Origin of the sequence: Nocardia sp. NPDC050713 (genome assembly GCF_040654315.1) — a bacterium.
Taxonomy (GTDB): Bacteria; Actinomycetota; Actinomycetes; order Mycobacteriales; family Mycobacteriaceae; genus Nocardia.
In genome coordinates this window covers 172427-229724 of the sequence record NZ_JBFAHS010000002.1, presented here as the reverse complement: position 1 = coordinate 229724, position 57298 = coordinate 172427, and the positions used below count along the sequence as shown (strand labels likewise).

At 67.8% G+C, this 57298-nt stretch carries 49 protein-coding genes and 4 pseudogenes (2 of these 53 cut by a window edge); 23 read left to right on the top strand and 30 right to left on the bottom strand.

Annotated features, from left to right (window positions below; genetic code table 11):
* Both AB0H49_RS04345 and AB0H49_RS04340 read right to left on the bottom strand, forming a co-directional pair.
* Nucleotides 1-1356 carry the 5' portion of a serine hydrolase domain-containing protein gene (locus AB0H49_RS04345; RefSeq protein WP_357247058.1) on the bottom strand. Its footprint begins 6 nt before the window's first position, so the window shows 1356 of its 1362 coding nt (coding positions 1-1356); its start codon is at nt 1354-1356; its stop codon lies beyond the left edge, outside the window.
* Nucleotides 1357-1608: 252 nt separating this feature from the next.
* Nucleotides 1609-2457 (bottom strand): helix-turn-helix transcriptional regulator, encoded by an 849-nt coding sequence (locus AB0H49_RS04340; RefSeq protein ID WP_357247055.1) that lies wholly within the window; start codon nt 2455-2457, stop codon nt 1609-1611.
* 87 nt (nt 2458-2544) lie between these two features.
* Between AB0H49_RS04340 and AB0H49_RS04335 the strand changes: the two are divergent.
* Nucleotides 2545-3357, top strand: a pseudogene (locus AB0H49_RS04335) (NAD(P)-binding domain-containing protein); the annotation flags it as partial.
* A 107-nt stretch (nt 3358-3464) separates the two neighbouring features.
* Here AB0H49_RS04335 and AB0H49_RS04330 read toward each other — a convergent pair.
* Nucleotides 3465-4505: a hypothetical protein gene (locus tag AB0H49_RS04330; protein ID WP_357247052.1), complete on the bottom strand. Its 1041-nt coding sequence runs from the start codon at nt 4503-4505 to the stop codon at nt 3465-3467.
* A 17-nt stretch (nt 4506-4522) separates the two neighbouring features.
* Here AB0H49_RS04330 and AB0H49_RS04325 point away from each other — a divergent pair, with 17 nt between their 5' ends.
* Nucleotides 4523-4702 carry a hypothetical protein gene (locus AB0H49_RS04325; RefSeq protein WP_357247049.1) on the top strand — a complete coding sequence of 60 codons (180 nt, stop codon included), beginning with the start codon at nt 4523-4525 and terminating at the stop codon, nt 4700-4702.
* Nucleotides 4703-4745: 43 nt separating this feature from the next.
* Here the strand turns inward: AB0H49_RS04325 and AB0H49_RS04320 are convergent, their stop codons facing one another.
* Nucleotides 4746-6284 (bottom strand): alpha/beta hydrolase, encoded by a 1539-nt coding sequence (locus AB0H49_RS04320; RefSeq protein ID WP_357247046.1) that lies wholly within the window; start codon nt 6282-6284, stop codon nt 4746-4748.
* Nucleotides 6285-6530: 246 nt separating this feature from the next.
* Between AB0H49_RS04320 and AB0H49_RS04315 the strand changes: the two genes are divergently transcribed.
* Nucleotides 6531-7121 carry a WHG domain-containing protein gene (locus AB0H49_RS04315; RefSeq protein ID WP_357247043.1) on the top strand — a complete coding sequence of 197 codons (591 nt, stop codon included), beginning with the start codon at nt 6531-6533 and terminating at the stop codon, nt 7119-7121.
* Complete coding sequence (locus AB0H49_RS04310; protein ID WP_357247040.1) at nt 7118-7972, top strand: alpha/beta hydrolase; 855 nt, start codon at nt 7118-7120, stop codon at nt 7970-7972. The genes AB0H49_RS04315 and AB0H49_RS04310 overlap by 4 nt, the downstream gene beginning before the upstream one ends.
* A gap of 116 nt (nt 7973-8088) precedes the next feature.
* On the opposite strand, the gene AB0H49_RS04305 is transcribed toward AB0H49_RS04310, so the two are convergent.
* The 8 genes from AB0H49_RS04305 to AB0H49_RS04270 all read right to left on the bottom strand — a co-directional run bounded on the left by AB0H49_RS04305 (nt 8089) and on the right by AB0H49_RS04270 (nt 17447).
* The gene (locus AB0H49_RS04305; RefSeq protein WP_357247037.1) at nt 8089-9717 is read right to left on the bottom strand and encodes a TlrC/CarA/OleB/SrmB family ABC-F type ribosomal protection protein; all 1629 of its coding nucleotides are present in this window, start codon (nt 9715-9717) and stop codon (nt 8089-8091) included.
* Between the two features lie 193 nt (nt 9718-9910).
* Complete coding sequence (locus tag AB0H49_RS04300; RefSeq protein WP_357247034.1) at nt 9911-11131, bottom strand: DUF418 domain-containing protein; 1221 nt, start codon at nt 11129-11131, stop codon at nt 9911-9913.
* A gap of 122 nt (nt 11132-11253) precedes the next feature.
* The gene (locus AB0H49_RS04295) at nt 11254-12003 is read right to left on the bottom strand and encodes a hypothetical protein (RefSeq protein WP_355001678.1); all 750 of its coding nucleotides are present in this window, start codon (nt 12001-12003) and stop codon (nt 11254-11256) included.
* A 201-nt stretch (nt 12004-12204) separates the two neighbouring features.
* Complete coding sequence (locus AB0H49_RS04290) at nt 12205-13578, bottom strand: three-helix bundle dimerization domain-containing protein (RefSeq protein ID WP_357247031.1); 1374 nt, start codon at nt 13576-13578, stop codon at nt 12205-12207.
* 462 nt (nt 13579-14040) lie between these two features.
* A complete protein-coding gene (locus AB0H49_RS04285) occupies nt 14041-15468 on the bottom strand; it encodes a S8 family peptidase (RefSeq protein WP_357247029.1) in 1428 nt (475 codons plus the stop codon).
* A gap of 91 nt (nt 15469-15559) precedes the next feature.
* Nucleotides 15560-16159, bottom strand: a complete 600-nt coding sequence (locus tag AB0H49_RS04280; RefSeq protein WP_355001681.1) for a DUF308 domain-containing protein — start codon at nt 16157-16159, stop codon at nt 15560-15562.
* Nucleotides 16160-16228: 69 nt separating this feature from the next.
* Nucleotides 16229-16447, bottom strand: a complete 219-nt coding sequence (locus AB0H49_RS04275; RefSeq protein ID WP_357247026.1) for a hypothetical protein — start codon at nt 16445-16447, stop codon at nt 16229-16231.
* Between the two features lie 73 nt (nt 16448-16520).
* Nucleotides 16521-17447 carry a hypothetical protein gene (locus AB0H49_RS04270; protein ID WP_357247023.1) on the bottom strand — a complete coding sequence of 309 codons (927 nt, stop codon included), beginning with the start codon at nt 17445-17447 and terminating at the stop codon, nt 16521-16523.
* A 558-nt stretch (nt 17448-18005) separates the two neighbouring features.
* On the opposite strand from AB0H49_RS04270, the gene AB0H49_RS04265 reads away from it, so the two are divergent.
* Entirely contained in the window at nt 18006-19538 is a 1533-nt protein-coding gene (locus tag AB0H49_RS04265; RefSeq protein WP_357247020.1) for a carboxylesterase family protein, read from the top strand.
* Here the strand turns inward: AB0H49_RS04265 and AB0H49_RS04260 are convergent.
* Nucleotides 19529-20494: a WYL domain-containing protein gene (locus AB0H49_RS04260; protein WP_357247017.1), complete on the bottom strand. Its 966-nt coding sequence runs from the start codon at nt 20492-20494 to the stop codon at nt 19529-19531. The two genes, AB0H49_RS04265 and AB0H49_RS04260, sit on opposite strands and share 10 nt — an antisense overlap.
* 63 nt (nt 20495-20557) lie before the next feature.
* On the opposite strand from AB0H49_RS04260, the gene AB0H49_RS04255 reads away from it, so the two are divergent.
* Complete coding sequence (locus tag AB0H49_RS04255; protein ID WP_357247997.1) at nt 20558-20710, top strand: hypothetical protein; 153 nt, start codon at nt 20558-20560, stop codon at nt 20708-20710.
* 37 nt (nt 20711-20747) lie between these two features.
* Here the strand turns inward: AB0H49_RS04255 and AB0H49_RS04250 are convergent, their stop codons facing one another.
* The 3 genes from AB0H49_RS04250 to AB0H49_RS04240 all read right to left on the bottom strand — a co-directional run bounded on the left by AB0H49_RS04250 (nt 20748) and on the right by AB0H49_RS04240 (nt 22972).
* Entirely contained in the window at nt 20748-21773 is a 1026-nt protein-coding gene (locus AB0H49_RS04250) for an alpha/beta hydrolase (protein WP_357247014.1), read from the bottom strand.
* 157 nt (nt 21774-21930) lie between these two features.
* Complete coding sequence (locus tag AB0H49_RS04245) at nt 21931-22377, bottom strand: nuclear transport factor 2 family protein (RefSeq protein WP_357247011.1); 447 nt, start codon at nt 22375-22377, stop codon at nt 21931-21933.
* A gap of 10 nt (nt 22378-22387) precedes the next feature.
* Nucleotides 22388-22972, bottom strand: coding sequence for an NAD(P)H-dependent oxidoreductase (locus AB0H49_RS04240; RefSeq protein ID WP_357247008.1), 585 nt, complete (start codon nt 22970-22972; stop codon nt 22388-22390).
* Nucleotides 22973-23127: 155 nt separating this feature from the next.
* On the opposite strand from AB0H49_RS04240, the gene sigJ reads away from it, so the two are divergent.
* The 3 genes and pseudogenes from sigJ to AB0H49_RS04225 all read left to right on the top strand — a co-directional run.
* Nucleotides 23128-24018 (top strand): RNA polymerase sigma factor SigJ, encoded by an 891-nt coding sequence (gene sigJ / locus AB0H49_RS04235; protein ID WP_357247005.1) that lies wholly within the window; start codon nt 23128-23130, stop codon nt 24016-24018.
* Nucleotides 24019-24056: 38 nt separating this feature from the next.
* Nucleotides 24057-24275 (top strand): annotated as a pseudogene (locus AB0H49_RS04230) (hypothetical protein); the annotation flags it as partial.
* A gap of 66 nt (nt 24276-24341) precedes the next feature.
* A pseudogene (locus tag AB0H49_RS04225) lies at nt 24342-24492 on the top strand (nucleoside deaminase); the annotation flags it as partial.
* Here the strand turns inward: AB0H49_RS04225 and AB0H49_RS04220 are convergent.
* On the bottom strand, nt 24489-25061 hold the full coding sequence (locus tag AB0H49_RS04220) for a helix-turn-helix domain-containing protein (protein WP_357247002.1): 573 nt from the start codon (nt 25059-25061) through the stop codon (nt 24489-24491). The pseudogene AB0H49_RS04225 and the gene AB0H49_RS04220 sit on opposite strands and share 4 nt — an antisense overlap.
* Before the next feature lie 91 nt (nt 25062-25152).
* Between AB0H49_RS04220 and AB0H49_RS04215 the strand changes: the two genes are divergently transcribed.
* Nucleotides 25153-26364 (top strand): pyridoxal phosphate-dependent aminotransferase, encoded by a 1212-nt coding sequence (locus AB0H49_RS04215; protein ID WP_357246999.1) that lies wholly within the window; start codon nt 25153-25155, stop codon nt 26362-26364.
* A 135-nt stretch (nt 26365-26499) separates the two neighbouring features.
* Here AB0H49_RS04215 and AB0H49_RS04210 read toward each other — a convergent pair whose 3' ends face one another.
* Nucleotides 26500-27360: a TIGR03619 family F420-dependent LLM class oxidoreductase gene (locus AB0H49_RS04210; protein WP_357246996.1), complete on the bottom strand. Its 861-nt coding sequence runs from the start codon at nt 27358-27360 to the stop codon at nt 26500-26502.
* Nucleotides 27361-27628: 268 nt separating this feature from the next.
* On the opposite strand from AB0H49_RS04210, the gene AB0H49_RS04205 reads away from it, so the two are divergent.
* Nucleotides 27629-28831 carry a site-specific integrase gene (locus AB0H49_RS04205; RefSeq protein ID WP_357246993.1) on the top strand — a complete coding sequence of 401 codons (1203 nt, stop codon included), beginning with the start codon at nt 27629-27631 and terminating at the stop codon, nt 28829-28831.
* Between the two features lie 782 nt (nt 28832-29613).
* On the opposite strand, the gene AB0H49_RS04200 is transcribed toward AB0H49_RS04205, so the two are convergent.
* Nucleotides 29614-30066: a hypothetical protein gene (locus tag AB0H49_RS04200; RefSeq protein WP_357246990.1), complete on the bottom strand. Its 453-nt coding sequence runs from the start codon at nt 30064-30066 to the stop codon at nt 29614-29616.
* Between the two features lie 4 nt (nt 30067-30070).
* Nucleotides 30071-30859: a hypothetical protein gene (locus AB0H49_RS04195; RefSeq protein ID WP_357246987.1), complete on the bottom strand. Its 789-nt coding sequence runs from the start codon at nt 30857-30859 to the stop codon at nt 30071-30073.
* 987 nt (nt 30860-31846) lie between these two features.
* Here AB0H49_RS04195 and AB0H49_RS04190 point away from each other — a divergent pair.
* Nucleotides 31847-33430, top strand: coding sequence for an amidase (locus AB0H49_RS04190; RefSeq protein ID WP_357246985.1), 1584 nt, complete (start codon nt 31847-31849; stop codon nt 33428-33430).
* Between the two features lie 8 nt (nt 33431-33438).
* Nucleotides 33439-33933 (top strand): GNAT family N-acetyltransferase, encoded by a 495-nt coding sequence (locus AB0H49_RS04185; RefSeq protein ID WP_357246982.1) that lies wholly within the window; start codon nt 33439-33441, stop codon nt 33931-33933.
* Between the two features lie 258 nt (nt 33934-34191).
* On the opposite strand, the gene AB0H49_RS04180 is transcribed toward AB0H49_RS04185, so the two are convergent.
* Complete coding sequence (locus AB0H49_RS04180) at nt 34192-34935, bottom strand: MBL fold metallo-hydrolase (protein ID WP_357246979.1); 744 nt, start codon at nt 34933-34935, stop codon at nt 34192-34194.
* 312 nt (nt 34936-35247) lie between these two features.
* Between AB0H49_RS04180 and AB0H49_RS04175 the strand changes: the two genes are divergently transcribed.
* Nucleotides 35248-36699 (top strand): amino acid permease, encoded by a 1452-nt coding sequence (locus AB0H49_RS04175; protein WP_357247933.1) that lies wholly within the window; start codon nt 35248-35250, stop codon nt 36697-36699.
* Nucleotides 36700-36749: 50 nt separating this feature from the next.
* Here the strand turns inward: AB0H49_RS04175 and AB0H49_RS04170 are convergent, their stop codons facing one another.
* Complete coding sequence (locus tag AB0H49_RS04170) at nt 36750-38366, bottom strand: FAD-dependent monooxygenase (protein WP_357246976.1); 1617 nt, start codon at nt 38364-38366, stop codon at nt 36750-36752.
* Between the two features lie 113 nt (nt 38367-38479).
* Nucleotides 38480-39037: a TetR family transcriptional regulator gene (locus AB0H49_RS04165; RefSeq protein WP_357246973.1), complete on the bottom strand. Its 558-nt coding sequence runs from the start codon at nt 39035-39037 to the stop codon at nt 38480-38482.
* An 87-nt stretch (nt 39038-39124) separates the two neighbouring features.
* Here AB0H49_RS04165 and AB0H49_RS04160 point away from each other — a divergent pair, with 87 nt between their 5' ends.
* Both AB0H49_RS04160 and AB0H49_RS04155 read left to right on the top strand, forming a co-directional pair.
* Nucleotides 39125-39595: a DUF4334 domain-containing protein gene (locus tag AB0H49_RS04160; RefSeq protein WP_357246970.1), complete on the top strand. Its 471-nt coding sequence runs from the start codon at nt 39125-39127 to the stop codon at nt 39593-39595.
* Nucleotides 39592-40680: an NAD(P)-dependent alcohol dehydrogenase gene (locus tag AB0H49_RS04155; protein ID WP_357247930.1), complete on the top strand. Its 1089-nt coding sequence runs from the start codon at nt 39592-39594 to the stop codon at nt 40678-40680. The genes AB0H49_RS04160 and AB0H49_RS04155 overlap by 4 nt, the downstream gene beginning before the upstream one ends.
* Before the next feature lie 87 nt (nt 40681-40767).
* Here the strand turns inward: AB0H49_RS04155 and AB0H49_RS04150 are convergent, their stop codons facing one another.
* Nucleotides 40768-41439, bottom strand: coding sequence for a TylF/MycF/NovP-related O-methyltransferase (locus AB0H49_RS04150; protein ID WP_357246967.1), 672 nt, complete (start codon nt 41437-41439; stop codon nt 40768-40770).
* Between the two features lie 158 nt (nt 41440-41597).
* The gene (locus tag AB0H49_RS04145; RefSeq protein WP_357246964.1) at nt 41598-42497 is read right to left on the bottom strand and encodes a 4-hydroxy-tetrahydrodipicolinate synthase; all 900 of its coding nucleotides are present in this window, start codon (nt 42495-42497) and stop codon (nt 41598-41600) included.
* A 70-nt stretch (nt 42498-42567) separates the two neighbouring features.
* Between AB0H49_RS04145 and AB0H49_RS04140 the strand changes: the two genes are divergently transcribed.
* Nucleotides 42568-43440, top strand: a complete 873-nt coding sequence (locus tag AB0H49_RS04140; RefSeq protein WP_357246961.1) for a LysR substrate-binding domain-containing protein — start codon at nt 42568-42570, stop codon at nt 43438-43440.
* A gap of 6 nt (nt 43441-43446) precedes the next feature.
* Here AB0H49_RS04140 and AB0H49_RS04135 read toward each other — a convergent pair whose 3' ends face one another.
* A complete protein-coding gene (locus tag AB0H49_RS04135; RefSeq protein WP_355003475.1) occupies nt 43447-43923 on the bottom strand; it encodes a nitroreductase family deazaflavin-dependent oxidoreductase in 477 nt (158 codons plus the stop codon).
* Nucleotides 43924-44225: 302 nt separating this feature from the next.
* Between AB0H49_RS04135 and AB0H49_RS04130 the strand changes: the two are divergent.
* The 3 genes and pseudogenes from AB0H49_RS04130 to AB0H49_RS04120 form a co-directional block, all read left to right on the top strand.
* A pseudogene (locus AB0H49_RS04130) lies at nt 44226-46385 on the top strand (MMPL family transporter); the annotation flags it as partial.
* Nucleotides 46386-46559: 174 nt separating this feature from the next.
* Nucleotides 46560-47360, top strand: coding sequence for a class I SAM-dependent methyltransferase (locus AB0H49_RS04125; protein ID WP_355003476.1), 801 nt, complete (start codon nt 46560-46562; stop codon nt 47358-47360).
* Between the two features lie 402 nt (nt 47361-47762).
* Nucleotides 47763-49088 (top strand): family 1 glycosylhydrolase, encoded by a 1326-nt coding sequence (locus AB0H49_RS04120; protein WP_357246956.1) that lies wholly within the window; start codon nt 47763-47765, stop codon nt 49086-49088.
* Between the two features lie 50 nt (nt 49089-49138).
* On the opposite strand, the gene AB0H49_RS04115 is transcribed toward AB0H49_RS04120, so the two are convergent.
* Nucleotides 49139-50368, bottom strand: coding sequence for a helix-turn-helix domain-containing protein (locus tag AB0H49_RS04115; protein ID WP_355003720.1), 1230 nt, complete (start codon nt 50366-50368; stop codon nt 49139-49141).
* Nucleotides 50369-50583: 215 nt separating this feature from the next.
* Complete coding sequence (locus AB0H49_RS04110) at nt 50584-52203, bottom strand: amidohydrolase (RefSeq protein WP_357246953.1); 1620 nt, start codon at nt 52201-52203, stop codon at nt 50584-50586.
* A gap of 210 nt (nt 52204-52413) precedes the next feature.
* Here AB0H49_RS04110 and AB0H49_RS04105 point away from each other — a divergent pair, with 210 nt between their 5' ends.
* Entirely contained in the window at nt 52414-53634 is a 1221-nt protein-coding gene (locus AB0H49_RS04105; protein ID WP_357246950.1) for a cytochrome P450, read from the top strand.
* Nucleotides 53631-54188 (top strand): TetR family transcriptional regulator, encoded by a 558-nt coding sequence (locus AB0H49_RS04100; protein WP_357246947.1) that lies wholly within the window; start codon nt 53631-53633, stop codon nt 54186-54188. Before AB0H49_RS04105 ends, AB0H49_RS04100 begins: the two co-directional genes overlap by 4 nt.
* 32 nt (nt 54189-54220) lie before the next feature.
* Here AB0H49_RS04100 and ctaD read toward each other — a convergent pair whose 3' ends face one another.
* Nucleotides 54221-55975, bottom strand: a complete 1755-nt coding sequence (gene ctaD, locus AB0H49_RS04095) for a cytochrome c oxidase subunit I (protein ID WP_355003481.1) — start codon at nt 55973-55975, stop codon at nt 54221-54223.
* A 406-nt stretch (nt 55976-56381) separates the two neighbouring features.
* On the opposite strand from ctaD, the gene AB0H49_RS04090 reads away from it, so the two are divergent.
* Complete coding sequence (locus tag AB0H49_RS04090; RefSeq protein ID WP_355003721.1) at nt 56382-57104, top strand: TetR/AcrR family transcriptional regulator; 723 nt, start codon at nt 56382-56384, stop codon at nt 57102-57104.
* A 16-nt stretch (nt 57105-57120) separates the two neighbouring features.
* Here AB0H49_RS04090 and AB0H49_RS04085 read toward each other — a convergent pair whose 3' ends face one another.
* Nucleotides 57121-57298: the final stretch of a diiron oxygenase gene (locus AB0H49_RS04085; RefSeq protein WP_357246943.1), read on the bottom strand. It continues 812 nt past the right edge of the window; the window shows 178 of its 990 coding nt (coding positions 813-990); the start codon falls outside the window, past its right edge; the stop codon is at nt 57121-57123.

Here is a 57298-nt window from a genome sequence, read left to right as displayed (position 1 = left end):
GTCGATGCGCTGGAACAGCCGTCCCGCGAGGTCGATGCCGACGATCCGGCCGTTGTCGTCGCGGGAGAAGTAGCCGAGCTGTCCTCGCAGGCCGCCGTCGGTGACGACGTATTCGTCGCGGTCGCCGGGCAGCAGGCCGATGGCGGCGGCCGGGTAGTCCGGCGGCAGTTCCTGGTCGGAGGCCGCGCGAATCTCCGGCTTGATGCCGACCGCGAGGCTGAGTCCGGTCGCGTCGGCGGCGATGGTGAGCGTCATGGCGTCGATGTCGTAGGTGCCCGCCAGTTCCGGGGCGCGCGTCGCGTTGTAGGGCAGGGGTTCGGGGTCGCGGTCGAGGACGTTCAGGTAGTGCTCGAGCGCCCATCGCACGATCACCTGGTTGCAGGCGATGCCCTCGGGTCCGGCGTTGGACATCACGACGATCGCGAAGTCGTGTTCGGGGACGATGAGCAGTTCGGCGAACTGTCCGTTGCCGGAACCGCCGTGGCCGATGGCCCGCACGCCGTCGATGTCGCGCAGGAACCAGCCGATGCCGATGGCGTCGCCGAACGAGCTCGCCCGCAGTTCGACGGTGGGACGACGCATCGCGAGCAGGCTCTCGGCAGGCAGCACCGCGCCACCGTTGCCGAGCTGGAAACGGGCCCAGCGCAATTGGTCGGCCGCCGAGGAGGCGAGGCCGCCGCCCGGGTTGTTGGCGCGCGTGGGCCGCCATGTGCGCGCGACCGTCAGCGAACCGTCCGGCTCGGCGTTGTGCCCGTCGGCGAATCGGCGGGCGGTGATCTCGCGCGGATCGAAGAAGCTGTGCGACAGGCCGACCGGCGCGAAGACGAGCTCGGCGACCGCCTGCTCGAACGACTGTCCGGTGACCTTCTCCACGATCCGCCCGGCCAGGTTGTATCCGGCCTGGCTGTAGGAGGCTCGGTCGCCGGGTGCGGCGATCATGTCGAGTTCGGGGAGCCGGGCGACGAATTCGGCCAGCGCGTCGTCGCCATCGCCGGTGTCGACGACGAGGTTCCAGTCCAATCCCGCAGTGTGGTTGAGCAGGTTCGCCACGGTGATCCTGGCGGCGGCGTCCTCGTCGGCGAGTACGAGCTCGGGGATGTACTTCCGCACCGGGGCGTCGAGTTCGACGCGCCCTTCCGCGACCAGTCGCATGAGCGCGGTCGCGGTGTAGGTCTTGGTGATCGAGCTGAGCTGGAACAGCGTGTCGCTGTCGACCGGCTGCGGGTTGTCCACGCTGGTCACGCCGTGGCAGGCGAAGACTTCCCGGCCGTCGGCGAGCACACCGACCGCGAGACCGGGAATCCCGAACTTCACGGCGGTCGCTTCGACGAACTCGGACAGAGTGACATCGGACATCGGCGTTTCCTTTCGTGTTTCTGGAACGCCCATGACCATGCCGACCGTCGCTGACAGCGCACTGACAGCGCGCTGATCGCCCATCAGCCGCGCGGCACACCGCGCAAGTATGCGGTGCACGCCATCCCGCACGCTTCCACCACACACCCGACCCGCTGGAGTGTCTCGCATGTGCAAAGCGAGAACGTGGTGAGCCGTTGATGGAGCGTCGATCGACACCTTCGCGCTGATGCGACAGCTCGGCGGGTTGTCCTAGTCGGCGGCCACCGGCAGGCGACCACCGAGCTTCCGCAGTGCCCGCTCGGAGGCGGAGCCCGGTTCGGCGGCGAACAGGTCCAGCCCGCAGCACGACGGCGCGTCGGGAAGCGAGACGAGTTCGCGGTGCAGCGTGAGTTCCCCCGCGATCGGGTGGTGCAGCACGTACGTTCCGGACCGAAGCCGCGCGACGGAGTGCCCCGCCCACATCCGCGCGAAATCCGGGCTGAGAGAACGCATGCGCTCGATGTGCGCCGAGAGATCGCGATCGCCACGATGCCGCCCGAGCAGCACGCGCAGGTGCGCCACGTGCTCGTGTGCCACCCGCGACCAATCGGCGCCGTGCAGGTCGCGCAGATAGGGCTCGGTGAACAGGAGGTGCGACAGGGTGCGGCGGTCTTCGGGCAGTGCGGGGAAGTCGCCGAACACCGCCACGGCGAGGTCGTTCCAGCCGACGATCTGGGTGTGCCTGCCGATCAGCAGCGCCGGTGTCATCACGAACGACTTCAGCAGGTAGCGCAAGCCCGCGAGCGCTTCCGGCGCGGCAGTGTCGTCCGCACACGCCTTGGGACGCCGTGCGATCCGGTGCAGGTAGGCCAATTCGTCGCCGTCCAGGCGCAGTGCCGTGCCGATCGCGTTCAATGCCTCGTTCGAGACACTGTCGCTCTTGCCCTGTTCCAGGCGCGTGTAGTGCGCGATGCTGACGCCCGCGACCCGAGCCAGCTCCTCACGCCGCAGTCCGGCGACCCGGCGCACTCCCCCGTAGTCGCGCAGCCTGACGTCCGCCGGGCGCAGGCGCGCGCGGCGGGACTCGAGGAACTCGCTCAGCTCTGTCCGGTCGTCCACGTGACAACGCTACGCCCGAGCTCGGTGGGTGATCACGCCGTGAGTACGCAAACTCCGGGCCTGGTCGGGTGATCGCGTCGGTTCCATGCTGTCAGTCGGGCCAGGCGCGCACTCGCTCGCCGGTTTCCGTCAACACGAACGAACGGAGAAGTTGTGCCGCACACACTCGCACTCATCGGCAGCGGAATGATCGGTTCCTCTGTTGCCCGCCTTGCCATTTCGGCAGGACTCGAGGTCGTCCTGAGCAATTCGCGAGGCCCCGAGACCCTCGCCGACCTGGTCGCCGAACTCGGCGGGCGCGCCCGAGCGGCAACCCCGGCGGAAGCAGCGCGCGCCGCGGACCTGGTGGTCGCGGCCATCCCGCTCACAGCCTTCGCACACCTGCCCGCCGCCGCGCTGGCCGGAAAAACGGTACTCGACACGTCCAACTACTACCCCGAGCGCGACGGCCACCTGACCGAACTCGACACAGCGACATCGACTTCCAGCGCCCTGCTGCAGAGCCATCTCCCAGATGCCCGGGTGGTCAAGGCATTCAACAACATCACGCCACACCAAATCGTCTCCCTCGCCCGTCCCGCTGACGCACCGGACCGCAGCGCCCTTCCCATCGCAGGCGACGACGCGAAAGCCAAAGCCGAGGCCACCCGCCTACTGGACGTGCTCGGTTACGACGCGGTCGACATCGGCCCCCTCGCCGCCAGCTGGCGCAGCGAACCCAACACCCTGGTCTACATCGAGCCCTATCTCGGCGAACGCCCCGCCATGAACCTCGAGGAGTTCTTCCGCTGGACACTGCAAACCCCCGGTGTCCCCGTACCCGCAGCACGGATCTCCGAGCTCGTCCGGACGGCAGTTCGCCAAAAGCCGGGCGAGGCCAGGCTCCCGAGCGCCGACTGATGCAGGCACTCTTCGCGGCCAGGTAAGCGATTCGACCCGCATTCGGTCAGCCGAGGTCGGCAGCGCTCGAACGCTCGGCGGCTTCGGGTATCCCGAGAGATCGGTTTTCAGCTGGCCTGCGGATAGCCGATTTCGGAGATGTCTCGGGCCAGGTCCGCCAGGGTGATCTCTGTGTTCAGCAACGACACGAGTTCCTGGTTCAGCGGCCGCAGGGCGTACACGGCACGCACCGCTTCCAGGTCCACGGGGACCTCGTAGTAGTCCTCGGCATAGCGCTGGAATGCTTCGGGTGAGCGGTCGATCAGGAGTCGAAACAGATCGGTCGCACCATCGGGATCGGCCCGGTCCGAAGGGAAGTCGATCGTGCCGTGGCGCCAGCGATCGTCTGTCGCGTCCCGCCACAAGCAGGCCGTCACGATGGGCACGCCGTCTTCGTCGGTGAACGCCGGCTCCTCGACGAAGCGTTCGAAGACATCGGGAACATCATCGATCACTCCCGGCCAGGGCTCGCCGTCATTGCCATATGGGCTCATTGGAGATTCGTGACTGAAGCCGCGGACATAGACCCCGGCCGCAGAGAACACGATGGTGTACTCGTCTCCGGACCCGTTGCTCATCGAGGCCATCTCCTCGCCTTCGGTCCAAGCGGCGTCGAAGGAGTAATACCGGCTTTCCCAGTCCGGGCTCAGGATCGCATCGAGCATCGCAAGCGAGCGGCACAGATCCCGCAGGTCGGTGATGGCCGGAAGCCGGCGGGCTACGTCATAGACAGTCACGGCCTCATCCAACCGGATCCCTCCGACATCGACGCCGAGCTGGCGCAGCTCGGCCCGACCGGGTACCGGCCGCTCCAGGTTCGCGACACCCTCTGCTGACCTCGCCCCCAGGCTCCTGCTTCCGTCGGCGCTCGGGATTCGGGGCGACTGCTGTGTTCGTGTCTGGCCGAACCGTTGGGCTCGCGCGGCATCGTAGCCGGGAAATCGATCGCGCAGAGTTCGGTCGAATGCTTTTGCCTGCTCACGCTTTCGGTCGTTGCGGAACTCGTAGTTCGCGAGGAACCACGCCATCAGATCGGAGGCGAGGTCATCGCGGCCGTCCAGCGTGCACAACGCTGCGGCGGATTGCACCAGCCGGGAGTCGATACGCATCCCGTACGACCGCTGCTGTGGCTGTTCGGCTGCGGCAACGAGCTCTGCGAGAGTGGTCCGGCCGGCCCGCCAGCCAGCCATGGGCCGTCGATGAACTCGACGAACTGGCCGACGCCCTCGGCGACCCGGTCCGGATCGTCGAGGGCGATCGAATGAGCCGAGCCGGTGAACAACCGGTCGATGGATATCAACGGTGAGAACCGATCCGGGTCGAGCGGAGCGGCTGTCGTCGGCAAGGCTTCAGGCGAACGGGATTGCGTCCGGATGGCAGCTCTCGCCCTCGGCGGGGAGGGTGCCCGAGGTCAGGTAGTCGGAAATCGCACGGACGCCGCAGCTGGACTGTTGGGTGACGATGTGGCCGATCCCCTCGTGGATCAGTACACGGCTGCCGCCGAGGTGTTGGGCGACGTCGAGGGCTCCGGACAGGGGTGTGGCCGGGTCGAAGCGGCTGTTGAGGATCAGTGCGGGGGTGTCGGTGCGCACCTCCCAGGGGCCGGTGTAGCGGTCCGCAGGTGTCGACTGCCAGAACGCGCACATGCTGGTGCCATAGGCGCGAAGAGTCGCGAAACCTGGTGCGACGGCTTCGCGGCGCTGCGCACTCGCCCACCACGCGGGGGCGAAGCGTGGCAATTGGTTGTCGTTGCAGGTGAAGGCGCTGAAGGGCGCGTCCAACAGCGAGTAGGCGCGGTCGAGTCCGCTCGCATCGATCTGCTCGATCACGAGCTGAGCCAGTTCGGCGGCCTCGGTGTCGGTCGGCGCGGTCGCCACTCGATAGGCGAGGTGCAGCAGCCGATCGAGACCCGCCTCGCGCCACACCCACGGTTGGTAGAGCACGCCACCCACGTAGGCGACGAGCTTGGAGTAGGTGAGCGAGGTGCGGGCGCCGTCCGCCGCGACGAGTGGTATGGGATGTTCCCGCAGCCTTGCCAGCAACTCCGGAAAGGCCCGCGCCGGATCGTCGGCGGCGAAAGCGCAGGACTGCCCCGCGGCGCAGAGTCGGAGCGCTTCGTGCATCGCCTCCGCCGTCGCGACATCGCTCCCGGTTCGTTCCGAAGACACCGAGTCGATGGGTCCGGACCAAGCTTGGACCGGATTCAGCACGCTGTCCATAACGAACGAACCAACCTGGCGCGGAAAAAGATTCGCGTAGACAAGGGCGAGCGCGGCGCCGTAGGACTGACCGAGGAAGTTCAGTCTCGGTTCGCCGAGGGCCGCGCGGACCAGGTCGAGGTCTCGGGCGACCGCCGCCGTGGTCAGATGATCGAGCAGGGTGCCGTGGCGTTGTCGGCATGCGATGGCGAACTCGGCGTCTCGGGCCGAACGCACCGCGGCATCCTGCGGGTTCATCGGAACAACCGTGGCATCGGATCCGAACGCGACGGCTTCGGTCGGATCGAAGCAGGTTACCGCCGGTGTAGCGAAGCCGACGCCGCGCTGATCGACCGCGATCACGTCGTAGCGATCCCAGACCCGGTCGTCCCAGGGGGACGGCACCGCGCCGGACACCAAGCCGGCCAGATAAACCGACGAAGGGTAACCAGGTCCGCCCCGGTTGATGACGAGGCTGCCCAGTCGCTGCCTTGGATCACGCGCTGGCGCCTTGAACAGCACGATACGTGCCGTAGGGCCGCCGGGCACGGTGTGGTCCATCGGCACGTCGAGTGTGGCGCACTTCAGCTGGCCCAGGCCCGGAATCTGTTCCAGCGCAGCACAATCGACCCACTCCAAGGCAGGCTCGTCCGCCTCGGCGATATCTCCGCCCACCAGTGTGGCGGCCACTATGAGAACCATCGCGCCGAGAGCTCGGCACCACCCCCGGATATCGCCCATTCCCCGAAAGTACCTGAGAACGAACGCCTTCGGATTGCTGGGCGCTCGTGGTCGGCTGGAGTGCTGATCGAGGGCGCGGGTGAGCGGCAGCGTGAGTGGATTCGCCAGGCCACCAGCACCGGTGCAGCACAACTCGACAACTCAACCTATGACCTCTAGGGTAAAACCTAGATGTACTAGGTTTGGAGCGATGAAATGGCACCACGCGCCGGTCTGAGCGCTGACCGGATCACCCGTGCCGCGGCGGATCTCGCGGATCGGGTCGGCTTCGACAACATCAGCGTGTCGGCCCTGGCCAGGCAGTTCGGCGTGAAAGACGCGAGCATGTACTCGCACGTGGCGAATTTGCGCGAGCTGCGCGCCCGCGTCGCGATACTGGCGGCGGACGAGAAGACCCTGTCGATCGCCGCCGCGGTGGCCGGGCGGTCGGGCAAGGACGCCTTGGTCGCCTACGCGGGCGCGTACCGGGACTACGCGTTGCGCCATCCCGGCCGCTACGCCGCCACCCAGATCCCCTTCGACCCCGAACTCGCCATCGACGCGCCAGGTTTCGCGCGCGCCATCGAGCTCACCTACGGCATGTTGCGCGGTTACGGCTTGGCCGAGCCCGCACTCACCGACGCGGTTCGACTGCTGCGCAGCACTTTTCACGGCTTCGCCACGCTGGAGGCGGCGGGCGGTTTCGGACATTCCCGTCCGGCCGAGGAGTCCTGGGCCGCGATCCTCGACGCCCTGCACACCGCGCTGACCCACTGGCCGACTACCGACGAGAAGGCGAATCCATGAGCACCCGAACCGAGCCTACGGCCGCGACCTTGCGCGTGCCCGGCGCGACACTGCACTACGAGATCCGCGGCCGTGGCCCGATGCTGCTGCTTCTGCCGGGAAGCGGCGGTGACGCCGTGATCTTCGATGCGATCGCCGACACCCTCGCCGCGCGCTACACCGTCGTCGCGATCGACCCGCGCGGCTACTCGCACAGCACCATCGACTCCCCCACACCGGTCGATCAGCGCGTCGAGGTGCAGGCCGACGACGCCTTCCGGTTGATCGAACACCTCACGCCCGCAGGCGATTCCGCCTCGGTCTTCGGCGGAAGCGGCGGCGCGATCGTGGCGCTGGAGCTGCTCGTCCGTCATCCGGAGCGGATCGCCCGCGTCATCGCGCACGAACCCCCGCTCTTCGAACTGCTCCCAGATGCGGCCGAGCAGCGCGCGTTCGTCGCCGAAGTGCATCAGCTGTTCCGCACCAATGGCCTGGTCGCCGCCTCCGCCCGATTCCTGGAGGGCATCGGCGGAACACTGAAACCGCTCCCTGCTCCCGAATCCGTCCCGCCGCGCACGGCCGCCATGCTCGCCCGCCTGACGGCCAACGCCCCGCTGATGATGGAACACGAACTGCGCCAGTTCACTTCGCACCACCCCGACCTCGCCGCCCTACGTCGCCACACCGACCGCCTAGTCTTGGGCGCGGGCCGCGACACCTCGCTCCACCTGCCCGCGCGCCCCGCATACGTCCTGGCCGCCGAGTTGGGCATAGCGGTCACCGAATTCCCCGGCGGGCACAGCGGTTTCACCGATGCACCGGCCGAGTTCGCCGACTTGCTTCTGCACCTCCTGTCGACCTCGCGGGGCTGAATCCACGAGGAATCCGTCGAACCGGCCCAGGGCGAACGCCTCGTTGTCCTCGGGGCACCAGATCCGATCAGCTGGCTCGAGCTGGCGGGCGACCGAACACGCCTGGCCGCCGAACTTCACGCGGCCAGCGCGCCCGCCGACATCTCCATTCGTCTGCCGCCGAAGCGGTTTCGCATGGCGCGGTCGTGAGTCACCACGACGACCGCGCCGGGATAACCTTCCAACGCGGCCTCCAATTCCTCCACCAAGCCCGGGGCGAGGTGGTTGGTCGGCTCGTCGAGCAGCAGTAGGTCGGCGGGTTCGGCGACGAGCCGGGCCAGTTCGAGCCTGCGGCGCATCCCGTAGGACAGTTCGCCGAGGCGCAAGCGCAGTTCCGCGGGACGGAACAAGCCCATGGCCAGCAGGGTGTCGGCGTGGTCGTCCGGGTGTCCGAGGCGGCCCAGGGCGAATGCCTCCAGCACCGTCAGCCGCGGCGGCCACGGCAGTTCCTCCTGACGAAGGAAACCGACGCGCCCCGCGACCCGCACCGACCCTCGGTCGGGGGCGAGTTCACCGGCGAGGACCCGAAGCAGCGTGCTCTTGCCCGCTCCGTTGGGTCCGGTGATGAGCAGCCGTTCCCCGTCGGCGACGCGCAGCCCGTCGAGCCACAGCCTGCCCTCGACGACAACGTCCTCGAGTTCGGCCACCGGACAAGACATTTCGGCCTCGCTCGCCCGGACGAGGTCGACGCCGAATCGCAACGGATCCGGCGGCGCGGAGACCGGGTTGTCGGTCAGCCGCGCCACTCGCTCCTTGGCGTTGCGGATCCGCGACATCGCCCCGTGGTCGCGCCCCCGCGCGCGAAACGGTCCCGCGGCGAACACCGCGAGCGGCAGCTTCCGCGGAATCGCCTCGAGGCGAACGACGTTGGACTCCGCCAGGCGACGGTTCCTGGCCAACTCGGCCTTCCAGTCGGCGTACTCCTGCTCGCGGCGACGACGCTGCGCGGCCTTGGCGGCGAGGTAACCCGCGTAGCCGTCGCCGTGCCGAGTCACCGCGCCTTCGGCCACCTCCAGGACGGTGGAGGTGATGCGCTGCAGGAACACCCGATCGTGGGTCACCGCGACGACGGTGCCGCGATGCCCGCGCAGGTGTTGTTCGAGCCACGCAACGGCCCGGTCGTCCAGGTCGTTGGTCGGCTCGTCGAGCAGCAGCAGTTCCGGCGCGGCCGCGAGGGTCGCGGCCAACGCCAGCCGGGATCGTTCCCCACCGGACAGGGTCTCCAATCGTCGCGAACGATCCAGCCCGGGCAGGCCGAGGCCGGTGAGCGCGATGTCGACGCGGGTGTCGGCGTCGTAGCCGTCGCGCGCCTCGAAGCGGGCGAGCAACTCGCCGTAGGCGTTGAGCCGCTGCTCGACGGGCCCGGGCAGTGCGAGCGCCGCCTCCGCGGCACGCAATTCGTTTTCGAGCTCGCGCAGGTCGGCCAGCGCCAGGTCGATCGCGTCGGCCACCCTCGCCGATCCCGGGAGTTCGAGAGTCTGTGCGAGATAGCCGATTCCATCGGGGGCGGTGACGGTCGCCGTGCCGTTGTCCGGGTGTTCGCGCCCGGCGATGACCTTCAGCAGCGTCGATTTGCCCGACCCGTTGTCGCCGATGATGCCGACGGTCTCGCCCGGCTTGATGGTCAGCGAGACCCGGTCGAGCACGACCCGGTCGTCGTAGCGTTTGGTGACGTCGGAGAGGGTGAGTTGAGCAGCGGTAAGCAAGGGTGCCTCCTGTTCTCGGCCGATCGGGCCGGATCGATGGGGAACCCGCACACGACGACACGACCGCGACAGCGGTGGGGAGGGTGCGGGGATTACCGACGCGGAGCGAGGCTCGACGCGTACGGCGCGATCAGGAGAACAGGAAAATCAAACCCATGAGGTTTGCTAAGTTAGCGGCCCAATCCCGCTGGCGTCAACCCTCTTTCGCGGGGACGTGATCCGGATTACGCCACGCCGGTGCGCGCAGGTAGGTGACCGCCCGCAACAGCCATTCCACCGGACCGTACCGGTGGTCGCGCAACCACCACGCGCTCAGCGCGAGCTGCGCCGCGTAGGTGAGCAGCGCCAGCCCGATCACCCCGGCGGGCGGCACCTTGTCGGCGAGCGCGAATCCGTAGCCGGTGTAGAGCACCATCAACACGATCGACTGCCCGATGTAGTTCGAGGCCGCCATCCGTCCCGCGGGCGCGAGCCGGGCGATAGCCCGCCTGGTGCGCGGCGCTCGGGCGAGCAGCACGATGCCCGCGATGTAGGCGAAGGTCATCGCCGGATTCACCAACTCCTGCACCCCGAACCACCACCACGGACCATCCCAGCCGACCGAGATCGCGAAGGTCACCGCCGAGATCGGCACACCGATGCCCAGCCCGATCGCCAGCACGCGCGGCGCCCACCGATCCAATGTCTGGCCGTCCTCGAACACACCCCGTTTGCCCGCCGCCATGCCGATCAGGAACAGCCCGAGGCTGGTCATTCCTTGCGCCAGCCAGGTGAGCAGCAGGAAGAGCGGCGCGTAGGACAGTTGAGTGTCGAGGGTGTCGGCGAAACCGCCGGTGTAGCCCTCGCGCAGCGCGGGGAGGTCGATGAATTGTGCCAGCGCCTGGTACGGGTCGCCGCCGGAACCCGGCGCGAACGCCCACAGGCACCACAGCGCGTACAGCACGCCGCCGGTGATCAGCGCGGTGCGCGGCCGCAGCTTCCGCAACAGGATCAGGATCAGGCACAACATCGCGTACAGGGTCAGGATGTCGCCGATCCAGAGCAGGAAGACGTGCGCGAGCCCGATCGCCATCAGCGCCGCGCAACGCCGCAGCAATCGCGCATTGGCCGAGACCCCCGCCCGCTGGGCCGCCGCGATCTGGAGGGTGAACGAGTAGCCGAACAGGAACGCGAACAGCAGGTAGAACCGTCCGGAGAACAGCGCGTCCACCACACCGGTGACGAGTTGGTCGACGGTGCCCTGATACCGCTCGCGCGGATGGTCTCGGGTTCCGTCGAACGACCACAGCATCGTAGCGACGGTGACATTGGTGATCAGAATTCCGAGCAGCGCGAAGCCGCGCAGGATGTCGAGTTCCGCGATCCGCCGTCCGGTAGTCGCGGCGGGCAGCACGGATTCGGTGGCACCGGACATGATTCGACGTTAACGGCCGACCCGGCCCGCACGCGTCCTCCGTCGGAGCGACACGCGAACCGCCCGAAGTCAGGGCGGTTCGCGACCTCCGGCGTATTGACCACGCGGGATCAGAGCGGGCGTCAGCCCAGATCCGCTACCTCCAGGTAGATCTGGCGTTCGACCGCGAGCTCGGCGAGGAAGCCCTGCGCGCCGCCGACCGACGGGGTGGCGCGGAACGCCGCCACCGCGATCTCCCCGGTGCGTAGGCGCTGACCGTGGAACTCGCGCTGCCCCAGAATGATCGGCTGCGCGGTGTCGAAACCGCGTTCGTGCACGTCGTCGGACAACGGCCTGCCGAGCATGTCGGTGACCGTGCCGGGGATGAGGCGCACGGCGACGATCTGATCGAAGCTGGGCCGCCGCGCGATGCGGTGCGCGAGATACAGCCGGCCGGGACGGCCGAAGCACAGGTGCGTCAGCAGTTCGTCACCGCCGTACGGCTGGAGTTCGGCGAAGTACACGACGTCGCGGACCGTGGCCACGACGTCGCGCGCGACGATCGGCCCGCCGCGTTCCAGGTGTCCCCGGTACAGCGTGCCGCGCAGCTCGGTGCGCGGCCGGTCGCCGTGCGGATCCAGCTCCGTGAGCGGGAAGAACTCGGGTTCGAAGGTGTGGAATCCCTCGTAACCGATCCTGCGGTCGGCGCCGAGCGCGCGGCGTCCGTGCTCGTCGAGATCGACCGCGAGCAGCACCTGGAAGTTGTGTCGCGCCTCGAACGTCGGCAGATGCGACAGATAGCAGTCCACGCCCGTGCCGAACACCAGCATGGCGTGCGTGCCGGTGGCCGTGGCGCTCGACCGCTCGATCGCGTGGGTGTGTATGCCGAACATCGATGGGGCTCCTCTCTCTCCAACCCCTGTAGCTAGGGAGAGTGGCACCAAACCCGGTCACAGCCACGAGTGCCGGGCTACTCGATTCCCTGCGTTCCGGCTACTCGCCGGGGCCTATCCGTGTGCGCTGCGCGCTCGGGCCCTCGGTCACACTTCCGTTTACACTTGGATCATCGTCACGATACGCCCGAACGCAACATCTCAGTTATACGACTGAGTGACCCCGTCGAGCAGATGCTCCATGGTCTCGAACGTCGGCGCGTCGACCACATCGATCAGATTCGCGGGTACCGGCACCTTGTTCTCCGTGGTGACCTGCTCGAACTGTGCCGCGTCTCCGGTGCGGAAGCCGTGTTCGGCGGCCAGCCGCTGCAGCTCGGGATCGGTGGACAACAGGCGGCCGAGCCGATCGCCGGATTCGTCCAGCGGCACCAGCGTGTGGGTGGACAGGACCGTCGGCGACGGGTAGGTCAGCACCATGTCCGGCTTCAGCTGTCCCCGCGCGGCCGCCTCGACGAACTGGGCTTCGTAGATCATCACCAGCGGCGTCGGCCCCATCCCCGCGGTGAGGTACTCCTGGAACGGGCCCGCGCTCGAGTTCTCCGCGTAACCCTGGCCGGTGAACAGCCGCGAGACGATCGGCAGCACCCGCTGCTCGGCCTCCGCACCCTGCACGACCGCGCGGTCGTTGGCCACGAACCCGGCGATGGCCAGGTACATCGCCGCGGAGTTGGAGGTCCGCGGGTCTGTGGTGGAGACCAGGATGTTCTTGCGCACCGGATAGGTGGTGTTGTCGGGCAGGTGCGCCCACTCGGTGTTGCGGCCGACCAGTTCGAGGTAGCGGGCCATGTCGAAGGTCGGCACCGGACCGGGCCGCAGCACGCCCGCCGCGGTCAGCAGGTCGGCGATCGGGCGGAAGGTGGCGATCGCCATCGGCGAGGCGAACGGCGTGTACTTGGTGGCGACGTTGCGTGCGCGCTGGATCCGCTCGGCGGCGGGCGCGCTGGAGGGGAACGCGAAGCTGTGGTTCGCCAGGTCGATCGAGGCGATCTGGCGGGAGCCCGCGGGATCGACCTCGGCCTCGAGCCCGTGCCGGGCGAGGGCCTCGACGACGCGGGGGTCTTCGAAGAACGCCATCTTCTCCGAACCGACGACGCCGTGCACGGTGGTGAGCGCGGGCGTCGACGCCGCCGAGGGGGCGGGGTCGGGCTGGCGTACCACGAGCACGACGACCAGCAGTGCGACGACGGCCAGCGCGCCGCCGAGCAGCGCGAGCTTGTTGTTCAGGGGGAACTGCCGTAGCCGGGCGGTGAGGTCCGGACGGTCGCTTGTCACCGGAGCGGTCGCGACGCGTTCGGTCGGGGCGTCCGCGGGTCCGGGTTCTAGCTCTCTGCGCACGATCCGTTCGACGAGGATCGGCACGAACTCCCGCACGGGCCGCCCGTCGAAACGCTGCCGCGCGGAGCCGATCGCGGTCTGGATCCGTTCGGCGGAATGGGTTTCGGTGTAGTTCTCGACCAGGCTGTCGGTCAACCGGCGGATCGCCTGTTCTTCGCGGACGGTGTCGACAGCCACCAGCTCTCCTCGATGTGCTCGGTCGGATCTCGCGACAGCATTCGGGCACCTGCGCGCGCCGAAACCATACCGGCATTCGGGCGAAGCCGATACTCCTCGCAAACCTGCGGATCGGGCAAACCGGCTGCGGGTGAACGCATCTCGGCGGTGCGGCACCGACGAGAAGACCCACCGTCGCGGTGCAGGTCAGCGCGTATCTACCCGTCTCGCAAGTCTCCTGCGCACCCAATGCTGAACCGCCACAAGGCATGCCATGCCGCAGCCACGGCAAACACAGAGTTCAACCCGACATCGGCTGCACGCCATCGAATGTTGTGCCACGGTTCACCGACCGACCGCGGCACGTACCGGGCCGTGATGCCCCTTCCCACACACCGTCTGTACGCCTCGCATAGGCGGTGTCTATGCGAGGCGTACGGAACCTATGTGGGACGGGGCCGTGTGCGGGGTTGGGGCACGAGTTCAGCTGTGTCGGTCGGCGGTTGTGGGTCGCTGGGGATCCCCCACCATGGCGCGGATATCGGGGAGGTTGCCGATGCGCTGGGCGGCGGTGCGGCCGGGGGCGTCGGTTTGTGGGGAGCCGGTGGCGCGGAGCAGTTCGCGCAACCGTGCCGGGTCGCGTCGCCCGGAATCGGCGGTGATGCCCAGGTAGCAGGCGAGCGCGCCGACGACGATCGGTGACGCGCTCGAGGTGCCGCTGAATTCGTCGGTGTACCAGTAGTCTTCGTCGCTGCCGCCCTGCAGGTCGCCGTATCCGGTGGTGGTCACCTCGCGTCCCCAGCCTTGCGCGTCCACGCGGGAGCCGTAGTTGGAGAACGCCAGTCGCGACCGGGCCGGGCCGTGGTCGCGGCCGTGCGTGCCCGGCGGCGGTGCGCCCGCGCCGACCAGCACCGCGCCGGAATCGGCGGCGCCGCCGCGGAACGGGTTGCGCCACGTCTCCGGGAAACCGTCTGGGCGGGTGTCGTAGAGCGCCGCGTCGAGGTCCTCGCCGCCGTTGCCCGCCGCTTCCACCACGATGACGCCGCGTGCGGTGGCGTAGCGGATGGCGGCGAGGTCGTCGGGCCACCATTCGATGGCGATGTAGCCCAGTTGGTCGGGGCGGCCCTGGTAGTTGCGGCGCGGTCCGGGCCGGTGCAGTTCGATGAGGATGATGTCGCCGGGGTTCAACGCGTCGGCGGCGGTGCGGATCGCCGTGGCCGAGCCGGGGCCGAACACCGAGACGGCGCGGATGGTGGCCTCGGGCGCGATGCCGGTGACGCCGAAACCGTTGACGTCGCCGCTGATTTCGCCCGCGACCGCGGTGCCGTGGTTGCGCCAGCCTCCGTCGGCGGAGGGTTCGCCGCCGATGACGCCACCCTGATTCTGGGTGAGGTCCTCGTGGGTGAAGCGCCACGCACCTTCGATGTCGATCACCCGCACGCCCGTTCCGCGCCCGCCGGGCCTGCTCCACGCCCAGCGCGCGTCGATCCCGGTCGGCGCGGCGTCCAGATAGCCCTGCCTGGCTTGGAAATCCGGAGTCACCGCGGGGGCGGCGGCCGCCGAGGCGGACACGGTGGACTGGGGTGCGATGGGCGGTTCCGCCGGTGGTTTGACGTACGCGCCGGCCACCGCGTCGTCCTCCCGCAACTGTTCGGCAACCGCTTCGAGGTCTTCGGCGACGCCGCGCACGGCGAAGTAGTTCAGGTACTGCGCGCCGATCGGTTCCTGGTCGGTGCCGCGCAACCGCCCCGGCAGCCGATCGGCCGGACCGAAGACCGGGGCCAGCCGGGCGCCGCCGGGCAGTGTCGCTTGTAGATGGGATCGACCAGCGACGCTGTCTCGCAAGGCGATCGGGCCGATGGGACGCGCCGCGCCGTGGGTGACGACGATGAGTTCCGCCGGCGATCGCATCGAACCCGGTACCGGAGGCCGTGCCGAACTACGCCGCTGATCCGTTGGTGCCATAGAGACAGTGAACCGGTTGCGCGGGCGCCCCGCCAGTTCAGCTGCGTGGCACGGGCACTCGCGTCGTGCTCGGCACCCGGACCGTGCCGGGTCGACCGACGCCGGACAGTGCGATCTCCAGCCCGCCGAGCACCGCGAGGCACCCGCCGACCAGCAGTCCGAGGGTGTCGAGTTCCTCGAGCGGCAGGACGAGCACGACGATGCCGACGATCATCGTGAACAGCCCGAACAATTCGTGCCGCCCGCTGTCGGAGAGCAGCTCGTCGTCCCACACCGCCACGGTGGCCTGGGTGATGCCGCGGATGGTCCAGCTCAGCCCGATCCACATGGCCAGCAGTAGCACGGAATTGCCTCCGCGCAGACAGGATACGGCCATCAGCACCGTGAGCGCTCCGCTGACGAATACCAGCGTCCGTAGCGGCATCGCGAAGCGTGCGCCGAGGGCGATCCATAGCTGCGCTGCTCCGGAGGCCAGCAGATACAGGCCGAACAACAGCTCCAGTGTCGGCACGGACTTCTCCGGCCAGACCGCGACAAGCACGCCGAGGGCGACGGAGCAGACACCCACGACCAGAATCGCCTCCCGTCCCCCGCGGACCCGCGATTCCCCACGCCCCTCACCATCGATTCCGGGCACAGCTCCATGATATGACCGCAGAACATGGTTAGCCTGAAGTTTGCCCTTTTTGCGGACCTGCTCCGGAGATCAGCCTTGCGCCGAGAGCAGCACAGACCGACCCCACGGTGCGGTGACCGTCGTGATGCCCGGCCCCAGCGCCACTCCCGGTTCGAGCCGCCGATGAACCCGGAGAACCACTCCCCCGACCATGCTGATCTCGGTGTCGTCGACTCCGTCCACCGTGGCGAATTGCCCTGCCGCGAAGCCGGATACCGGGTTCGTGACCCTGACCGGGTCATCTGACATGGTCGTGCGGTGGAGGACAGCCACAGTGCAGCCCAGCCGGTGGCCGGATCCTCGCTCGCGCTCCAGTTTTCGGTCAGTGGCCTTGGACCGGTTCTGTGGGGGCGCCGGTGCGGGTGGCGGCGAGCAGCTCGTCGAGTTGGCGTTCGGCGCGTTCGGCGCGGGCCAGGGTTTGGGTGCGGGCGTCGTCCAGGGCGGCGATCCGTTGGGCGGCTTCGGCGCGGGCCTGTTCGAGGGATGCGGCCGCTTCGGCGCGGTAGGCGGCGGCTTCGGTGGCGGCGGTGCGGCGCAGGTCGGCGAGTTCGGTTCGGGTGTTGTCGAGTTCGGCGCGCAGGCGGGTGAGTTCCTCGCGGGCCTCGGCGAGGGCTTGGCCGCGTTCGGCGGTGGCCTGTTCGGCGCGGTCGATGGCGCGGTCGGCGTCGGCGGCGCGTTGTACGGCGAGGTCGCGTTCGGCGCCCGCCGCGGTGATCTGCTGGGCGGATTCCCTGCGCACCTGTTCGATCTCGGCAGCGGCTTTGCGCCGCGCCTTGTCCACGTCCTCGCCCGCCTGCTGACGTACGCGTTCGACGTCGTCGGCGGCTTCGCGGCGCACCGCGCGGATCTCGGCCTCGGCTTCTGTGCGTACGGCGAAGACGTCGTCGGCGGCCTGCTTGCTGACCCGCTCGACCTCGCGCAGTGCGTCCTCGCGCGCGGTATTGGCCTCGGCGACCAGCGTTTCCGCACGTTCGGCGGCAGCGGCGGCGTCGTCGGCGGCGGACTCCGCGATCCGCCGCGCCTCCTCGGCCTCGCGCCGTGCCTGCTCGGCGGCGGCCGTCGCGACCTCGGCCTCCGCGATGCGCCGGGCGGCGTCGGCTTGAACGGCCTGGACCTGCGCTTCGGCGATCGAAGGATCGGCCAGGGTGGAGAGCTCGACGACGGCCGCATTGAGGTTGTTGCTCAGCTGTTCGGCCAGGCTACGGAACTGAGCGAGCAGCTCATCGGCCCGCGCCCGTGCCGCGGTCACCGGACCCTGTGGCGTCACAGTGACGGAAGCGGCGGGGGTCTGCGACTCCTGTTGCAGCCGTTGCCTTTCCCGCCACGCTCGCCATCGCGTGTGGTCGGGATGTTCGCAATATTCCGATGGTCGCCCGGGGCCGCCGCCGCGTGTGATGGGCCGGGTGCATCCCGGATAGCTACAGGTGCTGGACACCGGAGAATCGTAGCGTTGTTTTCGTCGTCTCCAACGCATTCACACGAAACGAAATCCATGTCGGCACAAGGGGAAGCATCGGCCTAGTGCGCCGATCTAACCGCCGATAAGTGAACATTATCGGCGGTCAGGATCTGAGACTTCCCCGCATACAGCCCGATTCGATTCGTTTACGTTTGGTCGCATCAAACGCAACGCAATGCCTACGAAACCCCTCGAAAACTAGGATGGCTGGCACAGCCGTACCACTCCCGCTCGGACGAGCCGGAATCCGGCCGCTGACCTCCCCCGTCGAGCCTGTGCGTCTGGTGGAATTCGGTTGATCTACCGGAAAGCGGTGTGCGACAGTTCGAGGAAAAGGGGGAAATCCGAGTGACAGTCGAACCTCGAGTCCGCACGGCAGCTGGAGTCGTGCGGGGCAGGCGGGAGGGCAATGTCGCGGTCTTCCGCGGTATCCCCTACGCCGCACCGCCATTCGGCCCGCGGCGGTTCGCGGCTCCCGTCGCAGCCCAGCGGTGGGATGGCATTCGTGACGCGGTGGTGTTCGGTCCGCCGGTTCCCCAAGCGACGAACAGAGCTTCGGTGATGTCGTCGGTGTCCGGCCGCACCGACGACGGTTCCGACGACTGCCTATCCCTCAACGTCTGGTCGCCCGACCTCGGCACCGCGCGCCTACCGGTGATGGTGTGGATCCAGGGAGGTACCTACCTGGAGAACAACTGCGCCAACCCGCACTACGACGGTGCGAAGCTCGCCGCGTCCGGTGTGGTGATGGTGAGCATGAATTACCGCGTCGGCGTGGAAGGATTCGCCCACATCGCCGGAGCTCCCGACAACCGAGGCATTCTCGACCAGATCGCCGCGCTGCGATGGGTCCGGGACAATATCGCCGCGTTCGGCGGAGATCCGGACAACGTCACCGTCTTCGGCCAGTCCGCCGGTGGAGCGTGTATCGCCGCATTGCTCGTCATGCCGTCGGCGGCCGGACTGTTTCGTCGTGCGATCAGTCAGAGCATGCCGGGCACCTACTTCTCCGAACGGCTCGCCGCCGCGATCGCCACGACGATCGCCGCGGAACTCGGCGCCAAAGCCACCGTCGACGAGCTGGCCCGAATCCCGCCGCGCGCGTTGACCGAGGCGACGGCGGCGGTGATCCAGAAGATGCCGGAGTTCGTCGAATCCTGGGGTCCGATGGCGCTGACACCGACGCCGTTCTCCCCCGTCGTCGACGGCGCTGTGCTCCCGGAGGCGCCGTGGCGCGCACTCGCTCGCGGCGCCGCGCGCGACATCGACCTTCTGGTGGGACACACCCGGGACGAATACCGGCTCTACACTTCCCGTCCCGGCGGTGCGCCGAGCGATGCGCGAATAGCCGCAGCATTCGACCACCTCGCGCCGACCGACTGCCGCACCGCCTACCCGGACGCCACCCCGGGCCAACGGTACGAACTCCTCAACACCGACTGGCTGTTTCGCATGCCCAGCCTGCATCTCGCCGACGCCGCCCATACCGGCGGCGGATCCGTGTGGCTCTATGAACTCTGCTGGAGCTTCAACCGGGAACAGGGCGCCTCGCACTGCCTCGATTTCCTGCTCGTCTTCGGCACGCTCGGCGCCGACGAGGTGCGCGCCCACCGGTCCGCCCACCCGAACGCCGCGAACGAGATCACCCAGGTCTCCACGGACATGCGCACCGATTGGGTGAACTTCGCGGCCACAGGCGGACCCGGCTGGGCGCCCTACGATCCGCGGACACGAACCACTCGCGTCTACGACGCCACACCCACTACGCGGCCGTACCCCGAGGAACGCTCCCGCCGCATGTGGTCCACCCATCAGTTCGACACCCTGGACCGGCTTCGCGCGCCCGGGAGCAACGATCGGAAGTCCGGCGCTCAGGAGTGATGCGTAGCTGCCGTGTAGCGTGCCGCGAGCGCGGTGACGGCGGCCGCGAGCTCGGGCGCGTGGCCTGCCTCTAGACGAAAATCGAGGTCCATCGCGGCGAGATATGCCGCGAGCAGTTGCGGGCTTTGGGCCCCGGCCTCGAGCGCGCTGGTGTGCGGATCGATCGGTTCGACCGTCCAGATGCCGGTAGGTATGCGCGCTGCGACGGTTTCGGCAGGCTCGTCGACGATCACTCGGGCGGTGTAGTTCCACAGTGCGGCCATCCGTCCACGGGTCACGAAAGTCGCGAGATCGCGCGGGGGAAGGTCTCTGGCGGTGAATCGAGGCCCGGTCGGTGTCTTCGGTGAGATCCGGTCGAGGCGGTAGCTGCGCCAATCCTGGCGATCGAGGTCGTAGCCGACGAGATACCACCGGCCGCCGGACTGGACCAGCCGGTACGGTTCGACACGACGCTCGCTGGCTGTTGTGTGCCGATCGGTGTAGTCGAAGCGGAGTAGTTCGCTGCGCTCGACGGCCGTGGCGACATCCCGAAAGACGCTGGGTTCCACCGGATTCCGAGAGTCCGGTATCGCCTCGGCAACCGCGCTGATCGTGTGTAGCCGGTGACGCAGCCGGGGCGGGAGTAGCTGCTGGAGTTTGGTCGCCGCGCGGGCCGCGTCTTCGCCGATGCCGACCACACCGGCGCCGACGGCGGTGCGCAGGGCTACGGCTACCGCGATGGCCTCGTCGTCATCGAGTTGCAGCGGCGGCAGTGTCGCGCTGGCACTGAGTCGGTATCCGCCTGCCACACCGGGAACGGCGTCGACCTGGTAGTCGAGCCGCCGCAGGCGTGCGATGTCGGCACGGATCGTGCGGGTGTTCACGCCCAGCCGCGACGCGATTTCGGCTCCGGTCCACAGCCGTTGGGTTTGCAGGAGCCCGAGCAGCCGCAGCAGCCGGACAGTGGTGTCGGCCATGGTCATCAGCTTCTCACCGATTGCGGAGCGATTCGTGCCGCGATCGATGCCACTGTTGCCGACATGACCACTTCGACAAGTCCATCTGCCAGCTCTTGCCACCTGCTTGCCGGGCGGGGCGCCCTGGTCACCGGAGGATCGCGCGGTATCGGGCGCGCGATCACCAGCCGGTTGGCCGCCGGCCAGAACATCCGCGCCGACGGCGGATTGACCTGACCGAACACGCTGGGGTGCCGCTCCGGCGCACGCGGATTCAGAATCCTCGCGCGGTCAGCCAGTCACCGAGCAGACGCCGGAATTCGACAGCGGTCGGCTCCAAGGTCAGGCCATGGGTGGCTTGGTCGATGACATGGGTCGTCACATCGCGGCTGCCGGTGAACAGATTGCCCTGCAGGCGGGCCCGGTCGACGTCGAAGACCCGGTCCCGGCCGCCCGCCACGATCAACACCGGCACCGTGACCTGACCCAGCCTCGCCAGGTCGATCGCCGTGGCTTCGGTCAACGTGACCATGTCGCCGCAGGGATTCAGTTCGCGTTGCGCCGAGGCGGGCGCTCGAACCTCCGGGGGAGATTGCGCCAGGAAATTGTCCTGGAAAGACGCGAGACTCGGCGTCAGGTAGGCGTAGCCGGGCGCGCCCGCGGTCGAGCGCTGGCCGCCGGACAGGCAGGTCGCTCCCCACGTCAGGGTCCCCACCAGCGTCTCCCCGCTCAGCGCCAGATCGGAATAGGACAGCACGCCCAGAGCGTCGACGTCACCGTACGAGTAGGTCGCCACCTGCGCTACGGCGCCGCCCAGCGAGTGCCCCAGCAGCGCGATCCGCTCGAACGCGACCGCTCCCTCGGCGGCCGTGTAGCGGCCGGACCGCAGTTGCTGCACGATCTGGTGCGCGACATCGGCTTGCCCGCCGACACAGCTGAGCAGACCGGATGGTTGCCCGCTCGAGCCGTAACCGATCCGATCGATGGTGACCGAGACGTGCCCGTGCGCCGCCATCTCCCGCGTGTGGTCGTAGCCGGGAGCATCGTCGAACCGCCAGAACCATTCACCCAGTTCGAGCCCGTGCAAGTACAACGACACGCTCTCTGCTGAGGCCCCGGCGAGCTTGTCGAGGGGGCCGGTCAAATGACCGCGCACGTCGTAGGTGGCGCCGTCGGTGCCGCACGGCACGCCCGAGGTATTGGTATTGCGGACCGAGAAGACGACCTCACGGTCGACGATGCCGCTCGCGGGCGCGGCCGACACAGGCGTGCCCGCTGCGGCGACAACCCCCAGAAGCACCGAGCCGACCGCTGTTGCGAAGGACCGTTTCAAAACAGTGGACTGCGACATTTTCCTCGCCTTCGATAGGGAAACCGTCCGTGCTGTACACACTGTCAAGCGCCGCATCGACGGCAGCGGAACCTGGCCGAAACAGCTTCGATCCAGCTGGACTCCGTCACGGCTCCAGATCGACCACGCCTTTGCCGCTCGGGATGTCGAGCGGCACCGAGACCTGGTCGTGCGCGATCAACCACCTGCCGTCGATCTTCCGCATGCCATAGGTGACCCGGACCCACATACCACTCGTCGCCGCCCCGTTCTTCAGCGTGCCGCTGAGACGCGCGAAGGCGTGTCCGAATGCCACATCATCGCCCACGGTGAACGTCAGGTCGCGGACCTCATAGGTCACGGTCTCGAAGAGCGAGAACACCCTCGCCCAGTTCTCGAGTTTCGCCGCTCTACCGACATGCTGGAGTGGCGGCTCGACATCGAAGGACACGACGTCGGTCGTGTAGAGCTGCTTCAGGGTCTCGAGATCTTTGGCTCGCAGTCCTTCGACCGCCTTGTCGATTTGCCTGCGGAGCTCGGCGTCATCCGTCTGGAAGTCGTTGAACATGGTCATGCTCGGCTCCTCAGGACTCGACGAGAGCGGATTCGGTGTCGGCGCGCAGCGGTGCGAGCGCGGCGCTCCAGGCAATGAGCTGATCCAGCGTCTTGTTCAGTGCGGTGACGTGGTGGACGCGCGGTGTGAAGGTGGTGTGGTTCTCGAAGTCGGTGAGCAGCGAGATCGCGACCTGATAGCTCACATCGGCCATGCCCAGCGTGCCACACACCACCCGCAGTTGCGCCACCGCGCGGGTGCCGCCGTGCACGCCGTAGGAGACGAATCCGACGGCCTTGTCGGTCCATTCCGCGCACAGGTGGTCGATGGCGTTCTTCAGCACCCCGGGGGCGCCGCCGTTGTATTCCGAGGTCACGACCACGAAGCCGTCGAACGCGGCGATCCGTTCGGCCCAGGCGCGGGTGTGTTCATGGATCGATGGGCCGAACATCGGCGCCACGGGCTCGTCCAGATGTGGCAGCGGGTGATCGCGCAGGTCGATCAGTTCGAACTCGGCGTCGCCGCGCCGCGATGCCGCGTCCATGACCCACTGGGCTACCTGCGGGCCGTTGCGGTTGGGCCGGGTACTGCCGAGGATGATGCCGATTCTGATCATTTTGCGAACTCCTGCTTTGCTGAGGGTGTGTCGATGTTTCGACGGTGCAGCGGTCCGGAATGTCAGGTCGCCTGATCGTGGCCTCTGGCGTGGCTGACATTTCGGGTTGCTGTTTCGTCGGTTCTGGTGAGGAGATAGATCGAAGGAGTTCGAAGATGTCCGACCCGCAGTTGCCCGTGGTGATGAGTGAGCGTCGTCAGTTGGTCAATCTCGCTTACCGGCTGTTGGGGTCGGTGGTCGAGGCCGAGGATGTGGTGCAGGAGACTTACCTGCGCTGGTACGCGTTGTCGGAGCGGCAACGGCGGGAAGTGGCCGCACCCGGTGCGTGGTTGACGACGGTGGCCAGCCGGATCTGTCTGGATTTGCTCGGCTCGGCGCGCGCGAGGCGGGAACGGTATGTGGGTGAATGGATTCCGGAGCCGGTGCCTGGGCGGTCGGAATGGCTGGATGGTTCCGACTCGGTCGATCCCGCTGACCGGGTCACTCTGGATGAGTCGATCAGTATGGCTTTTCTCGTCGTGCTCGATTCCATGACACCGGCCGAGCGGGTGGCGTTCGTCTTGCACGACGTCTTCCGGTATTCCTTCGCCGAGGTCGCCGAGGTTGTCGGGCGCACCCCGGCGGCGTGCCGTCAGCTCGCCTCCAGTGCCCGCCGACGTATCCGCACCTCGCAGGGTCCGTCGAGCACCGAGCACGCCGGGGTGGTCCGGGATTTCAAACGGGCCTGGGAGACAAAGGATATCGAGGCGCTGGTCGGCCTGCTCGATCCGCGAGCGATCGCGACGGCCGACAGCGGTGGGCTGGTACCGGCCTTCCGCGATCCGATCATCGGCGGTGAGCAGATCGCTCAGGCTTGGATGGAGATCGCCGCTCGCGGCCCCGCGATGAGCCTGCTCGAGCGCACGGTCAACGGCCAGCCCGGCCTGGTCGCACAGTTCGAGGACACCATTGTCTCGGTTTATGCCTTCGACATCGCCGAGGGCCGGATCACGCGCATCTGGGCGATCCGGAATCCGGAGAAACTACGCACCTGGACGGCCAGCTGAACCGAACAACGGAGTGTTCCCGCGACGGCGATCGCGTAGACCTGGTTCCCGTCACGTTGACGCCCACGTTGCCCAGCCGGACTGTGGAGTTGCTTCGTCGAGGGACCACCTACCGTTCGGCCGCCGCCCGGGCGTTCGCCGCGATCGCCGCCCGCACGATCAGATTTCCGCACCACGGCGCGAAAACCCCCACCGAGATAACTTGTTCGACGCGATTGCCCTGGCTTGCCGCGATGACGCTGGCCGTCTGGTCATAGGCGGGCCGCAACTCATCGCGCAGCGGTTTGCCGAGGGGCGTGAGCCGCACGATGCGGCTGTTGCTCAACACTTTCTACGACGAGTCCGCCACCCTGCGAGCAGCGGCGCCTGCCCATGCGCTACGCACCGCACGACGAAGCGGTCGGCGTCTATCGACTCTGGCAGGAACGCAATGGCGGTGAGCGACGTGTCGCGGGAACTCCGACGGGCGGTTAACGGTTCACCGGCGCAGCCAGGGAGCGCGTGCCCATGGCCACCTCGGTCGCGGCGGCCAAGTCGAGGTGGAGTTCGAGGTTCGGCGCTTCGGCGGGACCGTCGTGGTGGCTGATGCCCGTGCCGGTCACCACGTAGTGGAGGGTGGTCTCGCCGATGTGAACGGTGACGACCCCTTCGGTGATCAGCTCGGCGACCGCGCGACCCAGCGGCAGCGCGAACCAGTGCGCGCGCACGGCGTCGGTAGCGCCGCGTTCGCCGAGCAACGGTGCGCCCCAAGCCGAGAGCGCGTCAAGGACGGGTCGCAGACCGTGGCCGGACTCGGTGAGTTCGTAGACCGCGGTGGCCGCGCGCGGACCGACGCGACGGCGGGTGAGGATGCCGTCGCGCTCGAGATCCTTGAGCCGGGCGGCCAGCACGTCGGTGCTGATACCGGGCAGGTCCGCGAACAGGTCGCTGTAGCGGCGCGGGCCCGAGGACAGTTCGCGGACCACCAGCAGACTCCACCGGTCGCCCACGACATCGAGTGCGCGGCTCACGGCACAGAAGTGGTCATAGCTTCGGCGTGGCACCATCCCACTGTAACCAATCGCTTGGAAAATCCAAGTGCATACTTGGAAAAACCAAGTAGAGTGTGCGGCAACCGCACTGAAAGGGACGTTCATGCAGGTCAAGCAGTCGAGCAAGCTCTCTGGCGTGTCGTACGAGATCCGCGGCCCCGTGGCCGAGCACGCCGCGCGACTGGAAGCCGAGGGCCACCACGTCGTGAAGCTCAACACCGGCAACCCGCTGCCGTTCGGTTTCGAGGCGCCCGCGGAACTCCTGCAGGACATCGTCCGCACGCTGCCCGCCTCGAGCGGCTACTCCGCCTCCAAGGGCTTGCTCTCGGCGCGGCGCGCGGTGGTGCAGTACTACCAGACCCTCGGTGTCGACGATGTCGATGTCGAGGAGGTGTTCCTCGGCAACGGCGTCTCCGAACTGATCATGATGGCGTTGACGGCGCTGCTGGAGAACGGCGACGAAGTGCTCGTCCCCTCGCCGGACTTCCCGCTGTGGACGGCGGCGACCACGCTCAACGGCGGTCGTCCGGTGCACTACGTTTGCGACGAGTCCGCCGACTGGTTTCCCGACGTGGACGACATCGCCGCCAAAGTCACCGACCGCACCCGCGCGATCGTGATCATCAACCCGAACAACCCGACCGGCGCGGTCTATCCGCCGGAGGTGCTGCGCGAGATCCTCGAGATCGCCCGCCGTCACAATCTGGTGGTCTTCTCCGACGAGATCTACGACAAGATCCACTACGACGAGCTGACCCACACCGCGACCGCCGCGTTGGCCCCCGACCTGCTGTGCCTGACGTTCTCGGGTCTGTCCAAAGCGTATCGGGCCGCGGGATTCCGGTCCGGCTGGCTGGTGGTGTCGGGTCCCACCCACCACGCGGAGAACTACCTCGAGGGCCTGACGATGCTCGCCGGGCTGCGTCTGTGCGCGAATGTGCCCGCGCAGCAAGCGATTCAGGCCGCGCTCGGCGGACATCAGAGCATCGACGATCTCGTCCTGCCCGGCGGACGGCTGCGCGAGCAACGCGACCGCGCCTGGGAAGCGCTCAACGCGATCCCCGGTGTCTCCTGTGTCAAGCCGAAGGGCGCGATCTACGCGTTCCCGCGCATCGACCTCGACATGTACCCGATCCACAACGACGAACAATTCGTGCTGGATCTGCTACTCCAGGAGAAGTTGCACATCGTGCAGGGCACCGGGTTCAACTGGCACCGGCCCGACCATTTCCGCATCGTCACCCTGCCGCACGCCGACGACCTCGAAGCGATCATCGAACGCATCGGGCGATTCCTGGCGACCTATCGGCAGTGAACGTCGAGTGGCAGCCCCGCCCAGCCGTCGCGCGAATTCGAGGCCGTCACCGCGGTGGGCGCTCGCTTGGAGCGTCCACCGCGGAAATTCGTTGTGGTGCGGGTCTTTTGGCAGGACCGAGCGAGGGCGTCCGGTTCAGCTTCGGGTGGCGATGAATCGTTCGGCGAAGCGTGACAATTCGTCGAGTTGCTCGGCGGGGTCCGGGGCGGTGGCGCTGACGACCACCCGAGTGACGCCTTGTGCGGCGAAGGCGGCGAGGCGTTCGTCGGTCATGTCGATGCCGCTCCATCGGGTGTATTCGAGTGCGTCCGGGTCTCTTCCGGCTTCCTCGGCCGTCGAGCGCGCGAGTTCCCATTGCGTCGTTCGCTCCTGGGGGACCAGCGCGCCACCGGCGAAGTATCCGTCGCCGCGCAGGCCGACCCGGCGCGCGGCCGCCTTGCTCGATCCGCCGATGTGGATGGGAAGCGTCGACGCGTTGTAGGGCTTGGGGTACTGCACGAGGTCGTCGAAGCCGAAGAATTCTCCGTGGAAGCTGACGCCCTCCGCACCGCCCGCCCACAGCAGCCGCAACACATCGATCGCTTCGTCGGCGCGTCGCCCGCGGGCGCGGAAGTCGACGCCCGTCGCCGCGGCCTCCTCGGGGACGACGCCCAATCCCACTGTCAGCAAACGCATTCGGCCCTTGGACAGCACGTCGACGGTCGCCAGCTGCTTGGCAAGCACCACCGGGTGCCGGTACGGCAGCAGCAGCACACCGGTGCCGAGCAGGAGCCGGTCGGTCGCCGCGGCGACGTAGGCGAGGGTGTCGAGCGGGTCGAGGAACGGCAGCGTCGGCGGGACCTCGAAGTCGTGCAGTCGCGCGCCCGGATAGAGGACCAGGTGTTCGGGCAGGTACAGGCCTTCGAATCCGCATGCCTCCGCGTGGCGGGCGTAGGCGACGATCCGATCCGGATCGGTCCCGAAATGGGCGCTGCTGTAACTGACCGCGAACTTCATACCCGCATCCCTTCCGGCCCGACATCCGTTCGGGCGGCTGCACAGTTCTCCGCGTGCACAACCTCTGACCACGCCCGACAATTCCCAGCCTCGGTGTCCGTTGCAGAGGCGTCGAACAGTTCCCGACGGTGTGGCTGGCGCGAGCCGTGTCGATGCTCCGCAAAACCCGTCGCGCCACGATGTACCAGGTGCATTGCGGAGGCACGGGCAGCGCATAGGCTGGGGCGATGAATTTCGGTCGGCGGCAATCTGTTCTGCGTGGTGGCGCGTGAAGGAGGACAGTGTCGTCGCGCTGCCGGAGGTGGTGCGCAGCGAGTTGCGCCGCGGTGTGCGCAGTGTGCTCGTCGACGCGGCGGCGTTGCGGTTGGTGCGCGAACGTTTCGACGATGTCCAGGCCGGTTCGCTGCGCCGGTATCTGGAGGCCTCGCAGTCGGCGAACACGGTGCGCGCCTATCGCGCCGATTGGATCGCCTGGGCCGGATGGTGCGCGGCCGAGGGACGCCAGGCGCTTCCGGCCGACGCGCTCGATGTCGCGGTCTATCTGGCGGCCGCCGCCGACGCGCGACGCCCGAACGGAGAGTGGGCGTTCGGCCCGGCCACGCTCGAGCGCAAGTCGGCGGCGATCGCGGCGGTGCACGCCGCCAACGGACTGCCCTCCCCCACCCGCTCCGACGTGGTCCGTCTGACGCTGCGGGGTATCAGGCGCACCCGCCGCACGCCGCCCGCGCGCAAGCGTCCGATCCTGCTGCACACCCTCGATCAGTTGCTCGCCGGTCTGCCCGAACCCGGCTGGCCCGCCGAACCCGCCCGCCGTCGCGACGCACTGGTCTTGCTGATCGGTTTCGCGGGCGCGTTGCGCCGTAGCGAGCTGGCCGCCCTGCGCGTCGCCGACGTCCGGGTGAGCGTGGATCACGCGACCGGTGAACCGGTCCTGCTCGTACACCTGCCGACCACCAAGACCGATCCGACCGGCGCCGCCGAACAGCGCGTCGCCCTACCCCGCGGGCAACGTCCCCACACCTGCCCGGTCTGCGCCTACGCCGCCTGGGTCCAACTCCTCGAAATTTACACGGCCGCAGGGCCACTCGCCTTACGCGACCAGTGCGCCGCACCCCCACCCGACCCACGCATCCATCGCTGCCACGGCTTCACCGGCACACCCCTCGCCCAGCACCCGGACCTGCCGCTGTTCCCGACCATCACCCGCCACGGCGGCATCGGCGACCGCCCGATGTCGGGTCGCGCCGTCGCCGAACTCGTGAAACGCTACGCCGCCCGCGCAGGCCTCGACCCGAACCTCTTCTCCGGACACTCCTTACGCGCCGGCTTCGCCACCCAGGCCGCCCTCGGCGGCGCCAGCGACCGCGAGATCATGCGCCAGGGACGCTGGTCCAACCCGCGCACCGTGCACGGTTACATCCGCACCGCGAATCCGTTGGAGGACAACGCCGTAACCAAACTCGGCCTGTGATCCGTGAGGGACGGTCGAATGCTGCTGCGGCTTATGCCGGCCGCGTGGAACGACTGGTCTTTGTCATTCCGTTGGTGTGCTGGCTGCTGGCGGCGCGGTCGCCCCGGTATCGCCGACGAGAACGCCCGGTCCGCTGCACAGGGCTTCAGCCACCGGCTGGCCCGAGGGCGCCCCGGAAGGCTCGGTCACCGTGGTGACAATCGGTATGAGCCATCGTCAATGCCATGCATGATGCCCCCGCCGCTGCTCGACGCGGTCGCGGTGCCCCGCCTCGATGGCGGCCCACCCCGACGCGATCCCGATGTGGTGATCGCCGTCCGCGCCTATTCCGCAGCATCGAATCGAACCGAACTCTGCTGCGCCGCAACGGCATCCAAACCGTGATTCCTGAACGCCACGATCAGGTCGCCCAATCGCAAACGCAAGGGCCGCGCCGGTGGCCGGGCACCGAGCTTCGACATCGAGACCTACAAACGGCGCAACGTCGTCGAACGTGCCTTCAACAGAGCCAAGCACTGGCGCGCGGTGGCCACCCGCTATGACAAGCCCGCGATCACCTACCGAGCCGGATTCGTCCTGGCTCTCATCATCGAATGGCTGAAGTCATTGGGAGACACGGCCTAGTCGTGGCGGCCGACTGCCGAGGCCGACGCTGGACCTCGTCGACTGATCTGTTGTCGCCGAGCTGCCCGCCGGAATCGACCGCCACGTCCTGCGCCGTTCGAGCGCTTTCGCGCTGTAGCGGGTTGAAGCGCGTGCCACCGAGTGCGGGACCCGGGGCGTCAGTTCATGCGGAGGTGGGGTCGAATTCGGCGGTGACGCGCTCCACGAGTGCCCTGGCTTCGGGGCTGTTGTGATCGGTGGGCAGCTTTACGGGTTGCCCCGTTGATCGGGACGGTCACCGGCCGGCGGTTCGCCAGTACCTTTCCAGCACCGTCGCCGAGCGGTAGACCGGCCGCCGCCCGGATACGGCCCATGACAGTGTCACTGCCGACCGGCGGGAGGGCTACGACGCCCTGCGGCCACTGCACGCCTTTGATTTCGAAGAACCCATGGTAGCCGCCTATGTGCTGGTAGCCGACCTGGCTCCAGTACAAATCGTCTGGCGTCGAGCCTTGCGTTTGATTTATCTCATTGTTGAACGTTCCTTGGAACACGCCGCTGGTGGGTTCGAAGTGTGCATATTGGCCTGACACGGACGCCTGCGCCTCGAGCAGGTCGAACACAACTTCCATACCACTAGGAGCAGGCTGGTTGTTCTTGGAGTAGAGAGCCTTGGCGCCATCGATGTCGGGCGGGTTCCACATGTGCGGGACGACGTCGAGGTCGTTGGCGTAGCGCTGCACTCGTTGCAGGCGTTGGGTGGTGTAGTTGACGAATTCCTGATTGCAGAAACTCGGTCCGGCGGTCGAGAGCACGCTGATCTTGGCTTTCTCGGAATTGTCCCATAGCCATTGTGTCGCGTAGGAACAGGGCCAGCGTGGGTGACAGGGCACCGCCGAGGCTGTGGCCGGTGACGGTCAGGTCGATCGCCTTGTCGTCGAGCGCGCTCAGGAACTCGGGCAAGGTGTGACCGGCACCGGGACGGAGGCCGGAGGGTCTGATACCGAGGAGAGTTTTCACCCCGATGGCCGTGCCGATCGTGTGCCAGGCGGCGCTATTCGCGAACCACGGCGTCTGGAGAATGAAGGAGTCCTCGACCAGCCAGTCGAACACCAGTGCGTCGCTGCTGCCGGCCATGGCGATCACGTACCGGGAGCGATCCTCGGTGCTTCGCACCATGTACAGGGCGTTGACCGCGTACAAGTCGGTGTCGGACAGCGCTACTCCCGGACCCCAGACGATCTCCCACCCCCCGATGATCTCCTCGTTGGCGTCGAGATACTGCTGGACCTTCTGATAGAGCGTGCCCTCCAGGTCGTTGTCTTCTTTGCTGATGGTGTTGACCAGATTCGCGTACTCGCACAGCTGGTACGTGACCTTGTCCTGGAGAGTCGGCTCATCGATCGTCGTGAATCGTGCAGTCATGTACCGCTCCTTACCGTAGGAGTTTCATCCGAAACAGAGAGGAGAAAGCGGTGACGCGAATTGACACGCCGCGTCCGCATCAGGGAAAGACATCCCGGACCGGTAGCCGTGTATACGAGTCTAGACGATCCACCACACATGCGGGCGAATAACCTGCCTGTCCGGGACTTGGACATTTCAGCCTGCCAGTTTCTGGTTGGGTGGCCCACCACTAGGGTGCGTATCCCGATGATTCTGGCCTCCAGTCAGCTTGGCGTAGTTCGTATTCGACCTCGCCGTGTTCGGTGCCGGGCAGTGGGTCGTCGAAGTGCTGGTGGAAGGTCCGGACGTCGGTGAGGCCGGACTTTCATGACGCGGCGAGACGCGATGTCGACCGCCATGGTCTGGGCCCACACTCGCTTCACGGCGAGTTCGGTGAATCCCTTTCCGGATCAGCGCCCGCGCTGCCTCGGAGACGTAGCCCCGGCCCCTAGACCGATGCTGCGAGCCGGTAGCCGAGTTCCACCTCGGTGACACTGCCGTCGTCCGGTGGTTGCAGGGCAAGCCAGCCCACGAACGCTGCGGTGGATCGCTCGACGACTGCGAAGCAATCGCGTCCTACCTCGAATAATTCCGGCATCCCGCTACTTCCCAGTTTTTGGGAACGGATTGCAGTTTGCGTCCGTGCACGGGGTCCATATGCCTCATGGGCACGTCTCCTGAATTTTCGGGACAGGTATCGATCTCGCCGCACGCCGCCACGACCGGTGGTTGGGTCGCACCCTCTGCGGCCGAAGGTGAACACGGCACCGATGGTGAGATCTGTCCCATTGTGCGAAACAGCAGTTCATGGCCTGCGGCAATCGGGTTCGGCTCTGCCGACACCGCGACCTGGGAGATATGACCGAACGACTGCGTTGATTCGAACTGACGGTCACCCGTTCGACTTTCCCGTTTGCGCGGAGCGACATTCTATGTCCACTGCGGCAGACCGATACCGTCGAATTCATGGATTTGAATCTGTCTTCGGCCGAGAAGCTTTCAGCTGCCTTGCGCGCCGGTGAGGTTACCTCGGTGGAAGTGACCGACGAAGCGATCGCCCGTATCGAGCGGGACGACAAGGTGATCAACGCGATCTGTGTGCCGGACTTCGACCGTGCGCGGGCCGCCGCACACCGGGCCGATCGGGCCCGCGCCCGCGGCCAGGACCGGCCGTTGCTCGGTATTCCGGTGACCGTCAAGGAGTCCTACAACATGGCTGGGTTGCCCACGACCTGGGGCATGCCGCAGCACCGGAACTACGTACCAGCCGAGGATGCGGTCCAGGTGTCGCGGCTCGAGGCCGCGGGCGCCGTTGTGCTCGGCAAGACCAATGTGCCGCTCGGGCTGCAAGATATCCAAAGCTTCAACGAGATCTACGGCACCACCAACAATCCGTGGGATCACGGTCGCACGGCGGGTGGTTCCTCCGGCGGATCGGCGGCAGCTCTGGCGTGCGGATTCGGCGCGCTGTCCATCGGCTCCGACATGGCCGGTTCGCTGCGCACGCCCGCCCATTTCTGCGGGGTCTACGCGCACAAGCCGACAATCGGGCTGGCGGCGACCCGTGGCATGGTCACGCCGCCCGCGCCGGCACTGCCGACCGATCTCGACCTCGCCGTCGTCGGTCCGATGGCGCGCACCCCCCGCGACCTCACGCTCCTGCTCGATGTGATGGCCGGACCTGATCCGCTGACGCACGGCGTCGCGTACGACTCGAGCCTGCCGCCCACGCGCCATGAGCGGCTCGGCGACTTCCGTGTTCTGATCCTCGATGAACATCCGCTCATTCCGACCGGATCCGCTGTGCGGGAAGGGGTGAACCGGGTGGCCGACGCGCTCGCCGACGGCGGCGCCCGCGTCGAACGGCACAGTCCGCTGCTGCCCGATATGGCCGAAGCCGGGACGCTCTTCATGCAGTTGCTGTTTTCGGGCTCCATCGCGTACTTTCCCGTCGACGAGTACGAGCAGCTGCGCAGCCGCGCAGGCGAACTGAGCGCGGACGACCAGAGTCTGGGCGCGGCCCAGTTGCGCGCGATGGTCTTCAGCCACCGCGACTGGCTGGCGGCGTACAACCGTCGCGAACTGCATCGCCACGGCTGGCGGCAGCTGTTCGCCGAGTTCGATGCCGTGGTGTGTCCGATCACGCCGACTCCCGCGTTCCCGCACGACCACGACCCTGATCTGCTGGGACGCCGAATCGACATCGACGGCGTCGAGTACCCGTACTTCGACCAGCTCGTCTGGGCCGGTCTGGCGACTATGCCCGGCCTGCCCGCCACCGCCATACCCGCGGGCCGCTCACCCGAGGGCCTGCCGGTGGGAGTGCAGCTCATCGGTCCGATGTTCGAGGACCGCACCCCGCTGCGGCTGGCCGAACTGCTCGAGCCGAAGATCGGCGGCTTCCAGGCGCCGGTAGTGCGCGCACCGGATCAGGCCAGTGCGTCGCCGTCGGCGCCCCGGCCGCTACTTCACCAATCCCCGGCCGGACAGTCCTCGGCGGACTCGGGGATGCCGACGCAGGTCAGGGACGGCTGCCACGGTGGAGGATGATGGTCGCCATGGAGATCGAGTCGGTCCGCGTCCACCAGCTCGGCCCTGACGATTGGCACCGCTTCCGCCGAATCCGGCTGCTGGCCTTGGCCGAGGCTCCTTATGCCTTCGGTTCCACCCTTGCCTGGGCGCAGGCCCGCACCGATCAGGATTGGCGTGAGTTGCTCGCGGCCCGCACCCAGTTCCTCGCCACCGCGGGCGATCACGATCTCGGCACCGTCGGTGCGGTCGCGGAAGACGATGTGGCACATTTGATCTCGATGTGGGTGGCACCCGAAGCTCGTGGGACCGGCGTGGCCGACCTGCTTGTCCGCTCGGTCATCGACTGGGCCGCCGCCACCGGCCACCTCGGTATCCACCTCGAGGTCTCCGACGGCAACACCGCCGCCGAACGCCTCTACCAGCGCCACGGTTTTCGCCGCACCGGCGTCGCGGGTGCCATTTCCCCCGATGACGCGCGCGTGGAATTCCAAATGCGGCTCACACTACCGACGCACCCGTAGATCTATTGGCGCGCCGGTGACGACTGCCCGTGCACGCTCGGGAGCGGAAAGCATTGGTGCGCAATGGTATCGGCTGCTCTATGAGGGCGAGGCGCGTCCTCACCCCTTCTCGCACGATCACGTCCCACGAACACGCCTCGAGGTATGTGCCGACACCGGCGGCTTGCTGTCGAGTAGCAGCCCTGCGGTCACCATCACCCGGAATCGTGCCTTCACGACTCTCATCGGCACGAAACGAATTCCTCTTACCTGAACAATTCAGTCAGTGGATTCGCCGCCTGGGGCTTGCTCGTTCAGCCGATCCTCGTAGACCGTCGCGAGGTCACGCAACGCTGTCGCGCAGTCCCCGCTGAAGCTCGAACCGTGCATGATCGCCAACGTGGTCGGCCGCAACTGCGCCAGCCTATGCAAGGCGGCGGGCACGGCGGGTCCGAGAGACGTCGCGTGGAAGACGTCCTCGGCGACCGTCGCCGGTTCGACCAGATCGGCGTCGGTCAAGGCGGGACCGTTGCCCAGTTGCGTCATCAAGTCGCCGCAGAACAGCACGCCGGTGGTCTGCTCGTACAGCACCCGCGCCTCCCAATTGTGTGGTGCGTGCGGGGTGTCGAAATGCTGAACCCGCCGGTCGCCCAGGTCGACTACCTCGCCGTCGAGGAGCCGTCGCGGCGGCCGGTCGGCCATATCCTCGATGGAGACCAGGCACCCGAGTACGCCGTGCGCCACCTGCGCCTGCGGTGCGGCCGCGAGGAAGTGATTCATCGCCCCGCATTCGTCGGCCTCCACATGACCGAAGGTGATCCAGCGCAGCTGCTCGACCGGCCGGATCCGCGCGACCGCCGCGGACACCAGCGGAAACAGCGCCCGCATGCCGGTGTGGAACAGCAGCGGTTCGTCGGCGTCGACGAAGAACTGATTGAAGGTGAATCCGGTCGGTCCGATCTCCGGAATGTAGGTGGAGATGCGGTAGATGCCGTCGGCGATTTCGTCGGTGTGGGTTTGCATGACTCGATCCCGTGCTAGTGCCGACCCCCGCTCAAAACCATGCGCAACCTCGCAGTTTACTCATGACACCACCGCGGCACCGACAGCTCACGGAAAAAGGGCGTCCGATCGGTTTCGCGATTGGGTTGTCGATCCACCACGCGAGGGCCGGCCTGGAAATTCCCCGAAGCCGAGCGCACGCGAATAGGGTTTCACTCGTATCCCGAGCACGACATCACCAGCGAAATTCGGACGACCATTCGCCCCGTCGACCCCCGGTTCGGCGGGACTCCTTCCGAGAGAAGTGAGGTGATCGAGGTGGCGGACGCCAGCATGCCCGCGGGGACCGGCGAGAGCTCGGTGGAGGCCGGGGGCTATCGGCAGGAGCTGAAACGGACGCTGGGCTCGTTTCAGGTGTTCGCGATCTCGTTCGCGTTCATCTCGGTGGCGGTCGGCATCTTCGCGACCTACGACGACGTGCTCCAGAACGCGGGACCGGTCGGGATCTGGTTGTGGATCGCGGCCGCGGTGGGCCAGGCGCTGGTGGCCTTGGTGGTGGCGCAGTTCGCCGCGCGCATTCCGCTGAGCGGCTCGTCGTATCAGTGGGCTTCGCGGTTGGCCAACCCGAAGATCGGGTGGGGGTTCGGTTGGCTGACCTTCTGTTATCTGGCGGTGGCCGTGGTGGCGGTGGACAATGCGCTGGCCAGCGAAGCGCTCATGCCACTGCTGGGCATGCGGCCGGACGAGGGCACCGCGCGCCTGATCACGCTGGCGGTGCTGCTCCTTCAGGCGGTGCTGGCCATCGCTTCGACGCGCATCGTGAGCATGATCAACGCGTCCGCGGTGGGCTTGGAGCTGGTGCTGGTCGTGGTGGTGGCGATCGCGCTCGTCGTGGCCGTGGCGGTCACCGGCAACGGCACGACCGACAACCTGACCTCGCGCGGTGTCACCGAGAACGCCTCCGACTATTTCGCCGTCGGCGGTGGCCTGATGATCGCGATGATCATGGGGTTGGGCACGCTCGTCGGTTTCGACGCCGCGGCAAACCTGGCCGAGGAGGCCAAGGATCCTTATCGCAGCGTCCCGCGCGCGATCGTGGGGTCGGTCGTGGCGGCCGGGGTGCTGGGGCTGCTGTTCGTGGTCGCGCTCACCGTCGCGATCGACGACATCCCGAAGATCAGCGCGAGCGGTTCGCCGGTCGCGGCGATCATGCGCGACCAGCTCGGTCCGGTGATGGAACGCATCCTGCTCGTCGCCATCACCTTCTCGTTCTTCGGCGCCGGGATGGTGGTGATGGCCGCCTGCTCGCGGCTCGTTTTCGCGATGTCGCGCGACGCACGCTTTCCCGCTCACCGGCTGATGCGGCGGGTCGACCCGCGCACGCGCACGCCGGTCCCGGCGACGATCCTGATCTTCTGCCTGGGTGTCGTCTTGATGGTCGCGCTGCCCGGCGACGCGCTGCTGGAGCTGATCACCGCGTCGACGATCCTGCCCGCCCTCATCTACGGCTCGACGATCGTTCTCTACCTGACGGTGCGTAAACGATTGGACCGCAGGAAGGGCGCCTTCGATCTAGGCCGCTTCGAGCTTCCCGTCGCGATCGCCGCCCTGCTGTGGTCGGCCGTCGCGCTGTTCGTGCTGGTGACGCCCGAAGACGCGGTGGTCCCGGTGCTGATCGTGGCCGGTCTACTTCTCGCGGGTGGGGCGTTCTTCCTCGCCCTGCTGATCTTCGACCGCGAGGCGCTCGAGACCGAGCCCGGCGAGGTGAACGTCTTCGAGCACTGACCGATTGGGCCGATCACGCGACCCCGCGGCGCCCAGATTTCGCGGGCGGTTCAGCGGAAGATCTGCGCGAAGTGTTTCGTCAGGTCTTCCGGGGTGGGGTCGTGTTCGGCGAAGCCGAGGTAGCCGTCGGGCCGGATGACGTAGGCGGCCAACCCTTTTGCGCCGTAGGCGCGGGCGAAGGCGCCGTCGCGGTCGCGGATGATCGGCAGCGCCGAGGTGTCGGGGTCGGCGGTGGGGGCGGTGATCAAATAGAGGTCGACTTTTCCGTGAGTGGCGCGGCGCGCGGCGTCGGTGAGGGCGCACACGGTGGCGGACGACTCGGGGCCCGCCGTTTCGTCGAGGTAGAGCAGCACGGTGTGGTCGGTACGTCCGAGCAGGGAGAACAGCCGGATCGGGTAGGCGACGGCGTCTCGGGTCAGACCGGCCGCGTCGGGGGCGCGGCATCCGGGGCGCGGGCCGGGCTGGTCGTCGGGTGCGTGGCTGATCAGCGGGCTTTCGGAGTAGTCGATCAGCAGTTGGGCTTCCCTGCGGATGACGTAGTCCGGGTCGGTCTCCCCCGCGCCGATGCCTTCGCGCGCGCTGCGCACGGTGCGGCCGACGACTTCCTGCCCGACCGGTCTGCGCTCGGCGTCGTAGCTGGCGAGGAGATCGCCCGCGCCGATGCCGCCGAGGGTCAGGGCGAGTTTCCAGGCGAGATTGTGCGCGTCCTGGATGCCGGTGTTCATGCCCTGCGCACCCGTGGGCGGATGAATGTGCGCGGCATCCCCGGCGACGAAAACTCTTCCGCGCGAATAGGAATCGACGATGCGGTGACTGATGCGGAACACCGACGACCAGCGCAGGCTCGACGCGGTGACCGGTTCGGGCGCCAGCCGGTCCAGCACCGCTTGGATGTGGTGCAGCTCGGGCGCATGAGCTCCTTCGAAGCCGTGCTCGACCGCCTCGCCGGTGCTCGGCGCCGTCGCGAGTTCCTCCGGCACCAGCATCGATACCCGGTACCGGCGCTTGCCCGGCAGCGGGATGCACACCAGCAGATCGTCGGTGACGCCGTCGGTCCGGTGCATCGATCGGATGCTGTACCCGCGCGGCATCGACCAGTCCAGTTCGACATCGCCGAGCATGTACTGTTCGGCGAACGCCGCGCCTTCGAACCCGAGTCCCAACGCCTTGCGCACGAGGCTGTGCGCGCCGTCGCAACCGATCAGATACTGCGCCTGCACCCGGCGCTCACCCTTCTCGTCGGTGAGCACCACGTGCACGCCGGAGTCGTCTTGCTCGAGATGGGTGAGCGAGGTGCCGCACTCGATGCGCGTGCCGGTGGTCGCCAGACGTTTGCGCAGAATCCGTTCGGTCTCGTATTGCGGCAGCCCGACGAACCGGTACGGGACGTCGGCGGGCAGCGTCAACGCCACGCGCTCGACCTCGGCGCCGTTGACGTAGACGATCTGGCCGCGCAGCAGGATCGACGAGTCGAGCACCTGGCGCAGCACACCCATGCCCTCGAATACCTCGAGCGTGCGTGGCTGAATACCGACCGCTTTGGCGTAGCGCGGCGGTTCGACGGCCGCGTCGATGATCCGGCACCGCACCCCGCGCCGAGCCAATTCGATGGCCGCGGTCAGTCCGACCGGACCGGCACCGACGACGAGCACTTCCGTGTCGACCATGTGACATCACCTCGCAGTGGATGTTCACGGAGCGATCCGGCGAGTCTACGCCCGCTCGCCTGCGCCCATTCGCGCTTCCTGGCAAACACCCAGCATTCGCAGCGGACCGGGCGTCACGGGGCGGCCAGACGCCGCGCGGCCGAAACCACCGCGGCGCGGCGTTCGGCGATGCTGTGCGGTTCCGCGACCCGCGCGGCGTGCACGGCGGCGGTGCGAACCAGATCTGTGAGCATGACGACGAGCGTGACGGGCTGGAAGTCGGTGGTGATCAGACCCTCGCGCTGTCCGCGTTCGATTTCGCCGATCTTGGTGGCGATCACCCGGCGCACCGCGTCCTCGGCCTCGGGAATGCGGATGTGTTCGATCTCGGCCCAGGTTTGCAGGCGGGCGTTCTCCGGGTGTCGCAGATAGTGATCGAACAGGCGGCCCGCGTATCCCGGCAGGTCCGCCGCGTCGAGCGCAGTCTCGTCGGTGGTCTGGCCCGCCCATTGTTCGGTGACCGCCGCGTAGAGCTCGTCCTTGCTCGCGAAGTACGCGTAGAGCCGGTCCTTGCTGGCGCGCGCGGCTGTCGCGATGCGGTTGATCCGCGCGCCCGCGACCCCGTAGCGGGCGAATTCCTCCTTGGCCGCGGCGAGGATTCGGTCCCTGGTGGCGTGGCCTGCTGCGCGCATGCCCGGAATCCTATATTGCCGAACCATTTGGTTCGGGATATGGTTCGCGAACCAGATGGTTCTGCAACTTTGGAAAGGCGACCGACGATGAGCACTGCGTCCTGGCGGGATCTGGCCGCACGAGAATCCGGGGTCTCGACCCAAGCACTGGACGAGCTGTGGGCGGGTCTGCCGACCGTACGGGCCGAACAGATCCTCGGCGACTGGCGCGGCGCCGCGTTCCAGACCGGCCATCCGCTGTGCCGCGCGCTGCCCGCGAGCCGCTGGTACGGCAAGCGATTTCGCTCGCTGACCCACGCCGAGCCGCTGATCTGCCGCGCCGAGGACGGCTCGCTGTACTCGAACAAGGAACTCGGCGACGGCGAGGCGTCGCTGTGGAACGTCGAGTTCCGCGGCGAGGTGACCGCGACGATGGTCTACGACGGCAAGCCGGTGTTCGATCATTTCAAGCCGCTCGACGACTCGACGCTGCTCGGCATCATGAACGGCCGCCCGGACCTCGTGCTCGCCGACGGCGCGCACTTCTACTTCCTGCTCGAACGGGTCACCGCGTGCTGACCACCTCCGCGGTCCTGTCCCGCGATCCGTCCGCGCCGTTCTCCGTGGAAGCCGTGCAGATCGACGCGCCGCGCGCCGGGGAGATCCTGGTCCGGGTGCGGGCGGTCGGCATCTGCCATACCGACCTCGTCACCCGCGCCGCGGGCGGACCGGACCGGCCACTGTTGCTCGGGCACGAGGGCGCCGGTGTGGTCGAGGCGGTCGGCGCCGAGGTCACCACTGTGCGGCCGGGCGACCACGTCGTGCTGACCTTCCGGCATTGCGGACGTTGCGCCAACTGCCGCGGCGGCCGACCCGCCTACTGCCATCGTTCGATCACGTTGAACCAGTTCGGCTCTCGCGAGGACCGCGCACCGCGCGTCACCGCGGCCGGGACGCCGGTGCGGGACGGATTCTTCGGGCAGTCCAGCTTCGCGGGCTACGCGCTGACCACCCCGGACAACACCGTCGTCATCGATCCCGCGACCGATCCGGTCGTCGCCGCGCCGCTCGGGTGCGGATTCCAGACCGGCGCGGGCGCGGTGCTCAACGCCCTGCGACCCGCATCCGACGCCCAGTTCGTCGTCTACGGCGCGGGCGCGGTCGGGATGGCGGGCCTGCTCGCCGCACGCGCGGCCGGTGTGGAGCGCATCGTCGTCGTCGAGCCGAACCCCGCCCGCCGCGCACTGGCACTCGACCTCGGCGCCACCGCCGCACTGGATCCGACGACCGACGACACCGCCACCGCCGTCCGCGAAACCACCGGCGGCGGTGCGACTCACGCCCTGGACACCACCGGACATCCCGGCGTCCTCACCGAAGCGGTATCGGCACTGACGACCGGCGGCACGGTGGTGGCGGTCGGACTCGGCACGGGCGTCCCCGACATCGACGTGCGCGATATCGTCCTGGGCGGCAAGACGATCCGCGGTTGCCTCGAGGGTGACGCCGACCCGCACACCTTCATCCCATACCTGCTCGACCTCCATGCCGCGGGCCGCTTCCCGATCGATCGGCTCGTGGTCGACTACCCGCACACCCGGATCGACACCGCACTCGAGCACCAACGCGACGGCCGCACCGTCAAACCCGTCCTCACCTGGTAATCCGCTGCGGCAGAATCATTGGGGTGGAACGGATCTCCTTCGAGCTCGCGGAACGGCTGCGCGCCGCGATGGCGACACCGATCTGACTCAGCGCACGGTTTCGTTCGACGCGGCCGCCGCGGAGACGGTCGGCGGGATCGCGTGCCGGTAGACGCCCAGCGTCCAGGTCGGGTCCGCGGAGACCACGCTGACCGCCAGCGGTGTGCCGAAGACGTCCTCGCAAGCTTTCATGACACCCGGCGCTTTGGGTTGCGCGACGGCGCGATCGGGCGGTGACGCGGGATCGGCGTAGTCGTCGATGACCAGAATCGCGCCCGGCGCCAGCCGCGGCAGACACGCACGCAGACACAGCAGCGTCGACTCGTAGCGATCGCCGTCCAAGTAGGCGAAGGAGATCCGGGCGGGCAACTGTTCGGGCACGGTGTGGGCGAACCAGCCAGCGTGCACGTGCGGGCGGCGCAGGCCGAACCGCTCGTGCAGGTTCACCACCTCGCCGACCGAGGCCGCGAACTCGCCCTCGGCCAGATAGGCGCTGTCGTGGCGACCCGGCGCGGGCAGCCCGCGAAACGAGTCGTAGGCGTGCACCGGCGGATCCGCGCCTACGGAGTCCAGCACCGCCCGCAGCCACGCGGTCATTCCGCCTCGGTAACAACCGAATTCGACAACGGCGCCCGGAATGCCCGCGCGCACCACGCGGGCGAGCTCACGCTCCACGATCGTCATCCGCCCCCGATCGACGGTCCGGGGCTGGGTCCGCAACAAGTACTCCTGTAACGCGCCGCGACGATCGTGCACAACGCCCTCCGCTCGTGCGGTTGCCACACCGGACTACGCCAGAATAGCAATCGGCTATCTCCAGCGACGGGGAACGCCTAGGCCTCCCGCACACCAGTGGCACCGCCCGACGCTGACCTGGTCTACCGGGCGACCACGGGCACCGCGCCCAGCGCCCCCAGCGCCCGATCCACCGAATCCGCCGCGGCGGGCAACAGCGGCAACCGCACCGCCGGGCTCGGAATGCGTCCCAGCGCGTGCAGCACGCCCTTGATCACCGTCGGATTCGGCTCGGCGAACGCCGTCACCGCCACCCCGGCCAGCTCCGCGCCGATCGCCCGCGCCGACGCGAGGTCCCCGATGCGCCAAGCATTTTCGAGGGCGACGAAACGCGCTGGCGCCAGCTGCGCGGTCGCCACGATGCCGCCCGCCGCGCCCAGCGCGAGCAGCGGCGAGAGGAACGCGTCGTCCCCGGCGAGCACCGCGAAATCCGCGGGCGGATCGGCGAGCAACTCGACCGCGTCGGTGTCCACACCGCCGACCGCGTACTTCACACCGACGACGCCGTCCAAGGCCGCGATCTCCCGCAGTGTGCTCGCACTCAACGAACGACCGGTCCGATAGGGAATGTGGTAAACGATCAGCGGCACCGGCGAACTCGCCGCGAGGTGAGCGTAGTGCGCGACGACCCCGGCCTCGGAAGGCCGCGTGTAGTACGGCACCGGCACCAACGCCGCGGTCACCTGCGGCCACGCCGCCAGCTCCACCAGCCCGGCGAGGCTGGCGCGGGTGTCGTTGCCGCCCGCCCCGACGATCAACGGCGCACCCGTCGCCGCGCACACCCTGGCGCACACCTCGATCACACCGCGCCGTTCCACGGCGTCCAGCGTCGCCGCCTCGGCGGTCGTGCCCAACGCCACCAGTCCCGCCGCGCCCGCGTCGAGCACGCCGCGCGCCAGCGATTCCAGCGCGTCCCACGCGACGGCGCCGTCGTCAATGAACGGCGTGACCAGCGGTACGAAAATTCCTTGGAATCGGTGCATACCGCCAGCGTGCCGCACCAAGAGATTAAGAACCAGTTCGCATTTGTGCTGCCGAACGTAAGCTGAACTGATGCTCGACGTGCGTAGGCTGCGGCTGCTGCGGGAACTCGCCCGGCGCGGCACCATCGCCGCCGTCGCCGAGGCGCTCGCGTTCACCCCCTCCGCGGTCTCCCAGCAACTCACCGCGCTGGAACGCGAAGCGGGCGTCGCCCTGCTGGAACGCACCGGACGCCGCGTCACGCTCACCCCAGCCGGACACACCCTCGTCGCACACGCCGACGCGGTGCTCGCCCGGCTCGAAGAGGCCGAGGCCGACCTCGCCGACGCCAGAGCCGGACTGACCGGACCGCTGCGCATCGGCGCCTTTCCCAGCGCCACCCAGGCCTTCATCCCCGACACCCTCACCAGGCTCGCCACCGCCCACCCCGGCCTGGAACCCCGTGTCACCGAACTCGATCCGGCCCGCGTCGCCGCCGCGCTGCGCGCCGGGGAACTCGACGTCGCCCTCGTCCACGACTACGACCTGGTCCCGTTCCCGCCCGAACCCGGCGTGCACACCGAACCGCTCTACCGCGAAGCCATGTTCCTCGCCGCCGACACCGCGACCCCCGGCGCCACCCTCGACACCTGGCGCGACGCACCCTGGATCGTGGCCACCGCGGGCACCCGCTGCCACACCATGACCCTCCGCGCCTGCCAAGCCGCGGGATTCACCCCGCGCGTCCACCACCAGGTCGACGACTTCAGCACCGTGCTGGCCTTCGTCGCCGCCGGACACGGCGTCGCCCTCGTCCCCGAACTCAGCGCCACCGAACCCCCACCCGGTGTGCACCTCGTCCGGCTTCCGATCGCCCGCACCACGACCATCGCGTGCCGCGCGGGCGCGGGCCGGCATCCCGCCGTCTCCGCCTTCTCCGCGGCCGTGCGATCCGCCCTCGGCTGATCGCGCTCACTCCCGGCGCAGTTCGAAGATCCGGAACTCGCGGCCGCCGGAGAGCTCGTACTCCATCTCGTAGCCGGGCCAGAACTCCACGGCCAGATCCCAGACGCGCTTGCGCTCGACGCCGGTGATCTCGGTGACCCGCACCGGGAAACGCTGGCCCCGATGCCCGACCGTCGCGACACTGGCCGCACGTAGGTTCGCCGACCACACCGGATGCTTCGCACTGCCCCAGTTCGACCCGATCACCAGGAAGTCCGCGCCGCGCGGCACATACAGCAGCGACGTGGTGCGCGGCACCCCGGTCTTGCGTCCGGCCACCGTGACTTCGATCGACGGCAGGCCCACCAGATCGAGCACGCCGAAACGCCCGCGAGTCACCCACCGGATGAACCGCTCCAGCGGCAGCACCAGCGGCGCCGTACGCATCACCCACCGCTGCTGCGCGAGGCGCCTGGCGAGAGTCGGCAACGGATTGGAGACCATAACCGCATGGTGCCACGTCGCGGCGGCCACGTCCGCCCGCGAACGCCGAAGCGGTCCAATTCACACCGCACGCACCTCCTTCGACACCAGAACTCCGGCATCGCCGCACAGATGTGCGAACCGCTGACCCATGAATTCAATAGTTAAACGTCGACATTTCAACAACGTCTGTATTTTTGATGCCAGAAACCCCCGCGAACCCCACGGAAAGGACACGGCCCCTTGGTCTTCCGCACAGCAGGATCGGCACACCGACCGAAACCGGCCACCCACGCCCGCCCCTGCCCCCGCGGAGACCGCTGATGTTCGCGCGATGGGGGGAACTGGTCCACCGATACCGATTCGGCGTACTCGGCATCGTCATCGCCGGACTGCTCGCACTCGCGGGCTACGGCATCGGCATCGAAAACCACCTCAGCTCCAGCGGATTGGAAGACCCCACCGCCGAATCCGCCCGAGCGAGCCGCCTCGCCGACGAAGCATGGGGCCGCGACCACGAATCCGACGTCGTCCTGCTCATCACCGCCCCCAACGGCAAAACCGTCGACGACCCCGACCTCAGCCGCACCGTCGTCGACCACCTCGACAACCTCACCCGCGACCACCCCGACGAGATCACCGGCATCAACGGCGCCTACTGGGCCACCGAAACCGGTAAGGCCAGCGGCCCCCTCTTCGCCGGAGACGACCGCCGCCACGCCTTCGTCCTCATCGCCATCCGCGGCGACGACGACACCGAAATGGTGCGCAACTACCGAAAGGTCAAGAACGACTTCCCCATTCCCGGTGTCGACGTCCAAGTCGCCGGGCTCCAACCCATCGCGGGCACCCTCACCGACACCCTCACCGACGACGTGCACCGCATGGAGGTCGTCGCACTACCGGTCGTCGCCGTCCTGCTGTTCTTCGTCTTCGGCGGACTCGTCGCCGCCGCACTACCGCTGGCCATCGGCGCGCTCACCGTCACCGGCGCCAACGGCATCATGCGGATATTCACCAACTTCACCGAGGTCAACTCCTTCGTCACCGGCGTCGTCTCGATGATCGGCGTCGGCCTCGCCATCGACTACGGCCTGTTCATCGTCAGCCGCTTCCGCGAAGAACTCGCCGCGGGCCACGACACCCGCACCGCCGTCCGGCGCACCGTCAGCACGGCGGGCCGCACCGTCGTCTTCTCCGCGACCATGATCGTCGCCAGCCTCGGCGGACTACTGATCTTCCCGCAAGGATTCCTCAAATCCCTCGCCTACGGCGCGATCGCCACCGTCCTGCTCGCCGCGCTCGCCGCGATCACCATCCTGCCCGCCGCTCTCGGCATCCTCGGACCGCGCGTGGACAGCCTCGGCCTCAGCCGATTCCGCCGAACCAAGACAGCCACCGAGATCGAGAACGGATTCTGGGGCCGCACCACCGACTGGGTGATGCGCAAGCCGCTGCGCGTCGCCGTCCCGCTCGTCCTCGGACTCTGCCTGCTCATCATCCCGATGCAGAACCTCGCCTTCGGCGGCATGAGCGAGACCTACCTGCCACCGGACAACTCCACCCGCCTCGCCCAGCAGCACTTCGACGAACTGTTCCCCAAACGCCAGCCCGACCCGCTCCAGCTCATCGTCGTCTCCGACGACCGCGCCGCCATCGGCGCGCTCTACCGCCAGATCAACCAAGCACCCGGGCTCGCAAGCGAATTCAGCGTGCCCGCCTCCGCACCAGGCCGCACCGACCTCTATCGCATGCGCGCCACCCTCGCCGATTCCGACAACGCGGGCCCGACGATCGACTACCTCCGCGCACTCGACGTGCCCGACGGACTCACCCTCCTCGTCGGCGGCCAGCCCGCCATCCAAGAGGACAGCATCGACACCCTGCTCGAACGCATGCCGTACATGATCGCCGCGGTCGTGCTCGTCACCACGCTGCTGATGTTCCTGACCTTCGGCTCACTCGTCCTGCCGATCAAGGCCGCGCTGATGAGCGCACTCGGACTCGGCTCCACGCTCGGCATCCTCACCTGGATCTTCATCGACGGCCACGGCGCCGAGCTGCTCAACTTCACCCCGCAGCCGATCATGTCCCCGGTGCTGGTGCTCATCATCGCCATCGTCTACGGACTGTCCACCGACTACGAGGTCTTCCTGCTGTCGCGCATGGTCGAAGCGAAGGCCAAGGGCGCCGACACCACCCAGGCGATCCGCGTCGGCACCGCGCACACCGGCGCGATCATCACCGCCGCCGCACTCATCTTGCTGGTGGTGACCGGCGCGTTCGCGTTCTCCGACCTCGTGATGATGCAGTACATCGCCTACGGCATGATCGCCGCCCTGTTCATCGACGCCACGATCCTGCGCATGCTGCTGGTCCCCGCGGTCATGAAACTGCTCGGCGACAGGTGCTGGTGGGCGCCCGCCTGGATGCAGCGGATCCAGCGCAAGATCGGCCTCGGCGAGTCCGTCCTGGACGACGAATCACGAGGCCGCGCCGCGCCCGAGGCCACTCCGGACTCGGCAACGGTGTCCGCGCGGAGCTGATCGGCGGCCGAGTCACCCGGGAAAACGCGGGGTCGCCACCTTCACCCGGAGTACGCTCACCGCCAGAAGGGAGCGTCACCACCCGCCGACCGGACCGAAGGACGTGCACCGATGAGCAGCCGTCTCGACGCCGAGTACGCCGATCCCACACCGCTACGGGTGCGGATCGACACCCACGAGCGCTACTCGGAGATACCCCACGACCCGGGCGGCGAAGTCCTCGCCGCACTCGCCCTCTCCGGCGCGGAATACCTCGCCGACGTCGGCTGCGGTGACGCCCGGTTCCTCGCTCGGCTCGTCGCGTACGGCCATCGCGGCCCGCTGCTCGGCATCGACACCTCCCCCGCCATGGTCGCCGCCGCCCAGGCCGTTCCCGGCGTGCGCGGCGTCCGCGCCGACGCCCGCCATATCCCGTTCGACGACAACAGCTTCGACGTCCTCACCGCACGCCACATGCTCTACCACGTCCCGGACCCGGCGGCCGCGCTACACGAATTCCGGCGCGCCACGAAACCAGGCGGCACCGTCGCGGTCGTCGTCAACCATCGCGAAACCTGCCCGTACATCGGCGAACTCGTCGACGCGCACGCCGCGAGCTACGGCATCGAGCCCGGCGCCGCGCCGCCGCGCACCGTGGATTCGGAGAGCTTGCCCCGGCTCATGTCCGACGTCTTCGGGACCGTGCACGTCCAGCGCTGCGACAACGCGCTCGTCTTCGACAACCCCGCGCCGCTGATTCGCTTCGCGGAAGCCATCTTCGGTTGCCGCGGCATCGAACGCGATCACCCCGATCGCGACGCGATACTGGCCGATCTGAGCGCCGACGTCGAAGACTGGTTCGGCCATCACCCCGGGCGCACCTGGCGCGATCCCAAGGGGTACGTCGTCGCCACCGCACTCGTCGCGGAGTGATCGCCCACCCTTGCGGTAAGAGCTTGGTGGGCGGGCACTTTCGGTTTCTTGTCGGTGTACGTGAGTCGTGGCTTCATTTTGTGAAGGTGAGGTTACATAGTTAGATGCGCATATCTACGTATCAGCATGTTGGTTACCGAGACTATTCAGTCGCTTCACCCGTCCGACCAGCGGGACCTTGCGCAGTCCGAGATCGCCGATACCGGCCTCGCCTACCCCGGCGCTCGTCTCGCTCCAGCCGCTTCTCCCCTACCCCACCGGAAGCCCTGCCGCACTCCGCGATCCTCCCCCGATACGGACGGGCGACCAGTTACAGTGTTCGCCGTGGTCTCACCCGACCCGGTGCCCTACCCCGCACCGGAGGTCCACGAGCGCCGACCACCCATTCGGAACAGGAGTTCGATGCGATCCCCCAGTCGCCGCCACGTCCTGGCCGCCCTCGCGGCCACCACCGCCGCGCTGGTCGTCGGCGGTAACGCGCCCGCGTACGCCCGCCCAGCTCCGCCAGCGCAGGTGCAGCCCTTCGGCAGCGACTTCCTGTGGGGCGTCGCCGCATCCGGATATCAGTCGGAAGGCGATGCGCCGGACAGTAATTGGTCGCGGTACGTCGCGGCGGGCAAGACCCAGGACCCGTACGAGAACGCCATCGACTTCCACAGCCGCTACCGCTCGGACATCGAGCTGGCCGCCCAGCTCGGCGTGCGGGTGTATCGCATCGGCATCGAATGGGCGCGGCTCCAGCCGCGGCCCGGCGAGTGGGACGAAGCCGGATTCCGCTTCTACGACAACGTGATCGCGGCGATTCGCGACGCCGGCATGCGACCGATGCTGACCATCGACCACTGGGTCTACCCCGGCTGGGAGGTCGACCGCGGCGGCTGGCGCAACCCGGCGATCGTCGAGGACTGGCTGGCCAACGCCAGGCGGGTGGTCGACCGATACGCGGAGGCGGACCCGCTCTGGGTGACCTTCAACGAGCCGATGATGTACGTGCTCAACGAGCTTCGGCACGACGGCATCGGCCCCGCCGACGTGCCCGCCATGCACGACCGAATCGCCAGGGCGCACAACGCGATCTACGACCACATGCACGCGGTGCAGCCGGGCGCCATGGTGACGAGCAACGTCGCCTACATCCCCGCCGCTGAGGACGCGGTGAACAAGCCGCTCATCGACAAGATCGCCGCCAAGCTGGACTACGTCGGCATCGACTACTACTACGGCCTCTCCCCCGACAACCTCACGGGGATGACGAACTTCACCGAGCTGTGGAAGAACCCGTTGCAGCCCGAGGGTATCTACTATGCGCTGCAACACTATTCGCGCGCGTTTCCCGGCAAGCCGCTCTACATCGTGGAGAACGGCATGCCCACCGAGAACGGCATGCCGCGCTGGGACGCCTACAGCCGCGCCGACAACCTGCGTGACACCGTCTACTGGCTACAGCGCGCCAAGGCCGACGGCATCGACCTGATCGGCTACAACTACTGGAGCCTGACCGACAACTACGAATGGGGCTCCTACACACCCCGTTTCGGCCTCTACACGGTCGACGTGCTGACCGATCCGACGCTGACGAGGCGCCCCACCGACGCCGTCGCCGCCTACCGCACCATCACCAGCCACGGCGGCGTACCGGCCGACTACCTGCCGACGCGACTGCCGAAGGAATGCTCGTTCGTGGACGCGCTCGCCAGCTGCGCCGATCCCGTGACCGTGCCTCGCTGACCCGCCCGGCGGGCGTGCGGCACGTGGGCTCGCGCGCCGCACGCCCGACGTCAGGGGCGTCGTCCGCGCGGGGGCGCCGCGATGTCGTGCACCACGGCTTCCTGTTCGCCGCCACCGGTTTCCGGCTCGCCGAAGCCGACGGGCGGGGGCACGTCTCCGGTGCGGTGTGCCCGGGCGACCAAGGCCGAGCGCAGATACCACAGGCCCGAGGCCTGGGTGGGGTCGAAGGCGATGAGCTGGCCGATTCGTTTGAGGCGGTAGTCGACGGTGTTGGTGTGCACGTGCAGCAGCCGCGCGGTGCGCTGCCGGTTCAGGTTCGTGCTGATGTGCACCTGAAGGGTTTCCAGTAGTTCGGGGTAGTCGTCCAGCGGATCGAGCAGCGAGCCGAGGAAGTCGCGCGCCGGGCCCGGCCGGGTGAGCTGGTATTCCAGCGCCAGGTCGTTGAAGCGATACAAACCCGACACGCTGTGCATCCGGTGCACCATGTCGAGCAGCTCGTGCGCCTGATCGGCGGCCTGCGGTATGCGTTCCGGGGTGGCCTCGACGGCGCTGGCGCGCACGGGAACCTGAGCGGCCCTGGACAATTGGGCGACCAGCTCGTCGAGTTCCGGGTCGTCGAGGGTGGAGGTCGGGATGAGAATGGTGCCGCCGTCCACGCTCAACAGCGAGAGCGCGCTGTCGCCGCACCGGGTGGCCAGCTCCGCCTGCAACCTGCGTAGCTTGCGGCGAGCGACCACCTTGCTGTCCAGCGTCGGGTTCCGTTCGTCGCGGTGCGGCGGCACCGCGAGCGCGAGCACGTGGTAGGAATCGGCGATTTGGATGCCGCATTCGCGGGCCATGGTCGAGGTGCTGTTGCCGCCGAGCAGTGCCGAGGTCAGCGTGTGCACGGCCGTGTGGTGCTCGCTCACCACGGCGCGCAGTTCCTTCACATACGCCACCGAGACCGTCGCGATGATGGTGTCGAGGATGTCCATGAAGCGGCGGGCCACGTTCACCAGGCTCTCGTGATCCTGCGTGGTGGCATTGGCCAGGATCAGATCGAAGCCGAGTTTGAAGCCCTCGTGGATGGCGTGCTGGATGGTGTCGATCGGAATGCCCTCACGCGCCCAGCCCGCGGCCGCGGCGCCGACTCGCTCGATGTCCTCGCCGACCTCGTTGCCATCCAGCATCCGCACGGCCAGTTCCAGACACACCCGGGTCACCGCGGTCACGTCGCCACTGAGCGCCTCGCCGGGTAGCGTGCCGCAGGGCACCACGTTCTTCACGAAGTGCCCGACCATGCGCTGGGAGAGGGTCCTGGTGTCCTTGAGATGGGTCGAGACCGGACGGCCCGAGACGATGAGATCAGGATCGGCCATGTTGGGAGCGGTCACGAATGGTTCCTTCCGGCCGGAATTGCACAGCGATCAAACGTAACGGGATTCGTGTGCGCGGTGGGCCGGGTCGATCGCGGATTGTGAATACTTCCAATGTGTTTGTGACTTGTCACAAATGCTCAGGCTTGGTAAGTCGGCTCCCCCGCCAGGTACGTGGCGCGCACCTCGATGTCGGCCAGTTCCTCCGGGGGTACCCACCGGGGATCCTGATCCAAAACGACCAGATCCGCGTACTTGCCGGGGGTGAGGGAACCGGTGATGTCGTCGGCGAACAGCTGATACGCCGCGTCGATGGTCTGGGCGCGCAGCGCCTGGTCGACGGTGATCCTTTCCGCCGGTGCGAGTACGCGTCCGCTGCGCGAGGTTCGCGTCACCGCCGCCGCCATGTTGCGCAGCGGTTCCTCCTCGGTGACCGGGCAGTCGTTGTGGAACGACACGCGCATACCCGCGTCGAGTGCCGATCGGGTGCGCACCCAGTTCGCGCCGCGCTCGGGGCCGAACAGGTCGTCGACGAGCACGTCACCCCAGTAGTAGACGTGATCGACGAACAGACTGCACGTGATGCCGAGTCGCGCGGCACGCCGGAATTGCTCGGGCGTCATCGCGCCGCAGTGCTCCAAGCGCAGCCGGTGATCCCGGCGCGGATACCGGGCCAGCGCGTTCTCGTAGACATCGAGGATCGTGTCGACGCCGTGATCGCCGTGCACGTGACAGGCGATCTGCCAGCCCATCGGGTAGTACGCGCCGACGATCTGGTGCAGTTGGTCCGCGGTGTAGTTGGCGTGGCCACGGTGGTCGTGCCCGAGTCCGAGTGCGGCCGTGGCGGGGGTGTTCAGATACGGGAACGAGGTGTCGATGTTGCCGACCCACGGTGATCCGTCGACCCAGATCTTGATGCCGATCTGGCGGAACAGGTCGTCGCCGTTCTCCAGCGGGCAGTAGGACTCCCCGCCCGGATCGGCCATCTCGTAGACCCGCATCCGCACCTTGGCTCGCTGCTGCTGATAGAGCGCGCTGGTCAGCGGACGCATCTGCTGGGCGAAGGCCATATCGCTGCACAACGTGACACCGCGGCTCGCGAGGTCGGCGTGTTCGCGGGCCAGCAGTTCCGGGCCCGCGAGTTGCTCGGCGAGCATGGGTCCGATGAGCGAGAGCACGGCGGGGGCTTCGTAGACCTTGCCGGTGAGCCTGCCGTAGTCGTCCCTGTCGTAGTGCCCGCCTGCGGGATCCGGCAGGTCATCGGAAAGACCGGCGAACCGCATGGCGGCCCCGTTCGCCCACGCGAGGTGTCCGGAGTTCTGCCAGATCACGATCGGCCGGTCGGGTCCGAGTTCGTCCAGCCACGCCCTGGTCGGCTCCGGAAAACCGGTCTGCAACAGCACATCCAAGCCGTAGAAGATCAACGGACGGCCCGCGGGAGCCGTGGCGACCGCGCGCAGAATCTCGGCGTGCGCGTCCTCGGCGCTCGGACAGGTGGTGACCGGGCGAATGTCGATCACGATGTCGGAGTACAGCATCTGATCCTGGGTCGGATGGGTGTGCGCCTCCACGAAGCCCGGCATCAGGCAGCGATCGCCCAGGTCGATCATCTCGGTGCCAGGTCCGCGCATGGCCAGCACGTCGTCTCCGCCGACCGCGGCGATACGCCCGTCGGACACCGCGACCGCGCGCGCACCCTCGCGCTCGGGATCCATCGCGAGGATCGTGCCGCCGGTGAAGATCAGATCGGCTGTGCTCATCGAAACCTCCGTGGAACGGGTCGGGCCAGCGGACGGGCCGCTTTGCCACTCGATTGCGAAGAGCGTGCGATCTACGACGATAACAGTTGGTACAGGTGGTTTGTGTTGACAAATGGATGTTGCCGATCCCCCTTCGCGGCGGTGAGGAGCCCGAGAATCGAGTTGAAACGCGTTCTAGACAAAGAACATAGTTTGTCTTACCGTCGAGATATGCAAGCGGGTTTGTCACACAACGGCGTGTTCCAATTAAGGTCCGGCGACACTTGGCGCGATCCGTGGCCGATGTACGCCGAGCTGCGCGATCACGATCCGGTCCACCACGTGATTCCGGCGGACCGCCCCGACGAGGACTACTACGTGCTGTCTCGTTTCACCGACGTCTACGACGCGGTGCGCGACGCCGAGACCTTCTCCTCGGCCTCGGGCATCACGGTCGACTACCACGATCTGGAGAAGATCGGCCTCGGCGAGAACAAGCCGTTCGTGTTCACCGACGCCCCCGACCACACGATCTTCCGTCGCCGGGTGGCCAAGGGCTTCACTCCCCGACAGGTCGAGGAGATCCGTCCCGCCGTAAGGGAATTCGTCGTCGAGCGCATCGAGCGGCTGCGCGAAGCCGGTGGCGGCGACATCTCCGTCGAGCTGTTCAAGCCGCTGCCCACCATGGTGGTCGCGCACTATCTGGGCGTGCCCGCCGCGGATCGGCCGAAGTTCGACGAATGGACCGACAGCATCGTCGCCGCCTCGGCCACCGGCAACGTCTACTCGGCGCAGGCCGCCGTCGGCGAACTCACGCAGTACTTCACCGCGATGATCGAACGCCGCCGCCTCGAACCGGCCGACGACACCATCACCCACCTGGTGGCCTCCGGCCTCGGCGAACCCGACGACATCCCCGGCATCCTGCAGATCATCGGCTTCGCCTTCACCATGATCACCGGCGGCAACGACACCACCACCGGAAATCTCGGCGGCGCGGTCCAATTGCTGACCACCTACCCCGACCAGCGCAAGCGGCTCGTCGACGATCCGAGCCTGATCCCGGATTCGGTCACCGAGTTCCTGCGGCTGACCTCGCCCGTGCAGAACATGGCCCGCACCGTGACCAGGGACGTGGAGATCGAGGGCATCACCATTCCGGCTGGCAGGCGGGCGCTGATGCTCTACGCCTCGGCCAACCGCGACGAACGCGAATTCGGCCCGGACGCCGCGGAATTGGACGTCACCCGCAGGCCGAAGACCATCCTCACCTTCGGCCACGGCAACCACCACTGTCTCGGCGCGGCGGCCGCCCGCATGCAGGCCACCATCGCGTTGCAAGAGTTGCTCGCCCGCTGTCCGGACTTCACCGTCGACATGGATGGCGTCCGCTACGCGGAGGGCAACTACGTGCGCTGGCCGGTGCACGTCCCGTTCGTGGCGAGCGCATGAACACCGACTGGCTGGCCGAGCAGCGCACCGAACTGGCCGCGCAACGGATCCTGGACGCGGCCGCGCGCCTGTTCGCCGAACGGGGTGTGGCCGAGACCCAGATGGCGGATATCGCCAAGGCGGCGGGATGTTCGCGCGCGACGGTCTACCGCTACTTCGAGAACCGGCACGCGGTGCGGCTCGCCTTCGTGCACCGGGAGGCGCGACGCGTCGGCGCGGCGGTGGTCGCGGAGGTCGACGGGATCGCCGATCCGGGCGAGCGGATCGTGACCGCCATGCTCACCGCGGTGCGCGCGGTCCGCGCGGAGCCGCTGCTGATCGCCTGGTTCCGGCCCGCCGACGCGGGTCTCGCCGTGGAGATCGGTCAGTCCTCGCAAGTGATCGAGGCGCTCGCGGCCGCCTTCCTACCGGAGTCGATCGGCGGCGACCGGGCGCCGCTGGCGCGGTGGCTGACCCGGCTGATCGTCTCGCTGCTCACGGTCCCCGGCGTCGACGACGCGGACGAACGCGCCATGCTGGAGCATTTCGTCGCGCCGCTGTTCGCCTCCGCCTGACCGCTCGGCGACGGTCGCGGGCACCGAAGTCGCTATGCCTTCTTTTCGGGCGCGCCCGCGACCGGTTCCATGACGGCTTCACCGTGCCGCGGCGCACCCCAGCCCACGTGCGCCTCGGCGCGCATGCGATCGATCATGTGCGGGTAGTGCAGCTCGAACGCGGGACGCTCGGAACGGATACGCGGCAGCTCGTAGAAGTTGTGCCGCGGCGGCGGGCAGGTGGTCGCCCACTCCAGCGAATTGCCGTAGCCCCAGGGATCGTCCACCGTGACGGGTTCGCCGTACCGTGCGCTCTTGAAGACGTTCCAGACGAACGGCAGCACCGAGGCGCCCAGGATGAACGAGCCGATGGTGGAAACCGTGTTCAGGCCGGTGAATCCGTCCGAGGGCAGGTAGTCGGCGTAACGACGCGGGAAGCCCTCGTTACCGAGCCAGTGCTGCACCAGGAAGGTCATGTGGAAGCCGACGAACGTGGTCCAGAAGTGCCACTTGCCGAGCCGTTCGTCGAGCATCCGGCCGGTCATCTTGGGGAACCAGAAGTAGATGCCCGCGTACGTCGCAAAGGCGATGGTGCCGAAGAGCACGTAGTGGAAATGCGCGACAACGAAGTACGAGTCGGACACGTGGAAGTCCAGCGGCGGGCTGGCCAGGATCACGCCGGACAGGCCGCCGAACAGGAACGTGACGATGAAGCCGATCGAGAACAGCATCGGCGTCTCGAAGGTCAGCTGACCGCGCCACATGGTGCCGATCCAGTTGAAGAACTTCACGCCGGTGGGCACCGCGATGAGGAAGGTCATGAACGAGAAGAACGGCAGCAGCACCGCGCCGGTGGCGAACATGTGATGCGCCCACACCGCGACGGACAGCGCGGCGATGCCGAGCGTCGCGTAGACCAGCGTGGTGTAACCGAAGATCGGCTTGCGGCTGAACACCGGGAAGATCTCCGAGACGATGCCGAAGAACGGCAGCGCGATGATGTACACCTCGGGATGGCCGAAGAACCAGAACAGATGCTGGTAGAGGATCACCCCGCCGGTGGCCGGGTCGTAGATGTGCCCGCCGAGGTGGCGGTCGTAGGCGATCGCGAACAGCGCGGCGGTGAGGATCGGGAAGGCGAGCAGGATCAGCACACTGGTGACGACGATGTTCCAGGTGAAGATCGGCATCCGGAACATGGTCATGCCGGGCGCGCGCAGGCAGACCACGGTGGTGATCATGTTGACCGCGCCGAGGATGGTGCCCAGACCCGAGACCGCCAGACCGAGGATCCACATGTCACCGCCGACTCCCGGCGAGTGCATCATGTCGCTGAGCGGTTGGTAGGCGGTCCAGCCGAAGTCGGCGGCACCGCCCGGAGTCACGAAACCCGCGGTCGCCATGGTCGCACCGAACAGGTACAGCCAGTAGCTGAAGGCATTGAGGCGCGGGAAGGCCACGTCGGGTGCGCCGATCTGCAGCGGCAGGATCAGGTTGGCGAACGCGAACACCACGGCGGTCGCGTAGAACAGCAGCATGATCGTGCCGTGCATGGTGAACAGCTGATTGAACTGCTCGGTGGACAGGAACTGCATGCCGGGCCTGGCCAGTTCGCCGCGCATGAGCAGCGCCATCAGGCCGCCGATCATGAAGAACGACATGGAGGTGACCAAGTACATCTGGCCGAGCACCTTCGGGTCGGTCGTGGTGACCAACTTCAAGACGAACGACCCCTTCGGCCCCACCCGTCCCGGGTACGGCCGGACGGCCTCGAGTTCCGACTCCGGCCTGGGAGCTACGGCAGTCACCACATCCTCCTCGCGCGTCAGATTCCGGTCCGTAGCTCGTGTCTCCGCTGCGGATCCCCACGATCGAACGACGGCGAGCATACGCCGGGCAATTACGCAAGAGTGCAGTTTCGGGCACCTTGTTGCCGTGTCGTTGCGTACTGTCCGACCTGCGTAAATGTGAACCGCATACTTTTGCCTCGTGGCCGGATTCCGCGTCGGCTTCCGGTGACACACCGCGCCGACCGCGATTCTCCAGAGAACCGCGAAGGACTCGGTTAGGGTCGGCACGTCATGACCGCCGGGCTCGGTGCCCTCGCGACACCACCCTGCGGGTCCGGCGGTCATGGCCATCCCCACCCCCACCGCGTCGAGATCCGCAATGCCACCCGCGCTCTCACCGGTGCTCTAAACTCGAGCCGTGTCGATGTCCTCGTCACCCGCCCCGCAGCCCACCGGTGGCAGGCAGGCGCGCTGGCAGCCGCACAACACTCGGCGGCGCGAACGCATCGTGACGGCCCTGATCGAGTTGATCGAGGAGACGCCGATGGGCGTCGAGGTCTCCATGCAGCGGATCACCGAGCGCTCCGGATTGTCGAAATCGGTGGTGTACCGCCAGTTCTCGGGTCGCGAGGACCTCGACCGACGCACCAGGACCGCGATCGGTGATCAATTCACCGACGACATCGACGCCGCGCTCGACATCTCCGCCGGTTCCATCCACGTCATCCTGCGCCGCACCATCGCCGCGGTCGTGGACTGGATCGACCAGCACGCGCGTCTCTACGACTTCCTGCGCCGCGGTCCCGCGCTCGGCGACCCCGACGACGTGGACGGTGTGAGCAGCCTGAAGGACCGGATCGCGGCACGCACCCGCCAGCTGGTCTCCGGCCTGGCCGGGGTGGTCGGTGTGGTGGACGAGGCGGCCGCGGACACGATGACCTTCGCCATCGTGTCCATGACGGAGGCCACCGTGACGCGCTGGGCGCGCGCTCCGGAACGCTCGATGAGCCGCGACGAACTCGTCACCGAGCTGGCCGGTTACGCGTGGAGCGTGCTGGACGGAGTCGCGCGGGCGCACCGTCTCGCGCTCGACCCCGACGAACCGCTGCTCGCCGCGCTCGCCCGGTTGGCGAGCGTCGAGTCCTGACGGGCCGCGAAATGCCTCAGGCGATGCGGCGTTCGGGTTCGCTGCGGTAGCGCGCGGCGTCGCCATCGATGTGCAGCATCGACCACACCCGCTTGGTGACCGGGTTCATCAGACCGAGTTCGCCCGCGAGCTTGCGGATGTCGCCGAAGTAGCCGGACAGGATCCGGCGCGACTGCGGAGCCCGCCAGAACGCG

Bases quoted from the DNA above. Each gene is read 5' to 3' on its own strand.
- AB0H49_RS04190 (WP_357246985.1), top strand. From the start codon at position 31,847: ATGGATTTGAATCTGTCTTCGGCCGAGAAGCTTTCAGCTGCCTTGCGC.
- AB0H49_RS04295 (WP_355001678.1), bottom strand. From the start codon at position 12,003: ATGTTCGGCATACACACCCACGCGATCGAGCGGTCGAGCGCCACGGCC.
- AB0H49_RS04160 (WP_357246970.1), top strand. From the start codon at position 39,125: ATGAGCACTGCGTCCTGGCGGGATCTGGCCGCACGAGAATCCGGGGTC.
- AB0H49_RS04275 (WP_357247026.1), bottom strand. From the start codon at position 16,447: ATGTCAGATGACCCGGTCAGGGTCACGAACCCGGTATCCGGCTTCGCG.
- AB0H49_RS04240 (WP_357247008.1), bottom strand. From the start codon at position 22,972: ATGATCAGAATCGGCATCATCCTCGGCAGTACCCGGCCCAACCGCAAC.
- AB0H49_RS04210 (WP_357246996.1), bottom strand. From the start codon at position 27,360: ATGAAGTTCGCGGTCAGTTACAGCAGCGCCCATTTCGGGACCGATCCG.
- AB0H49_RS04105 (WP_357246950.1), top strand. From the start codon at position 52,414: ATGCAAGCGGGTTTGTCACACAACGGCGTGTTCCAATTAAGGTCCGGC.
- AB0H49_RS04195 (WP_357246987.1), bottom strand. From the start codon at position 30,859: ATGACTGCACGATTCACGACGATCGATGAGCCGACTCTCCAGGACAAG.
- AB0H49_RS04135 (WP_355003475.1), bottom strand. From the start codon at position 43,923: ATGGTCTCCAATCCGTTGCCGACTCTCGCCAGGCGCCTCGCGCAGCAG.
- AB0H49_RS04170 (WP_357246976.1), bottom strand. From the start codon at position 38,366: ATGGTCGACACGGAAGTGCTCGTCGTCGGTGCCGGTCCGGTCGGACTG.
- AB0H49_RS04255 (WP_357247997.1), top strand. From the start codon at position 20,558: ATGACCACTTCGACAAGTCCATCTGCCAGCTCTTGCCACCTGCTTGCC.
- AB0H49_RS04200 (WP_357246990.1), bottom strand. From the start codon at position 30,066: ATGGAAGTTGTGTTCGACCTGCTCGAGGCGCAGGCGTCCGTGTCAGGC.
- AB0H49_RS04125 (WP_355003476.1), top strand. From the start codon at position 46,560: ATGAGCAGCCGTCTCGACGCCGAGTACGCCGATCCCACACCGCTACGG.
- AB0H49_RS04185 (WP_357246982.1), top strand. From the start codon at position 33,439: ATGGAGATCGAGTCGGTCCGCGTCCACCAGCTCGGCCCTGACGATTGG.
- AB0H49_RS04100 (WP_357246947.1), top strand. From the start codon at position 53,631: ATGAACACCGACTGGCTGGCCGAGCAGCGCACCGAACTGGCCGCGCAA.
- AB0H49_RS04140 (WP_357246961.1), top strand. From the start codon at position 42,568: ATGCTCGACGTGCGTAGGCTGCGGCTGCTGCGGGAACTCGCCCGGCGC.
- AB0H49_RS04120 (WP_357246956.1), top strand. From the start codon at position 47,763: ATGCGATCCCCCAGTCGCCGCCACGTCCTGGCCGCCCTCGCGGCCACC.
- AB0H49_RS04215 (WP_357246999.1), top strand. From the start codon at position 25,153: ATGCAGGTCAAGCAGTCGAGCAAGCTCTCTGGCGTGTCGTACGAGATC.
- AB0H49_RS04110 (WP_357246953.1), bottom strand. From the start codon at position 52,203: ATGAGCACAGCCGATCTGATCTTCACCGGCGGCACGATCCTCGCGATG.
- AB0H49_RS04300 (WP_357247034.1), bottom strand. From the start codon at position 11,131: ATGTCCGGTGCCACCGAATCCGTGCTGCCCGCCGCGACTACCGGACGG.
- AB0H49_RS04175 (WP_357247933.1), top strand. From the start codon at position 35,248: ATGCCCGCGGGGACCGGCGAGAGCTCGGTGGAGGCCGGGGGCTATCGG.
- AB0H49_RS04090 (WP_355003721.1), top strand. From the start codon at position 56,382: ATGTCCTCGTCACCCGCCCCGCAGCCCACCGGTGGCAGGCAGGCGCGC.
- AB0H49_RS04330 (WP_357247052.1), bottom strand. From the start codon at position 4,505: ATGCGTATCGACTCCCGGCTGGTGCAATCCGCCGCAGCGTTGTGCACG.
- AB0H49_RS04115 (WP_355003720.1), bottom strand. From the start codon at position 50,368: ATGGTCGGGCACTTCGTGAAGAACGTGGTGCCCTGCGGCACGCTACCC.
- AB0H49_RS04165 (WP_357246973.1), bottom strand. From the start codon at position 39,037: ATGCGCGCAGCAGGCCACGCCACCAGGGACCGAATCCTCGCCGCGGCC.
- sigJ (WP_357247005.1), top strand. From the start codon at position 23,128: ATGTCCGACCCGCAGTTGCCCGTGGTGATGAGTGAGCGTCGTCAGTTG.
- AB0H49_RS04260 (WP_357247017.1), bottom strand. From the start codon at position 20,494: ATGGCCGACACCACTGTCCGGCTGCTGCGGCTGCTCGGGCTCCTGCAA.
- AB0H49_RS04180 (WP_357246979.1), bottom strand. From the start codon at position 34,935: ATGCAAACCCACACCGACGAAATCGCCGACGGCATCTACCGCATCTCC.
- AB0H49_RS04145 (WP_357246964.1), bottom strand. From the start codon at position 42,497: ATGCACCGATTCCAAGGAATTTTCGTACCGCTGGTCACGCCGTTCATT.
- AB0H49_RS04245 (WP_357247011.1), bottom strand. From the start codon at position 22,377: ATGACCATGTTCAACGACTTCCAGACGGATGACGCCGAGCTCCGCAGG.
- AB0H49_RS04310 (WP_357247040.1), top strand. From the start codon at position 7,118: ATGAGCACCCGAACCGAGCCTACGGCCGCGACCTTGCGCGTGCCCGGC.
- AB0H49_RS04315 (WP_357247043.1), top strand. From the start codon at position 6,531: ATGGCACCACGCGCCGGTCTGAGCGCTGACCGGATCACCCGTGCCGCG.
- AB0H49_RS04285 (WP_357247029.1), bottom strand. From the start codon at position 15,468: ATGCGATCGCCGGCGGAACTCATCGTCGTCACCCACGGCGCGGCGCGT.